The organism is Candidatus Hydrogenedens sp. (assembly GCA_035378955.1).
GTDB lineage: Bacteria > Hydrogenedentota > Hydrogenedentia > Hydrogenedentales > Hydrogenedentaceae > Hydrogenedens.
Map to the genome: position 1 here is coordinate 1 of DAOSUS010000020.1, position 55,050 is coordinate 55,050.

Annotated in this window: 45 protein-coding genes, 2 tRNA genes, 1 pseudogene and 1 riboswitch; of the genes and pseudogenes, 20 read left to right on the top strand and 28 right to left on the bottom strand. The window is 37.5% G+C overall.

Annotation, left to right across the window (positions count from 1 at the left end; all coding sequences use genetic code 11):
• On the top strand, nt 1-281 hold a 281-nt coding region (locus tag PLA12_05980; protein HOQ32045.1), incomplete at its 5' end, for a hypothetical protein.
• Nucleotides 282-561: 280 nt separating this feature from the next.
• Here the strand turns inward: PLA12_05980 and PLA12_05985 are convergent.
• From PLA12_05985 to PLA12_05995, 3 genes are all read right to left on the bottom strand, one after another.
• The gene (locus PLA12_05985; protein HOQ32046.1) at nt 562-1,485 is read right to left on the bottom strand and encodes a hypothetical protein; all 924 of its coding nucleotides are present in this window, start codon (nt 1,483-1,485) and stop codon (nt 562-564) included.
• A gap of 57 nt (nt 1,486-1,542) precedes the next feature.
• A complete protein-coding gene (locus tag PLA12_05990) occupies nt 1,543-2,643 on the bottom strand; it encodes a hypothetical protein (GenBank protein ID HOQ32047.1) in 1,101 nt (366 codons plus the stop codon).
• A gap of 188 nt (nt 2,644-2,831) precedes the next feature.
• Nucleotides 2,832-2,908 (bottom strand) — tRNA-Met (locus PLA12_05995).
• Nucleotides 2,909-3,306: 398 nt separating this feature from the next.
• Between PLA12_05995 and PLA12_06000 the strand changes: the two genes are divergently transcribed.
• Nucleotides 3,307-4,431, top strand: coding sequence for a hypothetical protein (locus tag PLA12_06000; protein HOQ32048.1), 1,125 nt, complete (start codon nt 3,307-3,309; stop codon nt 4,429-4,431).
• Between the two features lie 182 nt (nt 4,432-4,613).
• Here the strand turns inward: PLA12_06000 and PLA12_06005 are convergent, their stop codons facing one another.
• Together PLA12_06005 and PLA12_06010 are read right to left on the bottom strand one after the other, a co-directional pair.
• Nucleotides 4,614-5,057 carry a hypothetical protein gene (locus PLA12_06005; GenBank protein HOQ32049.1) on the bottom strand — a complete coding sequence of 148 codons (444 nt, stop codon included), beginning with the start codon at nt 5,055-5,057 and terminating at the stop codon, nt 4,614-4,616.
• A gap of 176 nt (nt 5,058-5,233) precedes the next feature.
• On the bottom strand, nt 5,234-5,485 hold the full coding sequence (locus PLA12_06010; GenBank protein HOQ32050.1) for a hypothetical protein: 252 nt from the start codon (nt 5,483-5,485) through the stop codon (nt 5,234-5,236).
• Nucleotides 5,486-5,606: 121 nt separating this feature from the next.
• Nucleotides 5,607-5,802: riboswitch (cobalamin riboswitch) on the top strand.
• Between the two features lie 129 nt (nt 5,803-5,931).
• On the opposite strand from PLA12_06010, the gene PLA12_06015 reads away from it, so the two are divergent.
• On the top strand, nt 5,932-8,040 hold the full coding sequence (locus PLA12_06015) for a hypothetical protein (protein ID HOQ32051.1): 2,109 nt from the start codon (nt 5,932-5,934) through the stop codon (nt 8,038-8,040).
• Nucleotides 8,030-8,905 (top strand): type II secretion system protein, encoded by an 876-nt coding sequence (locus PLA12_06020; GenBank protein HOQ32052.1) that lies wholly within the window; start codon nt 8,030-8,032, stop codon nt 8,903-8,905. Before PLA12_06015 ends, PLA12_06020 begins: the two co-directional genes overlap by 11 nt.
• A gap of 151 nt (nt 8,906-9,056) precedes the next feature.
• On the opposite strand, the gene PLA12_06025 is transcribed toward PLA12_06020, so the two are convergent.
• The 4 genes from PLA12_06025 to PLA12_06040 all read right to left on the bottom strand — a co-directional run bounded on the left by PLA12_06025 (nt 9,057) and on the right by PLA12_06040 (nt 13,792).
• A complete protein-coding gene (locus PLA12_06025; GenBank protein ID HOQ32053.1) occupies nt 9,057-10,418 on the bottom strand; it encodes an ammonia-forming cytochrome c nitrite reductase subunit c552 in 1,362 nt (453 codons plus the stop codon).
• Between the two features lie 74 nt (nt 10,419-10,492).
• Nucleotides 10,493-10,963, bottom strand: coding sequence for a cytochrome c nitrite reductase small subunit (gene nrfH, locus PLA12_06030; GenBank protein HOQ32054.1), 471 nt, complete (start codon nt 10,961-10,963; stop codon nt 10,493-10,495).
• Between the two features lie 6 nt (nt 10,964-10,969).
• Nucleotides 10,970-11,659 (bottom strand): 4Fe-4S binding protein, encoded by a 690-nt coding sequence (locus PLA12_06035; protein HOQ32055.1) that lies wholly within the window; start codon nt 11,657-11,659, stop codon nt 10,970-10,972.
• Nucleotides 11,660-12,337: 678 nt separating this feature from the next.
• Nucleotides 12,338-13,792: a heparinase II/III family protein gene (locus PLA12_06040; GenBank protein HOQ32056.1), complete on the bottom strand. Its 1,455-nt coding sequence runs from the start codon at nt 13,790-13,792 to the stop codon at nt 12,338-12,340.
• A gap of 135 nt (nt 13,793-13,927) precedes the next feature.
• Here PLA12_06040 and trkA point away from each other — a divergent pair, with 135 nt between their 5' ends.
• The 4 genes and pseudogenes from trkA (at nt 13,928) to PLA12_06060 (ending at nt 18,103) form a co-directional block, all read left to right on the top strand.
• Nucleotides 13,928-15,259 (top strand): Trk system potassium transporter TrkA, encoded by a 1,332-nt coding sequence (gene trkA / locus PLA12_06045; protein ID HOQ32057.1) that lies wholly within the window; start codon nt 13,928-13,930, stop codon nt 15,257-15,259.
• A gap of 55 nt (nt 15,260-15,314) precedes the next feature.
• Nucleotides 15,315-16,808 (top strand): TrkH family potassium uptake protein, encoded by a 1,494-nt coding sequence (locus tag PLA12_06050; GenBank protein HOQ32058.1) that lies wholly within the window; start codon nt 15,315-15,317, stop codon nt 16,806-16,808.
• A gap of 266 nt (nt 16,809-17,074) precedes the next feature.
• Nucleotides 17,075-17,155, top strand: a pseudogene (locus tag PLA12_06055) (prepilin-type N-terminal cleavage/methylation domain-containing protein).
• 474 nt (nt 17,156-17,629) lie between these two features.
• Entirely contained in the window at nt 17,630-18,103 is a 474-nt protein-coding gene (locus PLA12_06060) for a prepilin-type N-terminal cleavage/methylation domain-containing protein (GenBank protein HOQ32059.1), read from the top strand.
• On the opposite strand, the gene hisS is transcribed toward PLA12_06060, so the two are convergent.
• The 6 genes from hisS to PLA12_06090 all read right to left on the bottom strand — a co-directional run bounded on the left by hisS (nt 18,097) and on the right by PLA12_06090 (nt 26,298).
• Nucleotides 18,097-19,539 (bottom strand): histidine--tRNA ligase, encoded by a 1,443-nt coding sequence (gene hisS / locus PLA12_06065; protein HOQ32060.1) that lies wholly within the window; start codon nt 19,537-19,539, stop codon nt 18,097-18,099. The genes PLA12_06060 and hisS overlap by 7 nt on opposite strands.
• A gap of 162 nt (nt 19,540-19,701) precedes the next feature.
• Entirely contained in the window at nt 19,702-21,054 is a 1,353-nt protein-coding gene (locus tag PLA12_06070) for a cell division FtsA domain-containing protein (GenBank protein HOQ32061.1), read from the bottom strand.
• Nucleotides 21,055-21,058: 4 nt separating this feature from the next.
• Complete coding sequence (locus tag PLA12_06075; protein ID HOQ32062.1) at nt 21,059-22,822, bottom strand: hypothetical protein; 1,764 nt, start codon at nt 22,820-22,822, stop codon at nt 21,059-21,061.
• 119 nt (nt 22,823-22,941) lie between these two features.
• The gene (gene ytxJ / locus PLA12_06080; GenBank protein ID HOQ32063.1) at nt 22,942-23,283 is read right to left on the bottom strand and encodes a bacillithiol system redox-active protein YtxJ; all 342 of its coding nucleotides are present in this window, start codon (nt 23,281-23,283) and stop codon (nt 22,942-22,944) included.
• A gap of 19 nt (nt 23,284-23,302) precedes the next feature.
• The gene (locus PLA12_06085) at nt 23,303-24,883 is read right to left on the bottom strand and encodes an aldehyde dehydrogenase family protein (GenBank protein ID HOQ32064.1); all 1,581 of its coding nucleotides are present in this window, start codon (nt 24,881-24,883) and stop codon (nt 23,303-23,305) included.
• A gap of 74 nt (nt 24,884-24,957) precedes the next feature.
• On the bottom strand, nt 24,958-26,298 hold the full coding sequence (locus PLA12_06090; protein HOQ32065.1) for a DegT/DnrJ/EryC1/StrS family aminotransferase: 1,341 nt from the start codon (nt 26,296-26,298) through the stop codon (nt 24,958-24,960).
• A 117-nt stretch (nt 26,299-26,415) separates the two neighbouring features.
• Between PLA12_06090 and PLA12_06095 the strand changes: the two genes are divergently transcribed.
• Entirely contained in the window at nt 26,416-27,564 is a 1,149-nt protein-coding gene (locus tag PLA12_06095; protein HOQ32066.1) for a hypothetical protein, read from the top strand.
• An 87-nt stretch (nt 27,565-27,651) separates the two neighbouring features.
• Here the strand turns inward: PLA12_06095 and PLA12_06100 are convergent, their stop codons facing one another.
• A complete protein-coding gene (locus tag PLA12_06100; GenBank protein HOQ32067.1) occupies nt 27,652-28,542 on the bottom strand; it encodes a histidinol-phosphatase in 891 nt (296 codons plus the stop codon).
• A gap of 97 nt (nt 28,543-28,639) precedes the next feature.
• Here PLA12_06100 and PLA12_06105 point away from each other — a divergent pair, with 97 nt between their 5' ends.
• The 5 genes from PLA12_06105 to PLA12_06125 all read left to right on the top strand — a co-directional run bounded on the left by PLA12_06105 (nt 28,640) and on the right by PLA12_06125 (nt 34,958).
• Nucleotides 28,640-29,494: an SMP-30/gluconolactonase/LRE family protein gene (locus PLA12_06105; GenBank protein HOQ32068.1), complete on the top strand. Its 855-nt coding sequence runs from the start codon at nt 28,640-28,642 to the stop codon at nt 29,492-29,494.
• A 128-nt stretch (nt 29,495-29,622) separates the two neighbouring features.
• Nucleotides 29,623-30,639, top strand: coding sequence for a dienelactone hydrolase family protein (locus tag PLA12_06110; GenBank protein HOQ32069.1), 1,017 nt, complete (start codon nt 29,623-29,625; stop codon nt 30,637-30,639).
• Between the two features lie 56 nt (nt 30,640-30,695).
• On the top strand, nt 30,696-31,643 hold the full coding sequence (locus tag PLA12_06115; GenBank protein ID HOQ32070.1) for a MoxR family ATPase: 948 nt from the start codon (nt 30,696-30,698) through the stop codon (nt 31,641-31,643).
• Nucleotides 31,644-31,645: 2 nt separating this feature from the next.
• The gene (locus tag PLA12_06120) at nt 31,646-32,743 is read left to right on the top strand and encodes a DUF58 domain-containing protein (protein ID HOQ32071.1); all 1,098 of its coding nucleotides are present in this window, start codon (nt 31,646-31,648) and stop codon (nt 32,741-32,743) included.
• Nucleotides 32,721-34,958, top strand: a complete 2,238-nt coding sequence (locus PLA12_06125; protein ID HOQ32072.1) for a DUF3488 and transglutaminase-like domain-containing protein — start codon at nt 32,721-32,723, stop codon at nt 34,956-34,958. Before PLA12_06120 ends, PLA12_06125 begins: the two co-directional genes overlap by 23 nt.
• Before the next feature lie 24 nt (nt 34,959-34,982).
• Here PLA12_06125 and PLA12_06130 read toward each other — a convergent pair whose 3' ends face one another.
• The 3 genes from PLA12_06130 to PLA12_06140 all read right to left on the bottom strand — a co-directional run bounded on the left by PLA12_06130 (nt 34,983) and on the right by PLA12_06140 (nt 38,420).
• Nucleotides 34,983-36,257, bottom strand: a complete 1,275-nt coding sequence (locus tag PLA12_06130; GenBank protein HOQ32073.1) for an FG-GAP-like repeat-containing protein — start codon at nt 36,255-36,257, stop codon at nt 34,983-34,985.
• Nucleotides 36,254-37,258, bottom strand: coding sequence for a 4-hydroxythreonine-4-phosphate dehydrogenase PdxA (pdxA, locus tag PLA12_06135; GenBank protein HOQ32074.1), 1,005 nt, complete (start codon nt 37,256-37,258; stop codon nt 36,254-36,256). The genes PLA12_06130 and pdxA overlap by 4 nt, the downstream gene beginning before the upstream one ends.
• A 178-nt stretch (nt 37,259-37,436) precedes the next feature.
• Nucleotides 37,437-38,420 carry a DUF1559 domain-containing protein gene (locus tag PLA12_06140; GenBank protein ID HOQ32075.1) on the bottom strand — a complete coding sequence of 328 codons (984 nt, stop codon included), beginning with the start codon at nt 38,418-38,420 and terminating at the stop codon, nt 37,437-37,439.
• 147 nt (nt 38,421-38,567) lie between these two features.
• Here PLA12_06140 and PLA12_06145 point away from each other — a divergent pair, with 147 nt between their 5' ends.
• Genes PLA12_06145 through PLA12_06160 form a run of 4 tightly spaced genes read left to right on the top strand, consistent with a single transcriptional unit; the run spans nt 38,568 to nt 41,443 of the window.
• Entirely contained in the window at nt 38,568-38,978 is a 411-nt protein-coding gene (locus PLA12_06145; protein ID HOQ32076.1) for a hypothetical protein, read from the top strand.
• Between the two features lie 27 nt (nt 38,979-39,005).
• Complete coding sequence (locus PLA12_06150) at nt 39,006-39,596, top strand: 5-formyltetrahydrofolate cyclo-ligase (GenBank protein HOQ32077.1); 591 nt, start codon at nt 39,006-39,008, stop codon at nt 39,594-39,596.
• 21 nt (nt 39,597-39,617) lie between these two features.
• Entirely contained in the window at nt 39,618-40,442 is an 825-nt protein-coding gene (locus PLA12_06155) for an alpha/beta hydrolase (GenBank protein ID HOQ32078.1), read from the top strand.
• A gap of 17 nt (nt 40,443-40,459) precedes the next feature.
• Nucleotides 40,460-41,443: a methyltransferase gene (locus PLA12_06160; protein ID HOQ32079.1), complete on the top strand. Its 984-nt coding sequence runs from the start codon at nt 40,460-40,462 to the stop codon at nt 41,441-41,443.
• Between the two features lie 9 nt (nt 41,444-41,452).
• Here PLA12_06160 and PLA12_06165 read toward each other — a convergent pair whose 3' ends face one another.
• Nucleotides 41,453-41,596, bottom strand: a complete 144-nt coding sequence (locus tag PLA12_06165) for a hypothetical protein (protein HOQ32080.1) — start codon at nt 41,594-41,596, stop codon at nt 41,453-41,455.
• A 240-nt stretch (nt 41,597-41,836) separates the two neighbouring features.
• Complete coding sequence (locus PLA12_06170) at nt 41,837-43,255, bottom strand: MFS transporter (GenBank protein HOQ32081.1); 1,419 nt, start codon at nt 43,253-43,255, stop codon at nt 41,837-41,839.
• Nucleotides 43,256-43,492: 237 nt separating this feature from the next.
• Between PLA12_06170 and recF the strand changes: the two genes are divergently transcribed.
• Both recF and PLA12_06180 read left to right on the top strand, forming a co-directional pair.
• Entirely contained in the window at nt 43,493-44,581 is a 1,089-nt protein-coding gene (recF, locus tag PLA12_06175; GenBank protein ID HOQ32082.1) for a DNA replication/repair protein RecF, read from the top strand.
• Nucleotides 44,556-44,867, top strand: coding sequence for a DUF721 domain-containing protein (locus PLA12_06180; GenBank protein ID HOQ32083.1), 312 nt, complete (start codon nt 44,556-44,558; stop codon nt 44,865-44,867). Before recF ends, PLA12_06180 begins: the two co-directional genes overlap by 26 nt.
• Nucleotides 44,868-44,892: 25 nt before the next feature.
• Here the strand turns inward: PLA12_06180 and gyrA are convergent, their stop codons facing one another.
• From gyrA to hcp, 7 genes are all read right to left on the bottom strand, one after another.
• A complete protein-coding gene (gyrA, locus tag PLA12_06185; GenBank protein HOQ32084.1) occupies nt 44,893-47,427 on the bottom strand; it encodes a DNA gyrase subunit A in 2,535 nt (844 codons plus the stop codon).
• A gap of 38 nt (nt 47,428-47,465) precedes the next feature.
• Nucleotides 47,466-49,904: a DNA topoisomerase (ATP-hydrolyzing) subunit B gene (gene gyrB / locus PLA12_06190; GenBank protein HOQ32085.1), complete on the bottom strand. Its 2,439-nt coding sequence runs from the start codon at nt 49,902-49,904 to the stop codon at nt 47,466-47,468.
• Nucleotides 49,905-50,104: 200 nt separating this feature from the next.
• A tRNA-Val gene (locus PLA12_06195) sits at nt 50,105-50,181 on the bottom strand.
• Nucleotides 50,182-50,258: 77 nt separating this feature from the next.
• Nucleotides 50,259-51,626: a PhoPQ-activated protein PqaA family protein gene (locus PLA12_06200; protein HOQ32086.1), complete on the bottom strand. Its 1,368-nt coding sequence runs from the start codon at nt 51,624-51,626 to the stop codon at nt 50,259-50,261.
• Between the two features lie 54 nt (nt 51,627-51,680).
• Nucleotides 51,681-52,832, bottom strand: coding sequence for a ribosome small subunit-dependent GTPase A (gene rsgA, locus PLA12_06205; GenBank protein HOQ32087.1), 1,152 nt, complete (start codon nt 52,830-52,832; stop codon nt 51,681-51,683).
• A gap of 84 nt (nt 52,833-52,916) precedes the next feature.
• Nucleotides 52,917-53,420: an Rrf2 family transcriptional regulator gene (locus tag PLA12_06210; GenBank protein HOQ32088.1), complete on the bottom strand. Its 504-nt coding sequence runs from the start codon at nt 53,418-53,420 to the stop codon at nt 52,917-52,919.
• Nucleotides 53,421-53,490: 70 nt separating this feature from the next.
• Nucleotides 53,491-54,792, bottom strand: a complete 1,302-nt coding sequence (gene hcp / locus PLA12_06215) for a hydroxylamine reductase (protein ID HOQ32089.1) — start codon at nt 54,790-54,792, stop codon at nt 53,491-53,493.
• Nucleotides 54,793-55,050: the final 258 nt, after the last annotated feature.

A 55,050-nucleotide genomic window follows, 5' to 3' on the forward strand; every position in this document is an offset into this window, starting at 1 on the left:
TTGAAGGAACCCACGAAGGCGTTGTTGAAGGTACCCACGAAGGCGTTGTTGAAGGTACCCACGAAGGTGTTGCTGAAGGTACCCACGAAGGTGTTGCTGAAGGTATACACGAAGGTACTCACGAAGGAGAAGGTGAAGGAGGAGGAGGAACAGGCAAAGGATGTGGTTGTTTTGGTGGCAAATCATTAGGTGAAGATGAATGGTGGAAGTATTTAATGGACTTTGTGTTGTTTGGTTTTCTTATCTTATTGATGAGCGGAATGGATAAGAAACGGAAATAGTAGAGCTATCTTAACTGTTGGTATTTGAACGAAACAGGGCAGACAGGGAGATAAGAAACCCCGCATGCCCTGTTTTTTTTGCCCGTTGTTCGTTTTTAGTAGCATTTTTTGTGGTGAGAGAATTAACCACAAAGGACACGAAGTAAATTTTTATATGAAGGGCACGAAGGGGTGAGGGCGATTGCCAATCGCCCTACAATGGGGCATGGTATGCCGTTCATCTACGATTAGAAAAGAAAATATAGATTTGTTACCTATGTCCTATAGGTCATTAAGGAAATTAATACAGGGAAATATTGTCCCATTGATTTGTAGTGATGGTAGAATTATCGTTGTTGGGGTAGTCAATGGGTTCTCCATTGTAGGGGACTTTACCGAAGGATATATTTTCTGCGGGGGTGAGAATAGGACAAGCATGATTAAAGTAGGCAATTCTTTGCCATTGATTGTCTGATTTTAATATTTCGATGATTCCTGCATGTTCTGTCCAACGGGTTCGTAGTTGAACCCATTCGTTCATATCAAATTCTTTAAATAATTTTTGTTCACCACCGATATCCAGTTGGATTAATCCATCACTGCGAATGCCAACTCTCAATCTTGCCCCGTTTCCCCAGCGAATTTGAACCGCAGGACCCCATGACATTCCGGTGTCCGTTCCCAGTTTAAAGCGAACAATAAAACCATGTACGATTTTATTTAATGGGCAGGTAAAGTATGCGTATGTGTTAGGTAGTGCGGATATTGACATTATCCCATTTTGAATAGAAAATGTATTGTTGTTAAGTGAAGAAACAAACGATTTGCATTCAGGTATGCTGTCGAATTCTTCAATAAAAATAGGTTCTGCCCATGAGGGTTTCTGCAGCAAGATTTTTTCTTCTTCGGCTCTTTTTTTAGAGTTGTTAGGAATTTCTTTCTGTCTTTCATCTGCCAGTTGTTCAATTTCTTTACAGAGATTAGGGGTAAGTTTATTTCTGTAATGTGTTTTCAATAGGTTTATCATTTCTTTATCTTGTAACCAATTTACAATGGTATGAAGGCGACCATTCGCATTGAGAAGTTGCTGAATAGTATCCGCATCGGGTTTGTTCCGTCCATTGGTACATAAGACGCCGATGCTATTGCTGGTGTTATAGCATGAAACAAAATAGCGAAGATAGTCGAAATTTTTATAGAGCAAATCCTGTCCTTCACCTCGCATAATAAAATCTACATAAGCATCGGCTTGAGGGAAGAAACATTGACCGTTACCAAGAGCCTATGTGGAGTGCCATTCTAAAATACCTTGTTCTCCTAATATTTCTCTGCTTTTTCGGGCAAGCATATATAAAGGGGCTGGGTTATCTGTATATTGCCCATCGAAATATAATCCATCCGGTTTATACTCTTTCATTACCTGTGTAATTTCTGCCAGAAATAGGTCAATATTTTTTCCTGTCGCATCACCCTGGGGCCAGCCTGTGAAGTTATCGAATGAGTTCATGGCTTGAGATTCAAAAGGGGTTCCTTTCAGAAAATAAAAAGGACTGGTATAAACAATAAACTTCAATCCGTGTTGATGGCAGGTTTCGCGGACACGAGCAAATTCTGATTCACCTAATCTTGGAATAAAAGCAAGGTTCCAATCTTTCCATAGCATAACTTCCGATTGGAGCAGAACAATATTTCCTTCTTTTGCCCAGGATATTAAGTCATTGTCGGGAGGATAACCCAACTGATTGGACCAGTGCCAAACGACATTATCATTAATGGAACGCTCCCAATTGTAGTGTTTTGGTGGACAGATACCTATCCATAAAATAGCATTCGTAGGAAGGGTATATTTCGCGGTTATCTCACCATAAGGATTGAACGCATCATCGGATTCCTGCTCGGAATAAAATAATCCAAATCCACCATATTCATCAAATATTACATGATTTGCTTTGTATGAAGCATAAAACCCGACTTCAATCTGGCGTGATACTGTAATGGTTAGGGGCTTTAACGCCTGAAACATAAAAAGAGAATCACCGTTAATACGAAGATTAAAACTGTCAGAAGAAACGAAAACTCTACCGGGTGAATTAACGGTTATTTTTGGTGAAATACCATCGAACCCATTTTCAAATTTTATATTAAGCACAGGACGAGAATGTTCTATTCGTTGTTTGAAAATTCCATCACCGGTTGTATGGAGTGAAAATTCTGCACCTGTTGTTAGGACCGATAAAGTCCCATTAACTACCTCTGCTTGTTCTACAAGCATTCCACATTGAGGCTCTGGAAATAAATCGGGGTTCATCAAATCCTGAAAAGTCGGTGGAGATGATAATACGAAATTAAGGGGTAACAGTATATATGAAACAAATAAATACATAATAAGTTCCTTTTAATTTTTGGAAAAGATGTAATTCCCTTCCATTAATATTATCTTTTGTTTTTTGCCCTTTTCCAATTTCGTGTTTTTTGTTCTCTTCTTGCTATGAATGTTATTGAGGTTAAAATGGTTCGTAAAAAAGAAAAACGGCATGCAATTTTGTTTGCATACCGTTTTTGCTTCAAACTTGGTAGCGGGGGCTGGATTCGAACCAGCGACCTTTGGGTTATGAGCCCAACGAGCTGCCAGACTGCTCCACCCCGCGTCATTTCATATTTAATAGTGATTACATTATATGATAATACATTTAATAAAATCAAAAATTTGATTTTCTGAATTATATAACGAATAATTTGCAGGAATGAGTTACATAAAATACTTGCGAAATATTTCAAAAATACCAATACAACAATCTACTATATTTTTAATTTTTAAGACCTTATCATATTTAGATATTAACATGATAATTATGGAAGTTTTTTTAGCACCCGACCGAAAAATTTGGAAGTTTCGATATTACTGTAATGGGGGATAATACACAAATTAGGAAAATATTTATAACATTGTAGCGTTTGAATCTTTTTGATATACTGAATTTACGAGAATTAACAACAGATTGTTAAGGAAATATATTGACAATATATAGATTCTGGAGGTATAGATATGATTCGTATCATAACAGCAATTGTGATGATGGGTGCAATGCCTGATTCATATCTACTGCGTGCGGCAAATGCTTTGGAGCATGCACAGGAGGATATTCCTATGATGGTGCAGGCGGGAGAAATGGTTGCAAAAAGAATCGTAGCAGGAGGGGTACTCTATGCTGGTGGTAATCCATCGCTGGTAAGTGAGATAACAGGTCGAGCGGGCGGACTTATGCTTACGGCTACCTTACCAGAGAAGATTAATACAGATATAGATGCTGTGCTATTTTTTGCAGATGCAGGACACACGGTACCGAAAGAAGCATCAGCCCCAGGAGCATGCTGGGTGGTATTCGGTGTTACTCAGCCCATTTCGGGAGTAACGACGCTATTGATGCGGGATTATGGTCTTTCTCCTACAATGACGATGGCGATTTATGCATGGATGTTAACAGGGGAAATAATTTCTGCATGCACTCGATTGGGAAAAATGCCGGTGCTGTTTGAAAGTATTGGACTTTATGGCGGTATACCGCGAATACAGAAATATCAAAACAATCATATTTTTTGGCATGATACCCATGAAGTTCCACCCATTTCGCAGGGTGTCCTGGCTAAAGAGTATGCAACCCGCATTTCTGCAATGCTACGGCGTTGTGAGGCACAACATCGCACAGACTTTGACACGGTAGGTGCATGGGTTGCCGAAGCAAAGAAGGAAGGTCGGACCCTTATAATGTATAGTATGGGACATCTCTTCCCGGATGAAGTTGGTAAGACAGCCATAGGTGGTTTATTTAAGTCTGATGTATGGAATGCAGGTTTCAGTTATATTCCCGAACCGAAGGATGTCTATTCTGCGGGGGATGTGGTAATTCATATTGGTTATCAACATCCACCCCGAAATATGCTCGAACGAGCAAAATCTTCAGGTGCGAAGGCAGTATATATAGCCCCTTATATGGACCGTGATTTTCCTACGGACAAAGACACGATATGGATTGACCCCATGTGGCCATTTGGGGATGCATGTGTTCCAATACCAGGCTATGATGTGCCAGCATTAGCATCCAGTGGAGTGGTTAATGCTGCAATTGCATGGGAACTGTATCGTGTATCCTGTGAACATATCAAAAATTGATGCAATGGGATATAATATTTGTAGAAGAAAATCTGGGTGGATTTAAAATGTTTATTAATACTTTGTAATTAGCTGATAACCCCGTAAATAAAAACTTACTACGCTACGATGTGAAATCTTATATAGAATTATTGAATGGATATATATATTTTATGGTCTGAAGCATGGATATTTTTTTATGATTAGTTGCTGAAATATTTGCGAAATATTTCAGGATTATCGAGCAGGTCAATCTCTGATTCTTTAAATTTTGTAATTTCTTCGCGTGAGATAGGTCTATTTTTTTTCGTTTTTTTGTGACTGTATTCTTCGATTTTGTGTTCCGATTGGTATGAATCGGTTTTATTATCCAATTCTGAATCAGATTCTTCTTTTTTAAGATTAAAGAACTCGTCTACTTTTTCTTCTATAAAAGTATTGAATACATCTACTATATGTTTTTTCTTCTCTTCAAGAGTACCCTCTAATATTATTTTGCTATCTAATGGAAGAGTTGTTCCATTAAATAGAGCAACCATACCTTTGCATTGCGGACAGGGACCAATTAGGACTGTTCCTAAAGGTGGAAGAACAATTTTTCCTTTTGCTCCACAATGAGGACATTGAACATCTATGAATGATAACATATTATAAATCCTTTTATTATGATTTAATAAAAACAATCATTATCATTGAAATTATAACATATTTTTTCTGATTTTGCCAAGTTTTCGGGATAAGAAAAATTTTTTATTTTATAAATAAGAAAAATAATATAATTAATTTTTATTATCATTTAGAGAAAAATAGATAAATGATAGTTTTAAGTAGATTGGAGATAGGAACTTAATAAATGGTCTTCATGAAACAATCGACTGTAATCAACACAATCCAATAAATAAATGGTAGTATTTTGTAAGTTTTTTGTTTTTAGGTAAAGTTCTGCAGTTTTCAAAACTTCTTCAAAATTTCCCCAGAAACAGACATCTTTTCCTTCAATACTAAAAGTCCATAATCCAATAGCATTTTGAAGGGTTTCTTTAGGTAATTGATATTTACTGAAATCAAACGACATATTTACTCCTTCTCTTGCAACCTATAATATTAATATACCATAAAAGAGTGAATGGGTTCTAAATATTTGATTTTTTTAATATTTTTATGTTATTAATATAGAAGTATAGATTAAAAGAAAATTGAATCGCTCTGTAACCGGTCACCCAAAGTAGTATGAAGGGTGCTAAAAGGGAATCTGGTGAGAAGCCAGAACTGCCCCGCAGCGGTGAGCAGGAACGAACAGCTCCTCATGGCACTGGATATAAGTCTGGGAAGCCGAGCCAAGTAGGTTTGTGCCTGCAAGTCCGAAGACCTGCCGGTTACTACCCGATTTGAGCAAACAGACTGAGGTCTCGCGGGAAGGCTAATGTCTGGCAGTCCTTAATAACGAAGGATTGAAGAACCTCCCTTCCAGTGTTTAACCCTCCGTCTGTAGCCTAAACCGAATTTTGAAAGGCTATAGATGTGATGTTTGACAGTAAAAAAAGTTGTTTATTTTTTGTATTTATATGTGTTATTGTTGGATATTCTTATGCGGACGATGACCCATGGGCAGATGAGGTCGTAGCGTATTTTGGGGTAAATCAAAATGTTGGTTTTACTAATCCTCAAGATGTTTTAGGACCGCCATTGGGTTTTGGTGTAAGTTTGCCGTCCATGAGTGGAATTTATTCGATTGGGACACCGGGGACAGTTCAGGAAAGTTTTATTGTTGTTAAGTTTAATACTCCTGTAAAAGATGACCCGCGTAATCCGATGGGATTGGATTGCATTATTTATTCTAATGCCTTTTGGGTTGGAGGGGATATGCGGAGGAAATTTATTGAGCCGGGGCTCATTGAAATATCGAAAGATGTGAATAAAAATGGGGTAGCAGATGATATATGGTATGTAATTCCCGGTAGTAGGAATTTAAGCAGGAATATTTTCCCGCAAGGACTAACAAGCAATACACCGCCATTTGCAGGGAATGTGGTAACAATAACAAATCAAGAAATTGTATGGGGATATGCAGATACCAATCCGACGATGACACCTTATAAGGATAATTATTTGCGGCCGGATAATCCGTTAACTGTGGGTATTGATATGGGTACTGGGGGTGGAGATGCGTTTGATATTGCTTGGGCTGTGGATGAAAATGGTAACCCTGCGGGTCTTGATGAATTTGATTTTATACGGGTATCGACAGTGCCTAATATCCTTGACCCTATATATGGTTATTACACAACAGAGGTTATGGCGTTTGCCGATGTAGCACCGGAAATAGATACAGATAGTGATGGAATTCTTGATGAATATGAAATACGGGTTTCAGGAACAGACCCGAACCACCCCGAAAGCACAGTTTTGCCTTTGGAAATTCCAAATATTTGGGGAGGAAGTCCTGCGGGTGTGGAATTAGGAACTGCATGCAATCAAGAAGATTCAATTTGTATAACCTTATTATCATCAGGGATAAGAACAGGGCAAAGGGCTTATAATTGCAATGTGGATTTGCAGTCTGTATCGGATCCCTCCACAGTAGGAATAGATGGTTTGATAAAAGGTGGTCTGTTTGTTCAACTAAACTCTTCTATAGATGATTTTCAAAATGCACAAGTTGCCTGGGCAAAGATGACAGTCCACTATAATGCGAATCAAATTGTCGGGATGCAAGAGTCGGAGATAGATGTTTACCGCTGGGATGGAACGGAATGGGTGAATTCGGATGTAAATGTTATTAACCGTGACCTTGTGAATAATAAGATAATTTTTCAAACACGATATCCTGGGGTATTTGCATTTTTTTCAACAGCCGGTGAAGGGGATATTAATCCGGGACAGGGACATATCCGTCTGGTGGCAAATATTTCGCTGACAAGGGTATTGGGTTATGGGGAAACTATTGAAATTACAGGTGATGAGATAAGAGGTGCAGATGATAATCCGGTTTTAGATGGGACGCTGTTTACGGTTAATTCTTTTTTGTTGGATATTTTAAATACCGATGAGGATACAACAACAGAGGGTGTTCAAATAGCAGTCAGTGAGGGCAAGTTAAGGATAGATGTAAATGCAGGGACAATAGCAGGAAAGGGGAAAATCCAGGTTCAGAGTTTTGATAATACTATACGGGGTGAGATATCTATTGATGTTTTACCGGGACCACTGGCTTATATTGCGAATTTATGGAACATGGGCGAAGGGGGACAGTATTGTAGTTTTATTTCTGATGAGAGCAGGGATATGTATGGAAACCCTGTACAGACAGGTACGGTTACGGTGGATGTTACGGGAGGAACGATAGTTACACCGGATGCTTTGCCTGCTGTTATAGGTCATCAGATTGCTATTTCTGAAGGGAGAGTATTTTTTGTTATAAAACCTATATCTGAAGGCGGAACTGCTAATGTGGAGGTGTGTATTTATGATGATGAACATCATTCTAATGAGTTAATATGTCGGGATTTTGAGTTTGAGGTAAAAACGCTTCCTGTTGTAGGTAGTTTCTTTTTGATTTTATTATTGATTGTTATGGGGGTATCTTTACTTAAATATCAGAGAGTAAAGGGGAATTGGAATGTTTTTTGAGGGACGGAGAAATAGAGGGTTTACGCTAATAGAATTGCTGGTGGTTATTGCAATAATTAGTATTCTGGCGATGATACTTTTACCTGCCTTATCAAGGGCACGAGCACAGGGAAGAAGTGTTTCATGTGTAAATAATTTGAGGCAGTTATATCTTGCTAATACAATGTATGCATCGGAGAATAATGGATATTATGTGCCGGCAGCATCGGATATGTATGATTTTTTGTTGCCGGGCTCGGAACCGGACCATTTCGGGGGTAGATGTAGATGGCATGGGAAACGCGATACTCCAAATCCTGATACTCCGTTTAATTTTCGTAAAGGACCGTTGTTTGAGTATGTGCCCGAAGGAAGAATAAAAGAATGTCCAGAATTTTTTGAGTATCGGAGTTTGGGGGAAGTGCCTAATGCGTTTGAATCGGGTTCGGGAGGATATGGCTATAACATGGCTTATGTAGGTTCGATGTTGAGTGTTGAGAATGACCCTGTAAAGGCTTGTAAATCGGGGATGCATGAACGGATGATTGAAAATCCGCCGGAGACGATTATGTTTGCAGATAGTGGTATGCCTCAGAATGGATATATTGTTGAATATAGTTTTGTGGAACCGCCTTTGATGGTTTCGGTAAATTATCCACGAGGGCAGGAAGGGGTGTATATGTCACCATCGTTACATTTTCGGCATTGGGGGAGAGTAAATGTGCTCTGGTGTGATGGACATATTACTTCTGAACGGTTGGAATGGGCAACGGAAGAAAATGTTTATGGTGCCGTGAATCGTGCATGGAATGTTGGCTGGTTTGGTCCTAAAAATAACTACTACTTCGATTGGAAGAAGAGGGTTGCTTTAGAAGAAGATAAATGAGACAAATGGGACGGATAGGACAAATGAGACAAATAAGGCTTGCAAAATGAAAAAAAATGTGTAGGAAAAAGAAGTTAAGTAAGAATAAAATAGTGAAAACAGTTATGTATAGAACTATTCTAATACAAAAATCTAGGTATTGTTGTGCAGGTTAGTTTGTTGTAGTGTTTCCGTAAGCTTGGTGTAGAGTGATAGCGTCTTTAAGGGCAACCTGACCTTTGCGTAAGTGGTCCATGGCTTTGAATAGAATACGAGCAGCTTCCTGGTCGGCATGGAAACCGGTGGAATTCTCTGCTTCGACAAAGTCTATCAAGAAGGATGCTCTACGCTGACAAAGACGGGCTTCTTCTATTTTTTCATTGGAGATACCCGCGTCCATTATGCGTTTAATATCGTCAATAAGGGCTACAAGGGAGTCCATAGCCATATCTTTCATTTCTGCGGTTTTATCCTGAATTCGTTCAACGCGGGCTTTGAGTTCTTCTTCGGAGAAATGATGGCAGGTCTGACAAGCACGGTTGATGTTTAATAGAGGACTGCGGACATGGTGGTCACTTACTTTCAAGGCTCCAACACGGGTATAGGGCATGTGGCAGTCTGCACAGGCAACACCAGAACGGGCATGAATGCCCTGGCTCCACATTTCAAATTCAGGATGTTGTGCTTTAAGCATAGGTGCGTTTGTCTCTGCATGAGCCCAATCTTTGTAGTTAATTTCATCGTAGTAGGCAAGGATATTATCTGCTTCTAAACCTTTATGCCAAGGGTAGGTGAGGCGTTTTTCATCGCCTTTGAAGTAGTATTCGACATGGCATTGGGCACAGACATAAGTTCGCATTTCCTGACGGGTTGCCATCGTGTTCGGGTTATAGTCTTTTATCCCCTGAAACTCTTTATATGTTTTAATTCCTTCAAGGAAAGCGGGACGGGTTATTCGTAATTGCATGGTGTTAGGGTCATGGCAATCAATACAGGCAACGGGATGCTGTAATAGTTTTCTTGCTTCCATATAAGGCATGGGGTTCATTTTTTCAAAGCCTTTAATTATATCGCCATCACCTAATTTTTTATATGGAACATAAATAGAGGCATGACAATGGGCACAAACGCCGAATTGAGGTTTTTGTTGTCTGCCTGTGAAGGTTTGGTCATCAAGCATATAGGCATGTCCCCGTTCTTCACGAAAATCAATGGCAAAGGCATACCCCGCCCACATTCGTTTTAATCGAGGGTCAAGTTCTATCTTCGATTGACTGACTACAAAACGCGGGTCTTTTTCGGTAGGAGTATGGGGCAATGCCTCACTGCCACCGTATTTTGTGCGGACCATATCAACAGTTCGTTTGTATAGGTCATATTGGATTGGGAAATTTTTTCCCCAGATTTCTGGGTCTTCTGTATCATCATTGATTTCGACAACGCGAAAGAAAGGATTTTTTGCTTCTTGTTGCTTCTCAAAAATATTGATGAGCAACGCCGTTACTGCAAATGTGGCAGCAGCAACTACCAGCATAAGGATAATTCCGGTAATTAAGGATGTCCCCTCATTACTTTTGAATTTTTTTGCCATAATCCTTTTCCTTTCTATTAATAATTGAAATGACCTACATTGAAATGACAGTTTAAGCATTGTAATGGCTCACGATGAGCAATATTGGAATCAATATTTTGAACAATATCTTGATGGCAATATCGGCAGTTACCTTCTGTTACTTTTCGATTAAATTCCTTAATATGGATAGGTTCATGAAAATTACCCAGAGTGAATGCAGTGGAATGGTGATAGCCGTTTAATCCCTTGACATAATATTTTGAAAATAAGGTATGTCCTGTATGGCAATCATTGCAAACCGCAACAGAGTGATGACTCGATTTTTGCCAGGAATCGAGAAAATCTTTCATTACATGGCAATTGGCACAGGCATTGGGGTCATCTGTAAGATAGGAATATCCCCGAGCGTAATAAAAAGTGAACGAACCTATTCCGATAAAAATCCCAAAGCATATACAAACAGGTATTAGATAAGAAAAACCTGATTTGTTTATTTTTTGCCTCATTAATTTTTACCCGTTCATTAATTGTTTGCTTAATACTTCACCCTGAATTGAGATTATAATTTTTTCAACAGGGATATTTTTCCCTGAGTATTGCAATCCTGCAAGCACAATGTTGGGTAGTGCCTGACAGCATGGGACTTCCATAACAGGAATAGTAACACTTTTAATATCATTATTTAGAAAAATTTCAGCAAATTTCTGAACATACTGTTCTTTGGGGTCGAATTTGGGACAGCCAACAAGGACGATATGGTCTTGAAGAAAATCGTTATGAAAGTTTTGATATGCAATGGGGACGCAATCAGCGACTACCAGAAGTTTTGTGTTTTGAAAGTAATGAGCCATTGGAGGGACAAGTCGTATCTGGATAGGCCAGTGGGAAAGGGCACCTTTTTTAGTGGAGTCGGGTTTGAAATGTATACTCGGGCATGTGTGAACAGGTGCCTTAGGTTCTTTAATACTTTGCTGTAATTTGACCAATTCTTCATCGAAAGGTTCGGCTTCTCGTTCTACTATGGAGAGAGCACCTGTTGGACAATGAGGTAGACAGGCACCTAATCCGTCACAATAGACATCAGAGACGAGTTGTGCTTTGCCGTTAACGAGTTTTATGGCACCTTCAGCACAGGCATTAACACACAATCCACAACCGTTACATTTTTCGGAATCGATGGAAATAATTTTTCGCTTAATCACGGGCTACTCCTTACGATTTTATAGCTTTATCATAAACATTACAGTTAATGAAGTCAAGCGAAATGAAATAAAGATAAAAATAGAGATTTAATTGCGAGAATTAAAAATAAAGCAGACAAAGCGAAATCGTTGGATAAGATAGAAACAGGTAAGACTCATTAGACAAGTTAGACTATACTGAAAATACAGAAAATTAGGAGGTTTTTATTTTGTGAAAGTTATGTGGAATGTAATTTGGGTTTTATTTTGTGCGGGAAGTTTTAGTTTTATGCGGGAAAGTTCGCCGTTACGGTTGTTCTCTTCACATTGTTTTTTAAGGGATTCTACTTCAAAAGTGCCGTGAGAAGGGGTGATTGAAATTTTCCCTTCGTTGCTTTCGATAATGGCAGCGTTACCTTGTATAGATACGGGTAACCAGGTTATGAGTGCTTCTTCAATTTCTTCTCCTTGATTTGAAAATTCAAAATCATCGGTAATTTTTAATCCATTTTCGTCAAGTAAAAGGGTTCGTTGGGCTTTTTTTAAGGTAGGGATATCGTATGCCTCATGGAAGTTTATAATGGCTTTGTTAGGTTCGTTATATGTAAGTTTTCCTTTGTATTTTTCACCGGTGCTTTGGAGTTTTCCTCCAATAACGGGAAGGCTATGTCCGTAGGAGTTGGTAAAGATGTTTTCGTATCATTTTATACTGAAATATTCTCGTGAGTAAAGTCCCGCACCGGGGTCGGTAAGGAAAATTGTGTTATTGATAGCATAAACGAAGCTTCCAATATCATTATGATTGTGAGGTTCATTATTTGAACCTGCTTTACAGATAACAATATGTGTATTCTCATGGTTATCTTTTGAAACTAACCGAGCAATACCGGATTGAGGTAGACAGGTGCTTTCGATGGGTATTTCTGTGTTTTGTTGTTGTTCGTATGGGTATGACCAAAGAATATTGCGAATAATATCTCCAAAGAGCCAATGATTTGGAGAAGGATTGGCAAGTGCATGAAGGTAGTTTATATTAAGTCTTTCAGCCAATTTATGGTAAATAAAAGGATGAGATGTAGAGGAAAGTCGGTCGTATGCAGAAAACCTTTCTGCTAATCGGTGAACAATAAATGCATGGGGGTAAAATTGGGAAGGGGCATCAGAGAAACTGGCGAATTGTCCGTTTCCTAAGTAAACGACATAAGGATAGAATGCTATCTGATAAAGGCGAGGGTTTTGCATAATATTCACATTCCCTTCGGTTGCTTCATAAAGCAATTCTCCAAAACTTACATAATGGGTTAGCCCGTAATTCCAGTAGGAAATACCTTCCAAACAACCGCCATCTTCTGCGAAACCGTTTTTCAAAAAGCGGGCTAATTGATTTGTAACGAGGGCAATGGCTTTACGCAAGATTTGTTCGTTGTCTTCCAGTATGATAAAGCATTCACCGATAGACCCGGCACAGACACCTGTCCAGTTATTTCGTCCTTGAACCCATCCATATTTTTCTTCAGAATAAAAAAGATAAGGTTGCATAACTCTTTTTTTAACTTCGTAACGGATTCTTTTTTTTATTTCATCGGGAAGTTTGTCTTCTAAAAAAAGTAATGTATGGGCTAATTGTGTAGCGGTTTCGGCTGAAAAAAGGTCAACATAAGTATATTTTTCTCGCCGTTCATGGGCAGGAAGTACCCACGAAGATTCTTCACAGATGTTCCAGATTAGGTCGTTAAGAAGGGGAAGCAAGGAATCATCGTTTTCAAAATAAATAAGTAATGTAGCTGCGGAAAGCATAGACCTTTTTAGGAAATAAGGTTTTTCATATTTTTTTCGGTCTCCTGTCCTTTGAAATTCTCGATAAAGGGTATAATTTGTTATAGGAATTGTTGTTTGTTCTTTAAGGAGGTCCTTTGCCCATTGGATACCTGCTTTCCCGCTTTCTGTTTGTGCCAGTGCTATTTTATCTACGGATAGTCTTTCTTTGATGAGTTTATCATGAGAGGTATTTAATGGAACTTTAGTGAAATCTATATCTAACCCTAAAATAGTTTTGTATTCCTCTTCTGGAAATGCTGAAATGCATAGTGACAAAACAGTAACAAATAGAAATATTAAATTTTGCTTGTTTTTGAATGATAATATGTTTCTCATATCCCTTTCCTTTTTATTTCACGACTTGCGTTAGTGATATAATATCACTTCAAATACATAAAACGAGTAATGAGCGATAGAGGTAAGGCGTAATAGTATTTTAATGTATAACATTCATATATTGGAATAAAAAATATGAAGATTGTTATTGCAGGTGCAGGCAGAGCAGGTTCGCTATTGGCGGAAATGCTTTATAAAGATAATGAAATAACAATAGTGGATTATGATAAATCGGCTCTTGATAATTTAGCCGGATTGTCAGATGTCACTTCCCAATTAGGTAACGCACAAGACCCCTCATTATTACAGGGATTATTAAGTGCGGGATGTGACTTGTTTATTTCGACTTTGGGAGATGATAGGTCAAATATAATTGCGAGTAGTTGTGCGAAAAATTTTGGGGCGGGAAGTGTATCCGCTCTGGTTTCGGATATGGTTTATATTAACAGTTCTATTTTATATGAGAGTATATTAGGAATTGATTATTTTTTGTCGCCAGACCAGTTAACTGCAACGGATATTGCAAATTTTACTGAATCTCCGGGGTTGTTGGTTTCAGAGGAATATGGAAATGACCGTATTCAATTTTATGAGTTGAGGGTCTGGAATCAATTTAAGGGAAGTGGGAAGACTTTGAAGGAGATTATGGAGGTAATAAAGGAGAAATTAGTTATTGGATATATAAAATCAGGGAGGCAGGTGGATATTCCTACAGGAGAAACACGGATAAACAGTGGAGATATTTTAGGGATTTTTGGGAAGCATGATAGTATGGCTCGTGCAGTAAAGGTGTTTGCGGGCGATTGGGAAAAAAAGAAAAGAGTTGTTATTTTAGGAGGAACATCTATAAGTGTTCAGATTATTCGTGCTTTGAAAGATAAAGTTTCTGTGGTTAAATTATTTGAAAAGGATAAAAAGAGAGCCGAGGAGTTATCCCAGATACTTTCTAAGTATAAAGTGGATATTGTGAATGATGACCCATTAGATAACCGTTCTCAATTGATGGCGGTGAAGGATTTTGATGTGTTTATCGCACCGACCCATGATGATGAGCGAAATGTGGTAGCATGTTTGTTAGCAAAGGATATAGGTATTCCTTATGCAGTTAGTGTTATTTATAATAAGCAGTTTGGAGAGTTAGTAGACCGATTTGGGATAGATTTTTCTGTGATACCTTATTACAGTTTTCTTAATAAGGTATTGCGAATTGTATATCAGAATACGGTAAAACATTTATTAAATATTCGGGGCATTGAGATAGCGGAATATGAGATTAAAAAGTCTTTCAAGTTTCTTAATCGTGCTCTTAAAGATATAAGATATGATATAGGTTGTGTTGTTGCAGGGATTATTCGTGAGGAACAAGCAATAATCCCGACGGGAGATGATGTAATTAAAGAAGATGATCGAGTGGTCATTGTAACGAAGGCTGATAAATTTAATGATGTGAGCAAATTATTTAAATAATACATTTTTTAATATGGGAATTGGAGAATAAATTATATAAGAATGGTATTTTACAATGAAATACTTTCAATTGATTAATTATTTAGGAAGATTTTTAACAGGATATGCCTTTATTTTCCTGTTATTGTTAGTGCCTGCTATATTCTATCAGGAGATAGATATTGTTCCTTATATTTTTGAGTCTTTCATATATGTATTTTTAATCGGTGTATTAGGATTTGTAATTACATTCCAAAAAAGTAAAGTGAAGGAGGAGAGTTTTTTAATCAAAGAATCGTTAGCTTTAGTAGGATTGGGATGGATATTAATTACTTTTTTTGGGTCATTTCCCTTTTATTTATCGGGACATCTTTCACTTATAGATGCTATTTTTGAGTCTGTATCCGGGTTTACGACAACAGGTTCTACCGTGGTGAAAGATATAGAAGCCTTTCCTAAAACATTACTTTTTTGGCGAGCATTTACACATTTTTTAGGAGGTATGGGAATCGTTGTTATATTTATTGCGGTACTCCCTTATTTGGGAGCAGGAGGTCGGTTGCTTCTCCAATCCGAATCGTTCGTTCCTGATGTGAAATTTATTAGACCCCGGGTGAAAGAGACTTTGAAGCAATTGTTGTTGGTTTATATATCGTTAAATATTATTCAGTGTATTCTTTTAATGTTATTTGGGATGAGTTTGTTTGATGCGGTATGCCATGCTTTTGCGACATTAGCCAGTGGAGGATTTTCTACAAGACAGCTGAGTATTGGTGCCTATAATAGCTTGCCCATAGAAATAATCACTATTTTTTTTATGCTTTGTGCAGGAACTAACTTTGGGTTATTTTTCCTCCTCTATCAAAGGAATATTCGAGCTTTTTTTCAAAATATAGAATGGCGGGTGTATATATCTATCTGGTTCTTTTCAATTGTATTATTAACTATCTGCGTAATGGGGTATCACGGGACTTTCTCTTTAGATAAAAGTGAATTTACACATTATTCTTTTGGTAAGGCTCTTCGGAGCGTATCTTTTACAGTTACTTCCTTGATGACAGATACAGGTTTTACTACGGAAGATTATGATTTATGGCCGCATTTTGCAAGATGGGCTCTCGTGATATTAATGATTATAGGAGGTTCCGCAGGTTCAACATCAGGGGGATTAAAAATAATTCGTGTAATTATTTTATTTAAATTTTTGTTGAATCGAGTACAATCTATTTTCCAACCACGAGTAATAAAGGCTATTCATTTAGGAGACCAGGTAATAGATGATGATATTCAAAGGTCTGTGTTGGGTTATTTTGCGTTATATGTATCTGTATTTATTATAAGCAGTCTTGTTTTATGTTGGACTGGGTTGCCGATAGTGACTTCAATATCTTCTGTGGCTGCAGCGATAAATGGTTGTGGTCCAGGATTGGAATATGTTGGGGGACTTGAGGATTTCTCTACTATTTCTATTTTAGGTAAAGGGGTGTTATGTATATTAATGCTGATGGGACGCTTGGAAATATATACGATACTTGTTTTGTTTTTCCCTTCTTTTTGGCGTAGTAAGTAAAGTAACATTTTTTGTTCCTTATCGACAATTTTTGTCATCAATTTGGTAATGAATATTTATAAGAAAAATGATAACTCCCTGATGTTAATTGTTATGTGTTTGATATAAAATGACTTATATAATTTTTTTATAAATGTTATTTTGTCTATTATATTGGCATAGTATTTGTTATATTGAAAGCAACAACAATTTAATAAAGTGCCTTGGTAACCGGGTATCAAGGTAAAAGTTTAACTAAAACCATAAACTTAACAAGGAGATGTAGTATGAAAAACAAAGGTTTCACACTCATTGAATTGATGATTGTCGTAGCAATCATCGCCATTATCGCAGCGATTGCGATACCCAACCTGCTTCGTTCGAGATTGCAGTCAAACGAATCTGCTGCAATCAGCAATTTAAAAGCCATTGTTGGTGCCGAAGTTGCTTATAACTCGGCAAATGGGGTCTACACAGGTGATTTTGCTGACCTTACAGGTGCAACACCCCCATTCTTAGAAGGCAACTGGGCTGGTATTAAACAAGGTTACACATTTACTCTGGCTTCTCCGGGACCGAATAACTTTACCTGCAATGCAGACCCGAGTGAAGTGGGTGTAAGTGGTAATCGTTACTTCTACACAGACGCCAGTGGTGTTATCCGCTTCAATACAGGTGGACAGGCTGGCGCTGGTGACCCGCCCATCGGAGAACAATAATCGTAGTTTAGACATTAACCCGCTATTCAGTGGGTTGTGTTGGTGCTGAGTGCATGATGGCGGAACCCGGTGACCGCCATCATGCCTTTTTGTTTTACATTCTAATAGGAAAGGATGTGAACGATGAATAGATGGCGTCGGGGGAAGGTAAAACAAAAGGGGTTCACACTGATTGAGATGATGATAGTAGTAGCGATAATTGCAATAATAGTTGCAATAACTATTCCGACCTTGATACGCTCGCGGATCCATTCTAATGAGGCATCTACTATCTGGAATTTGAGGGCTATTTGCACGGCACAGGTGTCATATCATTCTGCAAATAATACTTATGGTGATTTCAACAGTCTTGTGAATTCGTCTGCTAATCCTACTACCCGTTATTTAGATGAATCTTGGAGCGAAGGATGTATCCGTCAGGGTTATGTTTATTCTATGCCACAGATAACGACTGTGCAGTTTGTGTGTTATGCATCACCTCAGACAATAGGCTACTCAGGGAATAGGTATTTTCGGATAGACCACACGGGAATCATCCGCTACAACGAATCTCAATTGCCATCAGGTAACGACCCTGTAATTGGCGACCCTCAATAATTTTTATTGAGGAATGAGTAAAGTATTTCCAATAATTTTTCTCGTGGGATGGTTATCTGACTTACGGTTCCTGCTTCTCGGTATTGGTTCCTATCTTTTATACCCTCGCGTGCTTTTTCACCGTAGTATAAGTCCTTCACGCAGACTTCTCCTTTTTTGAGTTCATCTTCGCCTAATATAACGGCAATGGGTATATTATAGTGGTCTGCATGGGATAATTGTTCCCCTAAAGTTTCTTTTGTTTTTTTACCAAGATAGACACTAACCTTTAAGCCTTGATTGCGTAATTCTTTTGCTATGGATAATGCTTCAGTGATAGGGACTTTCCCTACTCGGGTAATAATGACATCATATATTGGTTTTTGTGCATCTATTAGTTGTAATTCTTCCATAGCACTTATAAGTCTATCTATACCGATTGACATTCCTGTGCAAGGAATGGCTTTGTCTGTGAAACGGGAGACCAGCCCGTCATATCTTCCTCCACCCATAACAGAGCCAATATGGGGAGCCTTTTTGAGTGTCATTTCAAAAACAGGACCGGAATAATAGTCCAATCCACGGGTAAGTGATGGGGAAAAAGAGGCTTCGGTATCGGGAATGTCCAGGGCGGATAAATATTGGTCAAGTTCTTCCATAGTAGAGATTGCTTGTTGTGATTCGGATTGTTCCGATAGATGTTGTTTGATATTCCGAATAATTTCTTTTCGTGTTGCACCGCTTATGCTGATGAAATTGATGATTTTTTCAATAATATTATTGGATAATCCAACACCTTTAATGGGGTCTCCAGAATCGTCAATACGACCTTCTCCAAGTTCTTTACGAACATTTTCAATGCCTACTTTTTGCAGTTTGTCAATAACGCGTAGAATGTGCTTCTGTGTATCTATATCTTTAATACCGTTTTGTATTAATAGAGCATCAATTAGTTTTCTGTTATTAATTTGTGCCTGAAAATCTTTAAATCCGAGGATTCTCATGACTTCTACCATGATAGCAATAATTTCTGCATCAGCAGCGGTGTTGGGTGTTCCTGCAATATCAATGTCCATCTGGATAAATTCACGGTATCTTCCTATACCCGGTTTATCGGCACGCCAGACAGGACCAATAGTATATCTGCGGAAAGGAACTTTAATTTTTTCGGGATATTGGGCGATAACACGAGCAAAGGGGACGGTGTGGTCAAACCGAAGACAGGATTGTTCTCCTTCGGGTGTTTCTAAAAGGAAGATTTCTTTGTTAATATTTTCTCCACCCGGACCGAGCAAGGTTTCTTTTAATTCGATGGCGGGTGTTTCTATGAAAGCAAAACCATATTTTTCATAGACAGAGATAATTTTTTGTATTATCTCCTGTCGCATTTTGCTTTTTGGTGGGAGATGGTCTTGAAAACCTTTGAGTAAACGAGGTTCCACGGTTTTTTTTGTCATTTTTTGCTCCTGTGAAATTTACAGCATAAAAGATATATAGAGGTAAAAATAAAAATTGTTCATATTTTAAATCTTTGTTAACTTTCTTATCCAATGGTGAAACTTAAAAGAATATCTTAAAGTCTTATAATTAAATTCCTTTTTCTTCTGTTCCCCATGGGGCTAAATCAGTTTTGTAGATGTTGGTTTAGCCCCTTTTTGTTTTTTAAAAGGAGAAATTAGAGATACCAATAGCTGATTAAAGATTTTTTTGTTTTGAAATATCTGACCTTTCTGGATTGCGTTATAGTGAGAAAATCCGTGGCGAAGTATGCCTGCAACAGTGGCAAATTCGGGATTGTTAACAGATTGGGGTATGTTGGGAATGGCGTATTGAGGTTTTGCTATTCGAACGGGTGCATTGAATATTTTTTCGATGAGGATGTTCATATTTTGTAAATTTGCCCCTCCTCCTGCGAGAACAATACCCCGAAGTAAGGACTGGGTTAAATCTTTTTTTTCAATTTCTTTTTTTAAGGTTGTAATCATTTCCTGGGCACGGGCGAAAATAACACCTTCCAGTTCGATTTTAGGTATATTTTTGTTAAAACCGTCTAAAACGGTTTGAAGGGAAATGGGCTTTGTCCTTAATTCGTTTGAAATTAAAGATGGAGATAGAGGAGTGTTTCCGATGGGCAGATTTGATTTTATGTATTTGTTGATTAGTTCTTCAGAAATTCCATAATCGCAGATGAGTTTGTGGGCCTCCTCAAAGTTTATTTTGAACACGGCGGAAACATCTCTCGACATAAAGATAGTTCCGAAATCAAAAGTAGCGGTATATATTAGTTTATGTTCAGAAAACATGATGAGGTTAATGGTGCTTTTTCCTATGTCTATTAACAAAGTGCCTAACTCCATTTCTTCCGGAGTTAAAGCACCTAAAGCAGTTGCAATGGGGTTATAAACAAAATGGTCAATTACAGAAAAGGAGGGATGTAACTCACTTTCCACGCAAGATTTTAAGTTTTCCGTGATGACTTTTGGAATAATTGTGAAGTGGACACGGATTTTGAGTTGTTCTGCTCGCATTCCTAAGGGTTGTTGAACTGCAAAATTGTCAATATACCATTCATAGGAATTAAGAGAAGTAAGTAAATCTTTATCGGATTTGCTAATTTGTTGTTGAGCAATGTTAAATACCTTGTAAAGATGTTCGTCGGTAATTTCTTCGTTTTTGAGTTCTAATGTGGCTTCTTTTGTATAGGTTTCGGCACGGGGTGTATTAATCCCTATAGAAATTAGTTTGGGTGAAAGGGAGTTTGTTTTTTGTTGAGCCATAGTTAAGGCTTTGCGAAGTGCATGTCGTGCGGAATCCATATCCTGTATTAGTCCTTTGGATATAGCACTTGAAGAAGGGGCTGTTCCGTGTCCAATAATAGAGAAATTGCCGTCTTTTGTTTGTTCTCCTAAGAGAACGCGTATATTATTTGAGCCAAAATCTATGGCGATGATTTGTGTTGGTTTTTTAAACAAGGCTTTACACCTTCCCGTTAAAAAGGTCAATTGTATTTTGAGTGTTTGAGTTGTATAAAGGTTTATGGTTGGTTGAAGCATTTTCTATTGATTGGAGAAACCAAAGAGTTTCTTCTAATCGGCGAACTGTAGATTCTCTTTCTTTTATCTGTTTTTGAAGTTGTCCCAATTGTGTTTCTTTTTGAGATTTTGTTGCTTCGAGTGAGTCCATTCTTTGAAGCAGGGTCATTGCTTGGTTCTCAAAATCGCGGATTGATTCTTTAAGGGAACAAATGGACTGATTGAGTTCTTCGATATTTTTTTCGGTAGCGTCAAATTGTTCTTTGTATTGATTTAAGTTGGCCATTTCTGCTTCTTTTTGTTGTTGAAGTTCTAAAATCTTTTTTTCAATATCTGAAATTTTATCCTGAGTAGTCTTAATATGATTTTCTAAAATATTTTTCTCTTTTTCTGTTTTCTGGGTTATTGATTGTTGTTCTTTTAATTCTTCCTCGATTGTTTTAATTTCATTCTGACAAATATTAAGTTGTTCTTCGACCTGATGTATCTCAGAACTTAAACTTTCAATCTGGTATTCTGTACTTCTATAATCAGTTTTTACTTTCTCTACTTCTAATTTTGCCATTTCTTTTGCAAGTTCTATGGCTTTTGCTTTTGCCGTTTCTGGAGTTCCATTAGCAATAGCTTTTAATGTATCTAATAGAATTTCTTTTACTTCGTTTTGGGGAATTCGATTGAGTTGTTGTAGGAAAGTAGAAATATCAATATTAGAGGTTTGTTCCGTAGTATGTATAGGTTCAGGTTTAACAGATGATACTTTTTCTTCTGGAGTAATTGGAACAGGGGTTTCTATTGTAATTTTATTTGTTTCTTGCACCTGAATTGTTGGGGAAGGGTTTTCTGCTGCTTTTTCTGGAAGGGATGTTTCTTTTGTATATAAAGATGATGATTCTTGTAATGTGTGGTTATTATTATTTGTAACTTCTGTTGTAATCCCTGGGTAGTCAGTTTCTTTTGTAAGATTGTCGGGCTGGTGTATATCTATATTTTCAACTTCGGGTAGGGGCGTTGAAATTTCATCGGTTGAGGGAAGTATATCCTGAGGTGGAATATTGTCAACAGGTATGGAAGTGGATGTTGTTTCCGAAGTCGAATAATTATTTTCAACTTCAGAAACGGAGCTTGTGATAGGCTCTTCACTATCATCTACTAAGCGAATACCAGAATTAATAAAATCAGATACAACCTTCTGATAAGACTTTGTCCATTGTTCAAACATGGGCTTGTTAGGTTTGCCTCGCATAAAATCAGCGACAACACAGCATAAAAGGGAATATAATTCAAGAGATGGTTCAATAGATAGATGTGATTTTCCAACCCTATCTGAGGAGTAAATAATTCGTGCTATATCTACAAATAATTGTTCTAAATCTTTTCTTTTGTTTTGAGAAGCGACTTCAATGCAATTTCCTAATATAGGTAATGCGGAATCAACCCATTCACGAGAGTTCGGAAATAATTTTCCTTCTTCAATAGCTTTCCTAAGGTTTGTTAATAATGGAGAGATTTTTTTTCCTAATTCCATTATTTCTTCATTAGGGTTTGTTATTTCTATTGTTTCTCTGTCATTATCTGAATCTGTCTCTGATAGCAAAGCTTCTTTCTCTTCATTTTTTACAGAATCATCTGGAGAATTAGAGGAAGTTTTTTTATTGAAAATGGACTTTCCTTGTGTCCAGAAGAGTCTTGAACGATTTCCAATTCGCACGGTTCTTTCCTCCAAACAAAATTTTTAATAACTAATATACATTATATAGTATTTACATTGTATATATAATACTATATATAATAAGAAAATGAAAATAAATAATCAAAAAATATTTTTGATTATTTTAAGGTTTGGAGGATATTTTCTAAATTTTTTTCGGTTATGGTTAAATGGGAGATGTGTTTTACCACAGAGCCATTTTGCAGGATGATAATTTGTGGTGATTGATGTTCTACTTTAAGTGTGTCAGCGAGATGGTTTGAAAGAGGACGAGAATCAATGACATTAATTAGATAGGTATTGTTTTTGTATTCTGTATGTTTTTCCAGGAAGGCATCGGTTTCTTTTTTTGCATTCCAGGAAATGGGGCAACGATTACTATGTTTGAAGAAAATTAGGATACCCTTGGTTGTATTATTTAACAAATTATCCAATTCTTCCAACTTGGTAATTTCAATCATATTATTTGCCTTAAAAATTTTAAAGTCTATCTTTTCGTGCCAATAGTTCTAATTTCAATCCGATCCATGCAGTTTTTAGAAGGGGTAATATTCCGCGTTTGAATACACTTTCAAAGACCTGTGAGAACAGTTCAAATTTTTTACGGGAGTAGGGATGCCAGTATGCTTCCATACGGTTCCATTGGTGGTCTATCAAAATGCTTTTAATGTTGGAGAAAGCATATAGTCCCTGAGCCCCGCGATACCTTCCGAATCCGCTTTCTTTAATACCGCCGAAAGGTAATGCGGAATTGGCTTGAGTTGCAAGGACATTATTAATGGAGACATTTCCGGTTACAATTTGTCGAGCAACGCGTTCCGCTCGTTTTTTATCTGCAGACCATACACTTGCGGAAAGACCGTAAGGGGAATCGTTTGCCATTTGAATGGCTTCTTCTTCTGTTTTGAAGGGGGTAATTGTAACTACAGGACCGAAGGATTCATGGTATTGTATACGATAATCTCTACCAACATTTGTAATTATAGTAGGTGGGAATGCATGACTGTCTTTTCTTCTTTCTCCTCCGCAAAGGATTTTTGCGCCTTTTTGTTTTGCTTCTTCAAGTTGGGACTCGATTTCTTCAATCTGGAAGTTGGCTGTCATACATCCAACATCTAATTCTTTTTCATCAGAAGGGTTTGGGGTGTTTGCGAGTGTTCTCAATTTTTTAGCTTTTTCGACCATTAAATTGACAAAAGGTTCGAATATTTTTTCCTGAACAAAGATGCGTTCGACGGAAGTGCAGGTTTGTCCGCAGTTGGTAAAACTACCCCAAATAGCGCCCGTAACGGTTCTTTCTAAGTTTACATCTTCAAATACAATCATGGGGTCTTTTCCACCTAATTCTAATTCTACAGGGATAAGGTGTTCTGCGGCTTGTTTCATAATAATTTTGCCGACATCAACACTACCTGTAAAATGAATTTTATCGGGTTTCTTTTCAATAAGCAGGTTAGCGGTTTTACGACTGGCATAAGCGATTTGTAAAGCCCCTTTCATAAAACCTGATTCTTCGATAATTTTTTCGTAAAGTCCTTTCAGAGGGGTAATTCGTGAGGGTTTTATTATAACGGCATTTCCAGCGGTAAAAGCACATACGAAGGGAACAAAGGAGAGATGGAAGGGGTAATTCCATGGAGAAATGATAAGAATAATACCTAATGGGTCATAAACAATTTTCGATTTTTTACCCATCAATAAAAGAGGTGTTGGAACTTTTTGGTCTCGCAAGATTTTCTCTCCATATTTCTGATAGTAATCAATCTGGTCCACAGAAGGAAAAACTTCAAGAAGTAGAGCGTCTGTTATGCACTTGCCAGTTTCGCGGGTTATAAACTCAGCGATTTTTTCCCGATGTTGGATAATGTATTGTTTAATTTTGTCCAGTTCATTAAGTCGTTCTCGTACCGACATGGAACTAATGATTGCAAATGCTTTTTTAGCTGTGTCATACATTTTTTCTACATCAGCTTCAGTAATTTCCTGGAAAGAATAAAGGAGTTCTCCTGTTTTTGGGTTTTTAACTTCGACTGTTGGATGTGTTGATAAAGTTGCTTCCATAAATATGCTCCTTTGTAGGTGCCGTAGTTTTATTTATTTAGACTGTGTTTAGGTGGAAATGTTTCTTGTATATCTTAACTGATTTTATCTATATTTGCCCAGACTTTCTGGAAAGCGTGAATGTATTGTTCCACAAGTTCGGGTTGTTCGGTTGTAAAGTAGGGCAATGATATGGCTGTCCGATTGGCTTCTTCACATCCTTTGGGAGTGCCTTCTTTAGGAAGCACGGGCATATAGTCCCACCATTTATTTTCACTAAAAAGAGGATAAGTATGAAGTAATGTCCACTGATACTCCATGACATCTACACCTTCCGCTTTTAATGCTTTGACGATTGCGGAACGGGAAGCTCCTGCTTTTTTCTCATCTATAAACATTAAGTTTCTTGAATAGTAAACTCTTTCAGCGTCTGGACGGACATATTGAGCTGAAAGACCGGGAAGTTGGGTAATGGCGTCATTGAGTTTTTTCATTTGAGCAACGCCTTTTGCGTTTCTCTCTGTTAATGTTTTTAACTGGACATTGGCAAGGATTGCCGCAATGGGGTGTATTCTTAATTTACTACCCAAGGCGGTACCTTGATATTTCCTATAGGGGCTATCTTCTGGGAATGTTTTGGGTAGGTCATAGTTTCCAAAGGTTACAGAGCGTTCATAGTCGCGAATATCTTTATACATGGCTATTCCACCTTCAATAGCAGGTAGGGGTTTTGTCGTTTGAAGGCTAAATCCTGCCATTCGACCCCATTTACCAATGTATATATCCTTTAATTTGGCACCATGTGCATGACTTGCGTCTTCAACAACTTCCAGTCCGTGTTCTTTGGCAAAGTCCATAATTAAATCCATATCACAAGGGACACCATACCAATGAACAGGCAGGATAGCACGAGTTTTTGGAGAAAGTCGTTTTTTACAGTCTTCCACATCTATGTTCATGGTTTTGGGATTAACATCAACAAAAACGGGAACATATTTTAAGAAACGCATAGGAACTACGGGGAACCAGGTGCTATAGTCGGGGACGAGTACTTCACTGCCGGGAGGTAAGTCGAGGGCGAATAATGTAGAAGTTAATGCACTTGTGCCATTACAGTGGGCTTTAACAAATGGACAATCGAAGTGTTTTTTCCATGCTTCTTCGAATTCAGCGATAGGTGCATAACTTGGATTTTTGATTAATTCGGAAACTAATTGAATTTCCTCATCACCGTAGATAGGCCATTGTGTTGCATTGGACGGAGGAGATTTTACAGCGGGAGAACCTCCATTGATTGCTAAAGTTTCTTTTTTAAGTGTTTCAGAGTTTGGTTGAGCAGTTGCCTTTACCTGGCTTCCTAAATAAATAGTAGAGCCAACAGTGGCTGTGGTTTTTAAAAATTCTCTGCGTCCTTTTTGTTTTGGTGCATTATTCATTATACTTTCTCCTATATTATTAAAAGTTTATTGTGAATGTTGTACTGTATTATTATCATAAATATAATCAATAAAGTCAATTGAAATTATAAAATAAATAGATAAAAGGATATATTAATGGCAAGCAAAAAATATATTCAACTATTTTTTATTGGGATTTTATTGGTCGTAGCCATTCTTTTTTTTATTATTATTTGGTCAAAAAATCGTGTGAATGTTGCGGAAATAGATAAGTCATTTCAATATAGTCTTGATGTTATGTATTCCGATGGGTTGCATAATTCTAATTCTGATATGATTTGTTGGCGAGGGGTATTTTATTTAATCCATGCAAATTCTCCATTTCATTTAGGAAGTAGTCGTTGCAAGTTATTGTTATGGAAATCGAATGATGGGTATAAATGGGAGAAGATAAAAGAATTTAATTCACCGGGGGAAGATATACGCGACCCCAAATTTGCAGTGATTAATGAACAGTTATTTCTTTATGTGCTTGTTAACAGGGATTTTTTTGCGGAGCCATATCGAACCTTGTATGCGAAGTCAAAAGATGGAAGAAATTGGACGCCTTTTGAACCGTTGAAAGGAGATGCGGAAGGTTGGCTTTTATGGAGACCGAAAACGAGAAATTCTGTAGAATGGTATGTTACAGGGTATTGGAATGAGCATGGAAAATCGGCGTTGTTTTGTTCGAGAGATGGAATTTATTGGGAGTTGGTATCTGTAATTTATGAAGGGGATAGAAATGATGAGACTGATTTTGAATTTTTACCGGATGGGACAATTATTTGCACGGCACGATTGGAGTTTTCCGATTCATGGTTAGGACATCCTGAAGGAAGTACTTTGATAGCCACAGCAAAACCTCCCTATAAAGAGTGGAATAAGACCCGTAGTAATGTAACGCGATTGGATGGTCCTTGTTTGTTTGCTTTTGATGGAAAGGTTTTTGCAATTGGGAGAAGGGATTATTGTAATACAGGACCTTTCTGGTATATGGGAAGTATTTTGAATAGGAAGCGGACTTCTTTATGGTATGTAAGCCCTGATGGGCTTACATGGTTAACAGATTTCCCCAGTGCCGGTGATACAGTATATGGTGGAGTTGCTATGCGTGGGAATGAGATTTATATGTGTTATTACAGTAGTCCTATCACGAAGGATTATCCATGGATAATAGGTATGTTGGGGCAGACAGATATTTTTATGCTGAAATGTGATAAGGATGATTTTAAAAAGTTTGTCAGGTCTAAAATAGAAAAATAGTAAGCAAATTAATTATAACTCAATCATATTAAGGGGAGAATCTTAATTTTTATAAATAAAATTTATTTGAGGAATGTGTTGAGAAAATTAAATAAGTGAGATTTTTTCGCGTATTATTTTCTGCTGGGATTTATTAAGTCGAATGATGTGTGTAATGCCTTGATTTAATAATAATTCTCTTGCTTTTTCTAATTGGTATCCAACCTGTTGGACATTATGAGAATCATCTGCAAAAGTGAATGGGATTTCCAATTCGACTGATTTTTGGATAATGAAAATATCGGGGAATATGCGTTGTATAGGTTTCCTTAATCCGCTGGTATTGAGTTCGAGAATGCAGTTGTTCTTTTTTATTTCTTCCAGAGTTTCTTCAATGACCTTGAGCAATTTTGAAGAGTATTCGGGAACTTCTTCAGGTTTTAGGAAACAGGTGATTAAATCAAAATGTCCTACAATATCCGGTTTTATAGAGATAATCATCTCTTTTAAAGTCTGGTAATAAGCAATCATTAATTTTTCTAATCCGTGATATGCCTCAACAGCCTTATAAAATGTTTCTGAAGAAAAATCGGTCATGTAATTATTAACCCAATGGACTGAGCCGACTATATATTCAATATTTCCTTCTCTTATCAATTGCTGGTTGAAGGAGATATAGTCGTTAGGGGGGACTACTTCAATTTCCAAACCTTTTAATAGTGTAATTTGTGAAGCATATTTTTTTTGAAGATTATCAAGGGTATCGCAATAAGCATAGAAACTATGGATAAGGTCTTGGGGCGTTTTTTTTAATTCAATCTCTTCAGGGTAAAGGTATGCTTCATGTTTGCGTGGAGCATGTTCTGAAAAACCATAAACTGGCATATTAAGTTCGATAGCACGCAAAATGATGTCTTCAATATTGCTTTCTGCATGGTCGCAAAACTCTTTGCTGTGTCCTCCATGCATGGAAAAGAACCATGGAATTGTTTCTTGCATGAAAATTTTCTCCATACAATTTAGATAAACTTTCAAAACGAATTTTATTATGATATGCTAATTAAAAGGAAAATAAAAAATAGATATTGAGCAGGAGATGAAAAATGAGTTTTTTTGTTTTGCTCTGTTATTTGACTTTTTTGCGACATTAATAGCCCATGAGCAACCAATTATGGAGGTTTGTGGTTTTAAGTTTACAGAAGGACCGTTGTGGGTGGATGAATTAGGTTGGATATTTAGCGATATACCTGCAAATACAGTTTATAAGATAGCAAATCATGAGGTTTATTTGAGTCCCAGTGGAAACTCAAATGGTTTGGCGTTGGATAAGAAAGGAAATATCCTTTTAGCGGAACATGGAAACCGAAGAATTTCGAGGATGTATCGAAATGGGAATATCGAAGTTGTTGCGGAAAGGTATCAGGGGAAGCGTTTTAATAGCCCTAATGATTTGGTAGTTCGTTCGGATGGAAGTATTTTTTTCACTGACCCTCCTTATGGTTTGCCAGGGGGGATGAATGGACCGAATGCGGAACTTAATTTTTGCGGGATTTATGAAATTACTCCGAAGGGAGATGTTTTACTTATTAACAAAAAATTGAACAAGCCTAACGGTATTGCTTTATCAAGAGATGAGGAGATTTTATTTGTCGCAGATACAGAACAAAACGCTATTTTTAAGTTTTTATATAAGGACAAAGAATATCCAATGGAGGAAATAAAATTTTGTGATGTGGCGTCCCCAGATGGAATAAAAATAGATAAGCAGGACAATCTTTGGGTTACATCGTCGGAAGGGGTGGTTGTGTTTAACAAGCAAGGGGAGAGGATAGATATAATTAAAGTTCCGAAACATCCGGCTAATTGTGCTTTTGGTGGGAAGAATGGAGATGAGTTTCTTGTTACAGCCCGTGATTGTGTATATTTATACCGTTTGAAGAAAGAAAAATAGTGTAAAAATAAAAAAGTGAAAAATTGAAACCTTATTTATATGTAATGTTATGATAATAATCCTTTCTATTAAATAATAATGAGGAATTATAAAAGAATAGGATATTTTAAATTAGAAGGTAAGAATTTATGATAGATTTGAAGAAAATAAAATCAGCAGAGGTATGGCGGGAACAGAGGGAAGAGTTAAAGAAGCAGTTTTTGCGTTATTTGGGTGAAGATATATTGGTGTTGAGCGACCCTCTTTATGAAGAGATAGAAGATGACAATTCTGGTATCTTTGTGCCGCACACGAAGGTTATTGACGAGATTGGGGAAGATGAGATTCGGAGATATAAGATTGAGTATTCTGTTCATGAGGAGGAACGGATTACTGCATGGGTTTTCGCCCCCGAACGGAATAAGAAGGAATCTATACCTGCTATTCTTTGTTGTCATGATTATGTTCCTCAGGGGAAAGATGAGTTTGCGGGTATTGATGGAGACCCTCAATATGCAATTGCCCGAGAACTTGCATACTCTGGTTACATTACTATGGTTCCAGATTGCTTGTATTTTGGAGAACGAACAGAACCGAAACGAGCAAAAGGGGGTGCGAAATTCCAGGATATGAAATGCTCTAAAGTAGTGTATCAAGGAAAACTAATTATGGATTATCTTGCGGGGCTTCGCGTTTTTGGAACATGGTTTACAACCGACATTACAAGTATTGGTGTATTGGGGAAAGGTTTTGGTGCTTTGCAAGCAATACTTTTAACAGCCATAGAGCCATCTATTCAGGCATGTGTTGCCATAGGTCCGTTGTCCTCATGGAAGGATAAAAGGAATAAGAATAACTGGCTTTTCCAGAGTGAAAATGATTTAATTCCAGAACTTCGTAAGGAGATAGAAGCAGGAAAAGAAACTTTTGATATTGAACATATTCTTGCACTCTGTGCTACGAGCGCGGTGATGATTATAAATCCTTTAGGAGAGACGGATAATACTACTAAAGGGAAAACAAGTATTCCTTATATCAAATCTGCAGAACGAATATATGATTTGTTGGGAATGCCAGAGGCGTTGCAGGTTGTTCAAAGGAAGACGAAGAATTTCGGAAGCACATTATTGCCTGTTATTGAAGATTGGTTTGCTGAGTGGCTTTAACAAATATAATTTTCATGTATAGGAATTAAACCTTATAGAGGGATTGTTTTGCTAACATGGTTGAAATTTACAAAAATAAGATAGATAAGTTAATTCAAAATGTGGAGCGTGTTTTTTTAGGTAAAACACACGCTATCAAACTTTGTGTAACGGGAATACTTTCGCGTGGTCATATTTTGATAGAAGATGTTCCGGGAATGGGAAAAACAACACTGGCACAGGTATTAGCCCGTTCCATGAATTGTGTTTTTCATCGGATTCAATTTACCAGCGATATGTTGCCATCGGATATATTGGGAGTGTCTATATTAAATCCAAGGACGACAGATTTTGAGTTTCGTAGGGGACCGATTTTTGCTAATATAGTGCTTGCAGATGAGATTAATCGGACTCCACCGAAGACCCAAAGTGCCTTATTGGAAGCCATGAGTGAAAATCAGGTTTCTGTGGATGGAAGCACCTATCCTTTACCGCAACCTTTTATTGTTATTGCGACGCAAAATCCTATTGAGTATGAAGGTACATATAGTTTGCCAGAATCACAACTGGATAGGTTTTTGATTCGACTGGAAATAGGTTATCCTCCTGCAGAGGAAGAACTTGTTATTATGAAAAAAAGAGAGGTGGTAAAGGAGATAAGTGAATTACCCCCTGTTTTAACATCGGAGGAAGTTACCGAATTACAGGAACAGACCAAAAAAATATTTGTAGATGATTCAATAATGGATTATATCTTACAGATTGTTGAACAGACGCGGAATCATGAACAGGTAGAATTGGGAATAAGTCCCCGAGGGACACAGAGTTTGTATGTAGCAACACAAGCATGGGCACTTATTAATGGAAGAGATTTTGCAACTCCGCAGGATGTTCGGGAAGTAGCCGAACCTGTGTTATCTCATCGGTTGATTTCAAAGTCGAGGTCTTTTAATTTAATACATATAGCCGAAGAACGGAAAAAAATTATTCAGGATATTCTCCAAAGGGTTCCCATTCCCCGTTAATTATGATTTCAGGATTACCTACACGAAAGAAGACGATACGAACTTTTTGGTGGGGGGAAGTTTTTTTTACGATTCTTTTACTACTTTCTGCATGGAATAGTGGTAATAATATCTTATATCTGGCTTTTGCTATATGTTTCTCTATTGCAATTTGTGCGGAAGTATTTTCGAAGTGGAATTTCATACCACCCCGTCTTGAAATATTAGTGCCGGAGCAGGTAACAAGAGGAAGTGAGGCTAATATATGGATACGGTTAAAGAATATGAAAAAGCGAACTCCTTTATTTGGGATTTCTGTAGAAGGTGTAATCGAGGATACACGGGGTGTGAAGACAAGGGTGTTCTGGAAAAAAATACCTGTATTGCCTGTAAATCAGTATATTGAATTTTCATTGGAGCAGAAATTCCCGAAACGAGGTCGTGTGCAAATAACAGAGGTAGTGATACGGTCCGAATTTCCGTTGGGAATTGTTGAAAGAGAGGCGTGGTATCAAGTGAATGCAGAGGTATTGGTAGTGCCAAGAACACAATTTTTAAAGGTGCAATCATTAGGAAATTTTGCGGGAGGAAGTCGTGTCCCAACACGAACACTTATTTCTGAATCGGGGGATTTTTATTCTGTTCGGGAGTATCAACCGGGGGATGATTTGCGATATATTGCATGGAAAATAAGTGCTCGTTTGGGTGTATGGCTGGTTCGAGAGTGGGCGTTAAGTTTACCCAATCAATATTTGATTTATCTGGATTTAAGAAGACCCGTAGGAGAAAATAATGAAGAGATTTTTGAGGAAATGATGGATTTTGTTGCCTCTCTGGCGTTTTCTCTTCTCATGAAACAATTTCGAGTGGGTATATGGACAGAAGAGGATAAGATACCTTTAGGACATGGAATAGGACATTTGAACTTGATTTTGAAAAAACTTGCATTACTTCAGCCTAAGGATAATAAGGAAATGAATGAAAAATTATGGAATCGTTTTGTTCAGGAAGGTAGAAGTTCAAGGTTATTGCTTTTGTCGGTAAATCCGGAATTATGGGGACAAGTTTTATCAACCGGTATGAGGGTGGTAAATCCTGATGTTATTTCTGCAGGAAGATAGACATAATTTGATGTTAAAGTTATCGGTATTGATTGCTGTAATGTCGGCATACCTGGCATTAACAGCCGTTCGGTACTATGGGATGATTATGTTATTTGTTCCAATAGTGCCATTGGTATTGAGTTTTTTTGTGGAGAAAATTGTTGAGAAATATCCCAGATATCCGTTTTGGATTCAAATTCCTTTGTGGATAGTGAGTATTCTTCTACCTTTATTAATAGCGTTATTGGGAATATTGGATACTGTGCTTCTATTAACGGGTATGATACAGTTAACATTAGTAGCACGACCTAAAGGGATGAAAGAATATCTATATATAATACTGATGAGTTTCTTTTTATTGTTGGGAGCTGGGGTTCAGGCACCTGAGTTTGTTGTAGGTATTTCGTTTATTTTATTTGTATGTTGTGTTTTTATTCTTTTACCGATAGTTACAGTGGTTTATGGTAAAGATAAACAGGGAAGGAGTATTTCTGTTCCATGGGTTCAGTTGAAGCAAATATTTCCTGCTTATCGGTTTTATCTGGTGATTTTTGTTTTATTAAACATTGTTGTAGGTTGGTTTTTTATTATTTCTGGTTTTTTGTTTATGCCTCGAATGGAGGCAGGTATTTTTGGTCGTGATTTGGGAGCCATTTCACGAACAGGGATTGCTACCAGTGTCTCTTTAAGGGGGGGACAAACAATTGCTATATCCTATACGCCCGTGATGAGTGTGTTTATACCTTCGACGGGGATAGGTCCGCCGATACCTCAGAATCAATTATATTGGCGTATTACAAGTTTACCGACTTATTTAGGGATACAGTGGCGTAGATGGCCTTTGGAGGATTCGTATGAACCTACAAGTAGTTCTATTTCCTTTTTGGGATTATTGAGAGCCATTCAGGTCCAGAAGAATGATGTTAAGAGTAGTATTCTCTTAGAGAAGAGAAGGGATATGCCTTTTAGAGAGGTAATACAAGATATATATCTTGACAATATTCCAGAGGATGGAATTCCTGTATTGGACCGTGTGAGGGAATTTCGTGTAAGGGAATCAGGAACTCAGGTGTCATTAAATTGGGATTCGACGAAGGATTATACAGTATCATTTTCTTCTAATAATGCACGCAGGTTGGTTTATCGAGTTGTTTCGGACCTTATTCAATGGGATGGAACGAGATTGAGAACGGCACCCGATAATTATAAAGAAACAATGTCTCAGCGGGATTATGATTTGTTAACTCAACATGATTTATCGCCAGAGGTGCAAGCCCGAATTCAGAGGATTGTAGAAGGAAAAGAAACCGTTTATGATAAGGTTCTTGCGATAGAAAAGTGGTTATCAGGTCCAGAATTCCAATATACTCTGGATATTCCTCCGTTGCCGGGAGACCATCCTATGAATGCCTTTTTTACGCAAATTCGGCGCGGACATTGTGAGTTATTTGCCAGTGCGATGGCTCTTGCTGTGCGAAGTTTGGGGATACCGTCTCGTGTAGTTTCAGGTTATGTAGGAGGGGAATGGGACGCACAAAATCGTTCTTATATTGTGCGAGAAGGGATGGCTCATTTATGGGTGGAGGTGTTATTCCTTAATTACGGGTGGGTCCCGTTTGACCCTTCGCCGTTACCCGATTCCAGTTACTTTATGAGAAACCAGATTATAATGCAGTTAACGCGTTGGATGTTAAGAACGCGAATGTTCTGGTATCAGCAAATCGTAGGATTTGACCGCGGGTTTCAATTGCCCAGTTTTGGACTTGAAAGATTTGGTTTTATAAAGAGTTTGGATGATTATATCAATCCGGGTAGAAAAATAACGGTTCCTTCTGTAGGGACTGTAATTATTCTTTTAATAATTTTAGCTATTCTTTATCTTTTGGGGTTAATATGGCAGGTATTGTGGAATGTCGTTCATCTTTATCGTGTTAAAACAAGGGAGGTTTATCTAACAAAGGACCAGTATGAAGCAAAACAATTATTTAAAAAACTGGAAATTCTGTTCGAGAAGAATAACTGGAATGTTCGGAATTTAACTGTTGAGGAAATAGTGAGAGAATTGCCCGATAGAATTCCTTCCTTGTATGATGAAGTTCAAGATTTTTTAGAGGATTACAATTTAATACGATTTGGAAAAAAGCCATGGGATGAAAAGAAAAAAATGTATTGGTGGAAAAAGATAAGGGAGTGGCGGAATAAGAGGTATTGGAAGGAAGATGTTGGCAGGTAATATGGGTAAAAATTTTAAGTAAAGTTATTTTTTCTTATTGTTCAGGAAGAATAAAACTTCGTTGGCATCTTGTGTGCCGATAATTATATCTACAAAATTGTCTTGATTTAAGTCAGCAGAGTTTATGGATACGGGTTTCCCTGATTTTATGGGATATTTTTCTATTGTAAAAAGAGTGGGTTGGGTAGTGTTTGTTTTAGGATTTGAACCTTTGTTTATCATAACAATGAGTTGTTGCCCTTTCCTATCTGCAATTGCAATATCGGGGAGGTGGTCATTATTAAAGTCGAATACAGTTATGTCCATGATTTCGGTATTTACTTCCGGGTTTGTAGTATTGAAGTTGTAGGTTTCCGATAAACGGAAAGAAAAGGGAATGGTGTCTCCATATAAAATTTCGAGGGGTTGATTGATTTTTTTATGACTGATTACAATATCTGTTTTCCCATCGGCATTGAAATCTGAAAGAAATATCCGATTGGGTTGTATACCTCTTGTGAGAATTCGAGAGTGTTCAACAAATTTATATTCCTCATTCCCTTTCAGAAATAAAATTTCTCCCGAATTAAACATTGTTACTGCAATATCGGTTAATTTGTCGTTGTCAAAGTCAGTTATTGCGATTGAACGGGGTCCTCCCGGTGTAGGAATGATTTGGTGTAGAACAAGGGATTCCTTTGAATCTCCTAAAAGAATTGCAACAATATCACTACTCCATCCTGTAGTGATTACATCCTTTAATCCATCTTTATTCAGGTCAGTAATTACCAGAGAAGTCAATCCTGGAATTGTGAAAAAAGGTTGTTCATCTCCATCAAGAAGTCGTGAGTATTTTAAATTATCATCTGGAATTTTTATAGAAGTAATGGTGAAAACATTTTCTTCCTTCAAATTATGAAAGATTTGGATGTCCTGATTTTTTTTTGCGAGGAAATTTGCAACGACAATATCTGGCCATTTTAGAGAGTCCATATTGGCAATAGCAATGGCATAGGGAGCAAAATCGGTCTTTAAGGAAGGGTGTAATTTTAGATAATTTAAAATCCCTTGAGATAGAAGTATAGATAATTCGTCATTTGCAGGTTTTTCTTCCCGGGGATTTCGCATTTCGCCACGGTCTGCGGTAACAATGTCAGGGATTCCATCTCCATTGAGGTCAGCAATTGCAATGGAACAAGGGTTTGGACCTACTTGTAAGAATTGAGGATGAAGCGAGAAAGTCTGAGAATATACGAAATTAGTTGTTAGGAGTAGTAAGAGAAAAAGTATATATTTTGATTTGTTGAAGTAAAATGTCATTTAAGCCCATCTTTCTTTTTTGTAAATTGGATAGCAAGTTTTATGGCATGATACAAACTTTGTTCGCAGGCAATACCCTTACCTGCGATATCAAAAGCGGTTCCATGGTCAACAGATGTCCTTATAATAGGTAGCCCTAATGTAATATTAACCCCTTCGTCCATAGCGATAAGTTTCATAGGGATGTGTCCCTGGTCGTGATACATAGCGATAACCATATTAAATTCTCCGAGATACATTCTTCGGAAAATGGTATCTGGCGGGTAGGGACCAGAACAAGGAATCCCTTTCTTTTTACATGCATTGATGGCTGGTAAAATAATATCTAATTCTTCATTCCCAAAAAGTCCCTGTTCACCCGCATGAGGGTTAAGTCCAGCAACACCAATATGAAGATTGCGAGGGCAAATTATTTTTAGTGCGTTGTATCCGATTTCAATCGTTTTTATTAAATCTTTTTTGTTTAAACTTTGAATGGCATTTAATAAGGACTTATGAGCCGTGTGATGAACAACCCGCATATTTCCGGCAAAAAGAGACATCCGATAATGTTTTGTTTTTGTCCAGTCTGCTAACATCGTAGTATGTCCATCATAAGGAATACCTGCTCTTGCTAAACCTTCTTTTGTTATGGGACAGGTTACCATAGCATCACATCTTTTTTCCGTGCACCATTTCACTGCTTGGCGAATCCATGCCGTTGCGGAAGTGCTATTTTGGGGGTCAAGGATTCCCGGTTTCATGTCTAAACTTGTATATTCAAGTTCAATGATACCAATTTTACTTTTTAGTTTCGGGGCTTCTTCAGGGATATTAATTTTGACAGGTTCTAAATAGTTGTTTAATTTTCTACAATAATATAGATATGCTTGAATGTTTCCGAGTATTATGGGGGTGCATATTTTTGTGATTTCTTTATTTGTTAAGACTTTCCCAATAATTTCGGGACCGATACCATTAATATCTCCCATTGTTATGGCAATAATCGGTTTGGAACTCATATTAAAAATCCTAAATAAAGGGCGAAAATTAGTTTAAAGGTTCCATTTTTTGTTTATTATTATACTTGAAACGGGGAAGAAAGTTTCTTGTATGAAAGTAAAAGAAAATAGGCAGAACCACTATATTATAGCATTCTGCCTATTTATGTAAAATACATTATTTAAGAGATGTAGTATTTTATGTTAATGCGGATACGAGAACACCGATGACAAGAGCAACCGCTTGTGTTACAGGAGCAGTGCCACCTGTTGGTTGATAACGAATAAATTCGACATGTCCATCAAGGTAAAGAACATTTGACCCACCCGGAATATGGTTGAAATTAGAAGCGTCAGTTGCTACTTTGTCAAACATGATGGGTAGGCTGCTTTGTGCTTTTGAACTTGATGCAGGATTGTTAATATCTGTTATGAGGAATCTTTCGATACCTTCACGCAAACGATAAACTGTATTGGTTCCTGCATTACCATACCCATCGAGTGTTGAACTTGTTATGTCTGCATCAACAACACGCATAATGCCAGCATTATCCTTTGTTTGAACAGCAGTGATAAGTTCGGGTTTTGCCAATGACATTAATCCATAAACCAACTGTGCAGGTGCGTTTCCAGAACCAGATACAGGACCTGCTCCAAGTGCATTTAATACATTTACCATAGGTGTAATGTCTACCATAGGCCATTCATCGCCAACGCGGTCCATGACCAATCCCAAGTAGATATAACTTGAATCCATAGCAGAGGCGCAAGATACGGTGTCGTTTGCATATACATTTACGCACCAATCGTCACGGTCGGGATATTTTGCACGGGTAATTGTTTGGCGATAGTCGGAGTCCGATGGGCAAAAGGCAATCATAGGGTCGTTGAGATATTCTGGATAGATTAAGAATGTGCTGGGACATAAGTCTGCACGAACCTCAATATTGCCATTGATTTGCGGATAGGCACCGAACTGAACAGGAGGAAATCGTTCTCCTTTCGCTTCGTTGGAATACATTTTGAGAACCAGTCCCCATTGTTTTAAGTTGTTCTGACAACTGGAACGACGAGCCGCTTCGCGTGCACGGGCAAGTGCAGGTAATAGGATGGCTGCAAGTATGCCAATGATGGCAATTACAACCAACAATTCAATTAAAGTAAATCCTTTCTTTTTTAACATACGCATATCCTTTCTTGTTTTATTTTTTGCCACGCGCGTAGCATGTTTATTACCATATATAGAGACAGATTGAAAAACATCTGGGTTTCATTAGAATTTATTATTTTCAAAAGTAGTTTACAATTCTTATTTAAGGAGAAAAATATAATGAAAAAGTTAATGAAAAAAACAATGCCGATTATTATTGCTTTATTTCTTATTATTGGATTTTCGGGATGTATATGTAAGCCTATTCAGGAAGGAGAATTGACCTTATTGTCTACACAATTTGGTTATAAAGTAGAAGGACCTTTGGGCTTTGAAGGGACAATTACAAAAGAAAGTGTGGACATGGAAGAGTGGAACTTTTCAGGGAAATTTGTATTTCCTAATCAATTATGTTTTTATCTTGGGAAAACAGTGTCTATAGCAGAGAGTTATCCTGAACAAATTGAAATACGGCTTTATACAATTTCTTCTTTAATAGGGCAGATACTACTACCGCGTGATAAGGAAGTTCCTGTTCAATGTAAGATAAAGGCTTCGAATGATGCCCGTTTCCGAGTTATATTTTATTAATTTGTTAGAAAATTTAGATAGAAAGACATGAATATAGTAAAAGATGAGTTACGGAAGAAGGTATTGTTTTGTAGAAGATTGCTTTCGCCGAATGAAATAAAAGAAAGAAGTGAAAGAATAACAGAGCTCTTTTTTTCATTAACTTTTTGGGATGTGTATGAGAACTTTTTTGTATACATGTCCGATGGACAGGGAGAAGTGGAAACAAAATCTCTTATTTATTCATTGCTTAAAAGAGGGAAAAAAATATGGATACCGCGTGTAAAACAATATAATTTGATATGGTATCTAATTGATGAGAAAAAATTACAGGAATTAAAGATTAGTCCCTGGGGAATATTAGAACCTTTGCCTGATTGGGAACCCTCTACGGATAGAATAAAAGAAAAGACTGTTTGCATTGTTCCGGGAATCGTTTTTGACCGTCGTGGTTATCGAATTGGACATGGGAAGGGCTTTTATGACCGTTTTTTAGGTAGCAATAGGCGGTGTATTTCTGTAGGTTTCTGTTATAGTTTTCAGATGGTAATGTTATGTCCGCATAGGAACTGGGATGTTCCGGTGGATTGGGTTATTACTGAAAATAATGTGTTCCATCCCCATAATTCTTTTTCATAAATGTAAGGCAAATGAGTTTTTATGAAGGATAGAGAATATCAATATGTAGAACTTAATAAGGGGAAAACATGTTTTGAGAAAGTGGGGGATAGTTCTAAACCTATTGTCGTATTTGTGCATGGATTATCTTCGCCGATGTGTATTTGGAATAAAAATATTTATGAATTGTCTAATGATTGTTGTGCTATTCGATATGACCTTTATGGCAGAGGAAATTCTGCCCGTCCTATAGTTTCTTATGATGCGGATTTGTTTGTTAATCAATTATATGAATTGATACAAACATTAGCACTTTCTTTACCCGTAAGTCTTGTAGGGTTAAGTATGGGAGGTGCTATTGTAAGTGATTTTGCAGTTCGATATCCTGAAATGGTGGATAAAATGGTATTAATTGCTCCTGCAGGTTTATTAAAGCGAACATGGGGAATGAAATTAATGGGTATGCCTTTTGTTGGAACAATTCTTTATGAAGTTTTTGGTAAGAAGGCTTTAATAAAAGGTGTCTTGGAAACAATAGGGGATTCTATGGAAGATAAAATTTATATGCAGAAGGTTTATGAAGAACAGATGAGGATACCCGGGTATAGAGAAGCCATATTGTCCACATTAAAACAGGGTCCTATATGTGATATGGAGGATGTATATATTCAATTGGGAAAACAGAAACGGGAAGGATGCCTGATATGGGGAGAGAAGGATAATGTTGTGCCTTTTTGCTTGAGTAAACAAATAATAGAATGGGTTCCATGGCTTACTTTACATGCCGTAAAAGATGGAACCCATGCAGTAAACTATCAGAAAGCAAATATAGTAAATGCTATATTATGTTCATTTTTTAATAGGTAAATGAGAAAGGAGAGAATATGGATTTCTCTAAAATATTAGAAATTGCTTTTAACTTTCGTGAAGCAAGGGTATTACTCACAGGTGTTGAATTAGATATTTTTACTTTGTTATCGGAGCGAGAAATGGATTTGCAGGAGATATGTGAAGAATTGCATTCGGAAAAAAGGGCGACTCAGTATTTGCTGGATGCAATGTGTGCCATGAAATTGTTGGAAAAGAAGGACGGGAAATATAAAACATCTACAGAAGTAGTTCCTTTTTTAAGCAAATATGGGTCTGAATGTATGTTATTTATGTTAGAACATTATGCAAATTTATGGCATCGCTGGTCCCATCTTACTGATATAGTGAAGGGAAAAACGATTACAATAAAACCTGTTGACCAGATGAGTCCCGACCAGTTGAAAGCGTTTATTTTGGGTATGCATGTACTTGCATTGAGAGCATCTAAACCGTTGTTAAAAAAATTGGGAACTGTTCCTTATAAAAAAATGTTAGATGTGGGAGGTGCATCGGGAACCTATTCTGAAGCCTTTATTGAGATAAATCCCCAATTGCAGGCAACAATATTTGATTTGCCCCCCGTTATAGAGATAGCCAAAGAACGATTAAAAAATTCACCCTATAAAGACAAGATAGATTTTTATGTTGGGGATTTTTATAAGGATGAGTTACCGAGTGGTTATGATTTTTTATGGTTGTCAGCGATAATACATCAGAACAGTCGGGAACAAAATGTGGATTTATATAAGAAATGTTTTGCTGCACTGGAAACAGGGGGTGTTTTGTGGATACGGGATTATGTGATGTCAGAAGACAGAATAAGTCCGAAAACAGGGGCGTTGTTTGCAATTAATATGTTAGTAGGAACGCAAGGAGGAGGGACATATACCTTCGAGGAGATTAAAGAGGATTTAAATTGTGCAGGATTTAAGAATGTGCATTTTAAGATTCATGGGGAACAGATGGATACAGTCATAGAAGCAGTTAAAGAAGAGTAAGTATAGATATTAGTTGCTTTTTTCTGCAAATGCAGCAGATAACATAACCGAGATTACGGTGAAATATAAATAGAAGAAAAGAGCCTCTGTGGAAGATGCTGTTTTAGGATAGTTTTGTTTTTTAGTTATTATGTCTGTGTGTTTCTTTTTCATCGTTGTATCCTTTCTACAGTTATTTGTTTCATCTGTTTAAAAGACGATACAAACGAAAAAGCAATTCATTTCTTTAAAAATTATTTTTAAGGATAGAGAAAGAATTGTAGAACTATACATACTTTAAGTGTAAATGAATTTTCACATAAGGAAAGATGATTTATAGTTGTGGAGCACAACGAATGGGTAATGTTTATAATTTTACTGAAAATAAGATAACAAAAGGTTATAATGAAAAAATTACTCTTGTGAAGACGAATAAGGAGATAAGGATGAAATATGGGTAGGGATTAGGAAATGTATGGCTATTACAGAGCAAATTCCTATGATGCCGGAGATAATCATTACCATGTCCAGACCTGTAACCTGTATAGTCGGAGCGAAAAAGAGTTGTAAGGGTGCCCGTAGAAAATGTAAATAAGTATTTGACGAAATCTGAAATAGGGTTCCGTATTCTGCAACATAACCGGCTAAAATGGGTGCTATTCCTGCAACCAAGCCATTCAGGGAACTGTTTAATGCTAATGGTGCTGTGGCTTTACCGCGAGGGGTTGTGGAAAAAATAAGGTTTGTGAGACATAGGTTAATTCCTGCTACGCAAATACCTGAAATGATATGTAGGAATAATATTAAGTACCATTGGACAATATCATTTTTTAGTTCTGCGGATATGAACCACGAAATAACAGCGGCAAAGAAAACAGGTATGCATAAATATAGCAAAGAGCGATTCCCGTATCGAATAGAGAATTTTTTCCAGAAAGAAAAGGATATAACATTAGCAAATTGGTTCAAAACGGTTAAACAAATAATGATTAATAACGAATAACCAATTCGTTTCATCAGAAAGACTGGTAAAAAGGGACAGGAAAAATTAAAGATAGAGTTCCAGATGATACAGAATAGCATTGTTTTACGGAAGTTAACATTTTCTAAGGATTCCTGAAAGGGCTTCCAGAAGGAATTGTGCTGGAGTGAAGAGTGTGTTTGTTCATTAATATGTTTCAATAAATCGCGAATATTGTGTATGGCTATTGATGAGCCTAATCCTAAAATTCCAGCAAGGATAAATACCCCAGAATAACCAAAAAGCATATATTGTGAATAATTATTTTTTATATATTCTAAACCCAATGCTCCAACAAAACTTGCAATGGCTCCTAATAAGGTGGCAAATATGAATCTTTGAGTTAATACCTGATAGAAAGTATCTGGATTGAAAAAATCGCGAAACCATGTGCTGAAAGCACAACCACCTATATTGGCAAATGATACATAGATAATATACAAAACAAAAAATATAGGGAGAACATGACTTTTGATAAAGAAAAGTGGAATAAGTCCACAGAGTAGTATTGCTATACGACTTAAAGTTAGAGCAAATAGGGCAATAAATTTTCTTTTAGGATATTTTTCAACTAAAAATGTTGCTGGTATTTGCAAGATTTGAGCCAGAGGAATTAGTGCATTTAAAAGACCAACCACAACATAGCTTGCACCAAGATATAAAGCGAAAGCACTAAGAAAGGCGCCTGTGCTAAGGCTTGTCATTCCTTGCGCTAATGTTGCGTCAATAACAAAAAAATTTTTATTTTTATCAATATAATTGTTATCGATATTTTCTAAGTCTTCTTTATGTGTAGAAACAAGTATGCTCATTTATCAATATATGGTAGTAGTTTTGTTATTATACAATATGTTGTTATAAAAAAAATAGAAATAATCAGAATATAAAAAATAGTGCATCCATAGATGCACTTACAATATTATCTCTATTTTTTGTTTGTTAGTTTACCTTGGTAATATTATACCATAAACAATAGATAAAATTACATTTATTTTGTAATAATCCGCAAAAAAATGAAAAAGTTTCACTAATTCACGAAAATTAAAGATATGTATTTAAAAAATTTTTATGCACGGTATTTTCGATGTATTACAGATTTGAATGTAGAATTCCATACAGGGATGAATATCATTATCGGAGCCAATGCTCAGGGGAAAACTTCTTTATTGGAGGCGATTCATTTTTTATCATTGGCGCGTAGTTTAAGGACGAATAATGAAAAGGAATTGGTTCAATACGAAAGGGATGGTTTTTTACTTAAAGGGAAAGTAGTTTCTGATGAAGATATGATGGAGCCAATATCCATTGATATGAAATGGGTAAAAGGGAGCAAGAGAATTTATGTAAATGGCATTAGTCTTGAAAAGGTGAGCGAATTAATCGGGAAAATGCGGATAGTGTTCTTAACGAGTGATTTTTCAGACCTTGTAAGTGAAGGGGCAAGTTATCGAAGGAGATTTATGGATGTCCAACTTTCACAGATGGATAGTGCATATCTTTATGCGTTGCAAGGGTATCAGCGAGCACTTCGTCAGAGGAATGAATTACTGCGTAAACCCGATGTAAAACAGGATGAATTATGGATTTGGGAAGTGCAAATGGCGGAGTTTGCCAAGACACTTATAAGTAAACGGAGTGCTTTTATAAAAAATCTCAAACCTTTTGCATCCGATATTCATAATCAAATTATATCAGATGAAAAATTAGAAATTGGTTATTTGCCGGATGTTTTAGAGGATGTTTTTTTGAAGAAATTAGAGGAAAATCGTAAAACAGATATTCAGAGAGGGCAAACAATTCATGGACCTCATCGAGATGATATAGAAGTGAAGATTAATGGCTATCCTGTTCGTCAATATGCGTCTCAGGGGCAGAAAAAGACCTGCGCTTATGCAATTCGTATTTCAGAGATTTATTTAAGTAAAGAGAAGAAGGAGGATTTTCCTATTGTGCTTGCAGATGAATTGTTTTCCGACCTTGACCCACAACGGGGAAAGAAATTTTTAGAAACAATTCCAGAAGGAATACAGGTTATAATAACAGCAGTGGATGAAATATTCTGTAGAAATTTAGAACGAAAGTTTGATATGTATCGAATAAGGAGTGGCAATCTTGAGAAGTCACAAGAACAAGCCTGAAAAAATATCCGAGATAATTTCGAATGTAAAAAAATCCGAAGTTCTTAAATTGAGTTTGGAGTTGGTTCCTGTGTGGAAGCAATGGAAACAGATTGTTGGTGAAGAATTTGCATCACTCACAGAACCCGCAGGTTTTCGGAGGGGGAGACTTCATATTAAAGTGAAGAATACTACCGTTATGCACCGATTAACTTTTGATAAGGAACAGATATTAGGAAGGATAAAAGCCGTTCTTCAAAAGGACCTTATTGATGATTTGTTCTTCGAACTTGATGAAAAGGAGTAATGAAAATTTTTTGTTACTTTATTTTTTATTCGGAATTTTCTTCATTATCAGGGGCATTTTCAAAAAGGTCGCCGGTTTCTTCTTCATTTTCTTCTTCGGCATAAGAACCTTCCGGTAATTCTTCTTCTGCATCACTCTTTTTAATTGCTTTATCTGCGGATGCAATTTTAGCACCTTCGCGTAGGTTCATTAATTGCACACCTTTGGTATTTCGACCAATGACACGAATACTTTTAATGGGGATGCGAAGCATTTTGCCATCGGTGGCAACGACTACGATGTCTTCGTCATCACTTACGGTAAGCATGGTAACAACATTGCCATTGCGCTCTTGTGTCTGTATATTAATAATTCCTTTTCCTCCGCGATGTTGGATGCGGTATTCTTTTACTTCTGTCCGTTTCCCGTAGCCATTTTCTGTAACAGTGAGAACGGTTAGATTGTCTTTGGCAACGGAAACGCCTACGACATAATCACCTTTATTAAGGCGAATGCCAACTACACCCTGAGCCGTTCTACCCATAGGACGGACATCTTTTTCAGGAAATCTTATTGCAAGGCCGCTATGAGTTGCTAAAAGGACATTGTCTATTCCTGAGGTAACAAGGACATCTATAAGTTCATCACCTTCTTCTAAGGTAATTGCCTGGATACCTGTCGAACGCGGTTTACTATAAGCAGATAACGGGGTTTTCTTAACGAGACCTTTCTTGGTTACCATGAACAGGTATTTGCTTTCATCTTTTAAGTTTTTAATTGAAAGGAAGGCTGTTACTTTCTCTTTATCTCCGAGGGCAAGCAGGTTTTTGATATTTCTACCTCTTGCGGTTCTGCCTGCTTCAGGAATCTCATGGACTTTCCGCCAGTAGACACGCCCTTCGTTTGTGAAGAACATGAGATATTCATGAGCGGTTGCAGTAAAGACATGTTTAACGAAGTCATCTTCAGGGGTTTCCATTCCCATGACGCCTTGACCTCTTCGCCGTTGTTTTCGTGATGTTGTCTGGGGCATGCGTTTAATATATCCTTGATTGGATACGGTTATAATCATGGCTTCATCGGCGATAAGGTCTTCAATATCAAAGTCTTCAATAGTTTCTAAAATCTCTGTTTTTCTCTCGTCTCCATATTTTTCGCGGATTTTTTCTACTTCTTTTCGAACTTCAGCAAGAATATTTTCACGGCTTGAGAGGATATGTTTTAATCGTTTAATTTCTTTAAGCAGGTTGTCATATTCTTCTTGTAGTTCTTTTCGTTCTAATCCGGTTAATCTCCGTAGTGGCATAGCAAGGATGGCTTTTGCCTGTTCAACAGAAATATCTAACTTTTTGCATAATTTTGTTTGTGCTTCTTCTGCATTTGCAGATTTCCGAATTAGATTAATTACTTCGTCAATTTGGTCAATGGCTTTTAATAGACCTTCAAGGATATGGGCACGGCGTTCTGCCTGTTCTAAATCGAAACGGGTTCTGCGTTCTACAATTTCAGCACGGTATTGGACATAGTGCTGAATCATGTCTTTCAGGTTTAATACGCGTGGAATATTATTTACTAATGCGAGGAAATGGATTCTTGATGTGCTTTGTAATTGAGTATGTTGGTAAAGTTGGTTTAAAACGACCTGAGGATTGACATCGCTTTTGAGTTCAATGATTAAACGCATTCCTTCGCGGTCGGATTCATCGCGAAGGTCAGTGATACCTGAAACTTTGTTGTTCTCTACGGCTTTTGCAATAGATTCAATCACAGTTTGTTTTGTAACCTGATACGGGATTTCTTCAACGAGTAAACTTTTCTTTTTCGTTTTTTCCTGGGAGACGACTTTAATTCGTGCCCGAAGTTTTACCTGTCCCGTTCCTGTTTTATATGCACGAAGAATTCCTTCTTTACCACAGATGATAGCCCCCGTGGGGAAATCGGGTCCCGGCACAATCTTTATAAATTCTTCGACGGGAGCGGAAGGATTGTCTATATAGTAAATAATTGCGTTACAGATTTCTGTTAAATTGTGAGGAGGACAGTCTGTAGCCATACCGACGGCAATACCGTAAGAGCCGTTTACAAGGAGGTTGGGGAAACCGGACGGTAATACGGTGGGTTCATCGAGACGGCCATCGAAATTAGGACGCATTTCGACGGTATTCTTTTCTATATCTGTTAGCATTTCTAAAGCAATGGGCGTTAACCTTGCTTCTGTATATCGGTATGCTGCGGGACTATCTCCATCGATAGAACCGAAGTTACCCTGACCATCAACCATAGGATAACGCATGTTCCAATCTTGGGCTAATCGGACAAGGGCATCGTAAACCGCCTGGTCTCCATGGGGATGATATTTTCCTAAACATTCTCCGACGATAGTGGCACATTTACGGTATGGACGATTGGGAGTTAATCCCAATTGATGCATAACGAAGAGTATGCGTCTTTGAACCGGTTTTAATCCATCGCGAATATCGGGTAAAGCCCGACTTACAATTACACTCATGGAATAATCGAGGAAAGCGGTTTGCATTTCCTGTTCAATGGGGACTGGCTTTATATTTTGATTCACCGCCATGTATTTTCTCCTAAGGTGTTTTATGTGTCTATTGGAAATTAAATATCAAGATTTTGCACTTCAAGAGCATGTTTTTCTATGAAATGACGACGAGGCTCAACTTCATCGCCCATTAAAATTGTGAATGTCTCTTCTACAGAACTTTCATCAGCAATTTCTACTTTCAGCAATGTTCGTTTTTCGGGGTCCATGGTCGTTTCGTAAAGTTGTTCGGCATTCATTTCACCGAGACCTTTGTATCGCTGAATTACAAGGTCTTTTTTCCCTAACTCCATGAGGTAGTTTCTAAGTTCCATAGGTGAATTGGTTTCAAAAAGCAAATTGTTTTCTTTATTATCTTTGCTGAAAACTCGGAAAGGTGGAGCGCCCAGTGCGTTAGCAGCTTCATACCAATGGAGGTATGATGAAAAATCGGGACTTTTCATGAAGGCTATATCCACCTGATTGGGAAGGCGTGCAGGTTTGGGAGTTGTAACGGATTCTGTATCGCCATTATCACTTTTGGTGGGAATGGCCATGTTAATGATTTCCTTCGCATCGCCAAAGATTTTTTTCCATTCTTTTTGTGTGATTGCTTCGGGATAGACAAGTTTTTCGCGAGGCAATTCTCTTATCCGTTGGAGTTCTTCAAGGGTAACGCCGTATATTTTATTTAGTCGGTTGATTACTTTTTCAAGGTTTCGAATAGCTTCAATCGTTTTAATAAGTGTTCGAACTTGAATAAGTTTTTCATCGTTGTTCGCATCTCCATTGCTTGATACAACCCGAACATTTTCCATGACTGTTTCAAGTATAAAAGCCTCAAATTCATATTCGGAATGGGTGTATCTTGATTTTTTCCCTTTGGAAATTCTGTAAAGGGGAGGGAGTGCTATGTATAGATGTCCTTTTCGGATAAGTTCGGAGGCGTATCTAAAGAAAAATGTTAATAGGAGGGTTCGAATGTGAGAACCATCTACATCAGCATCGGTCATGATTATGACGCGATGGTAGCGAAGGTTATCAAGTGTAATTTCTTCTTTACTTATGTCAATACCTAATGCCCGAAGGAGTGAAGCGATTTCCTTATTTTCAAGTACTTTATGAAGGCGGCTTTTTTCGACATTGAGGACTTTTCCGCGTAAGGGAAGGATAGCCTGATAACGGCGGTCTCTACCTTGTTTAGCGGAGCCACCTGCACTATCACCCTCTACGATGAATAATTCGCAAAGTTCTGGATTTCGTTCTGAACAATCGGCTAATTTAGATGCCTGTCCTAATGTATCCAGAGCGGATTTTCTGCGGACACGTTCTTTGGCTTTACGGGATTCTTCACGGGCTTCTGCTGCTTCTAAAATTTTATCCGCAATCTGATTGGCAATGCGGGGATTTTGCTCAAAAAATTCCTGTAATGCACTATATACAATTGAGTTTACAAGCCCCTGAACCTCGCTATTTCCCAGTTTATCTTTGGTTTGTCCTTCAAATTGTGGGTTGGGATGTCGAATAGAAACTACAGCGGTCAACCCTTCGCGAGTATCATCACCTGTAACAGAAAAGTTTTTCTTTTTATTCAGATTGTTTTTATCTATCCAATCTGTAATACTACGGGTTAGAGCACTACGAAAGCCGGTGATATGAGTGCCTCCACCGGGCGTGTGAATGTTATTTGCAAAACTGATGACCTGCTCATAATAAGTTTTTACATACTGTAACGCCACCTCTACCTGAATGTCTTCTTTGCTTTTGGAAATGAAAATGGGCTTGGAATGAATAGGTTCTTTACCTTTATTTAAGTGTTTGACAAATTCTTCCAATCCCCCTTTATATTGAAGGGTTATCGAAGGTTCATCATTTCGCTCATCTGTGAATATAATTTTCAAACCTGCGTTTAAGAAGGCTAACTCTCTGAGACGATTAATTAAAATTTCCGACTGAAATACCACCTCTTCAAAAATATCCGGGTCAGGGAGGAAAGTAACTCGTGTTCCGGTCCCTTTTGCTTTGCCACGAACTTCCAAAGGAGTAGATGTTTTTCCGCGTTCGAAAGCCATATAGTAAATTTTTTCATCTCTTTTTACTTCCACTTCTAACCACTTGGAAAGGGCATTTACACAGGAAACGCCAACACCATGTAATCCCCCGGAAACTTTATAGACACTATGATTGAACTTGCCTCCTGCATGAAGCACAGTCATAACAACTTCAAGAGCTGACTTCCCTTTATGTGTTCCGTCTTTCATCGGGTCAACAGGTATTCCGCGTCCATTGTCAATAACTGTAACGCTATTATCAATGTGGATTGTTACCTGAATAGTATCACCGCAGCCTGCCATGACTTCATCAACACTATTATCAACTACTTCATAAACAAGATGATGTAAACCACGAATACCTGTGTCGCCGATATACATTGCGGGTCTTTTTCGGACGGCTTCAAGTCCTTCAAGGACACCAATGGCATCTGCAGTATAAGCATGAGATGTATTTTCAGTCATGTGCTCCACCTTTCTATAGGTAATAGGAAAGAGTCCATAAAAGGGAAGAAATTAAGTAAGTTTATTATATCAAATTATGATAACGAAGGGCAATAATAAACAGAGGAAAATGAATAAAATATTTGAAGAACACCATGATTTCATTGATGGAAAAATCACTTGCAAATAAGTATCAATCAATAATTTAGGAGAAATAAAAATGGTGGGCGATACTGGACTTGAACCAGTGACCCCTTGCATGTCAAGCAAGTACTCTAACCACCTGAGCTAATCGCCCACTCAGTATAAATGTGGATATAAATTATATCAATCTATAAATGTATTGTCAAATTATTGAAGATTTTAATGTAATAGTTATTTTGTTGTTGTGTCGTTGGGTATGGCTTTGACATTTTCTTTATCTACTTTGAATGGGTATGTGTTTTCGGGTAGAACTTTCATTTGTGTGCAAATGCTATATGGATTGCCAAAGGAGCCGGGGAATCGGACTTCGACATAATAAGCACTCCAGCCGGTTTTGGGTTGAACTAATTTTGCTTTGGCTTTTCCCTTTCCTTTTAAGGGTGTGCTTTCCCATTTGGAGTTTCTAAAGTCGCGGTTGTTGGAGTCGGCTTTCCAGAGGTAGGCGGTACCTTCCGGGTTGTCCCATTTTACATTAATGACATTTCTTTTGGATATTTCCCATGAGACAGAAGGGAACGATTTTTTCTCTTTTGTGGACAGGAAAAATTCGGCTAATGTAGCAATACCTGTAGGAGAGGCGTCATGGCCTGTATTGGGTTGATAACATAAGTATTTTGGAGCGGGGAAGTCCGGGAAGTATAGATTGGCGGAATCTACAGTCCAATAGGGGTCATTGGTGCCAAGGAGAATTAATTTAGGTAAGGTAAGTGAATTTCTGTAGGTATAAGGGTCAACAATGCTTAATAATTGTTCCCCTTTGGGTGAGTGCATTCTCTGAGGAATTTTAAGGCGGGTGTAATCTTCTATTTCACTGCTGAAGGTGCCATAGCATTCTAATTGGTGAAGCATTTGTTGTTTCATGTTAAGCACATCAATAACAGCAGGGGCAATGGCAACAACCCTTGGGTCTCCTGTTGCTGCGGTTAACCATGTTGTCCAGCCTCTTTTTGAGCCACCTGTAAGGACGAAGCGTTTGATTTCGTGGTTATCTGTATCCTTTTGGACCAACTGGATAGTGTCCATGGCACGGACAGCACTTTTTACCATTGGTAGTAATAATGGCCATTCATCTCCTTCGCCATTGAGATATTTATCGTAGGTGTAAGCGATGATTTCGTCTTCGTTTCTTCCATCAAATAAGGGCTGATTTGGAACCTGAGATAGAACTGCAATAACGGAATTTGTTTTTTTCGCAACTGTGACAGCAATTTTAAATTCTATGGAATTAATATTGGGCTCTTTTTGTTGGTTGTAACCTCCGCTAATAACAAGCATGGCTATGTCGGAATTCTTTATTTCGGGTGGACAGAGTAGAACGAGCCAATGAGTCCATACAATATTTTGCCATGTTTGTGATGTTAACCGAATAATTTTCGCTTTGCAACCCTCCATATCTTTTGTATCTACAATTTCATAAGAGTATGTAGGGTCGGGTTTGGTTACATAACTTTTTAAGTCGGCATGGGTAAACGATGAGATGAATAAAAGATTTAAAAACAAGGGGAAGATAAACACGATGGCTAATTTGTTCTTTTTCATAAGAGGTCTCCTATTGATTGGTTTAATAAAATATGTTTATTTTAAGACACTTTATTATTTAAAATGGTTTCTCTTACGAAAATGGGAAAGGTCACGAGGTAGGATATTTTCTTTTCTCATTCTTCCCGGGGTAATGCCGTCTTGTTCAATACTTTTCCGAATGCGCAGGTAGGATTCATAGCGGATGAGGGGGATTTCACCGTTTTTAATCGCTTCTCGAACGGCACAGTTAGGCTCATGTATATGAGAGCAGTCATTAAATCGGCATTTTTCAGCGAATCGGGATATTTCAGGGAAGTAATAATCAAGGGAGCGGGGGTCCATGTCCCAGAAGCCTAAAGAACGGATACCTGGGGTATCAATTAATTTGCCCCCGTTGGGTAAACAGTAGAGTCGTGTATTGGTAGTAGCATGCTTCCCTTTTTCTGTTTTTTGACTAATTTCCAGGGTTACTGCATCTACATCGGGGCAAATACTCTTTAGAAGGGAAGTTTTTCCAACACCACTATGACCTGCTAATACGCCCGTTTTGTTTTCTAATAGATTTACAATGTCTTCAATCCCTTGTTTTTTTACACAACTGGTGAAGAGCATTTTCAATCCGAGATTTTGGTAAATTTTTACTTCTTCTGGCAGAGTATCTATAAGGTCAATCTTGTTGATAACAATTACAGGTTCTACATTCCCATTTTCGGCAACAATAAGGAATCGGTCTATGAGTCCGGGTTTGAATGTGGGTTGTTTTACAGAGGCAACAACAAAAAGGATATCAACATTAGCCGAAATGACTTGTTCGGGTGGTCCCTCGCGGTCTATAGAAAGCCTGCTTAATTTTGATTTTCGAGGTGCAATCCCACGAATAATAGGCTCCCCTTTTTCTTCATAATCGACAAAAACTCGGTCACCGGGAGCAATAAGACTGGATTCTTTTTCCCGAAGTCGTTCATCGATTTTACACTGGATTTCTTTCGGTTCTGTTGCTGTATCAAGCAGGACAAAAGCCCATTTTTTACTATGAGATACTACGGTTGCATTGGGTTCGAATGTTTCAGGAAGATGGGATTCATGTTGAGAATTGTCTGGTAGATGAACTTCTGCCCGTCGGTGACGAATGGAATCTTTTGAGAATGCTTCGTCGTAACGATTTTCCCAGTTTTTTATACGAGTTTCTGACCGTTTGCTTTTTTCTAATTTTTTCTTTTTCATAGTCCTATAAATTTAATAGAGTTGCTTGTAAAAAAATCAAAGAGATTATAAGAGATTATATATGTATTATGGGGATTTTAAAAATTAAATGCCACTTTTATTTTTATTGGAGGACTTCTGTTTTCTGGTAGGGGAAAGGGAAGCACATACAGATTTCATTTTACAGTTAACGAAGGGAAGAAGTTTTTCGTCCGGTAATGGTTTTTTGATAATTTTATCTAATGTCCATTTTCTAAGCGTAGAAGTGAGAGCAGTTCGAACTTCATACATGGCTTTATGGAAGGCGCAAACATGTTCAATATCGTCTGTGTCTTTGCAGTAATCTCCTAAAATTTTCCCTTCACATGCTTCTACAATATCAAGGAGTGTAATTTGTTGCGGTGGTAGATTTAATGTAAAACCACCGGAAGGCCCTCTATGAGCATTGAGTAGTCGTGCTTTAGTAAGTAGTGTCATAATTTTTGAGAGGTAAGAAGTGGAAATATGGATATGTCTTGTGAGTTCGAGATGGGAAACAGGTTCTTTTTTATTGTGAAGGGCTATAAATGTTAGTGCTTGTATGGCTGTAATCGTTGTGTTGCTGAACATAGGAAGAATCCGGTTATGGATATATTTCGGGGAACAGGTATTTAACAACCTGTTCCCCTTTATTTTTAGGTTATGATACAACTTGTAGAATTTGTTTTACATCTTCAGAGGCATTTTTGCCGATAGGTTTCAGGTCATATTTATCCTGTAAAACTTTTAACACATTGGGGGTAATAAATGCAGGTAAAGCAGGACCCAATCGGATACCTTTAACCCCTAACGATAATAAAGTCAATAAAACAGCAACAGCTTTTTGCTCAAACCAACTTACTACAAGAGTGAGAGGTAAGTCGTTTACGCCACAATTAAACACTTTCGCTAAAGCGAGGGCTGTTTGGATAGCACCGTAAGAGTCATTGCATTGACCCATGTCTAATAAACGAGGAATACCTTCAACATCCCCGTAATCATAATTGCGAATACGATATTTACCGCAACCTAATGTGAGGATGAGAGATTCTTTTGGGGTGTTTTGTGCAAAATCGGCAAAGTAATTGCGACCGGGTTCAGCACCGTCACAACCCCCAATAAGGAATATATGTTTGATTTTCCCGGCTTTAATCAAATCAATTAATTTGTCTGCAACAGAGAGGATGTAAGTCCAATGAAATCCAATTGTGCTTTCTTTTATTTCGGTGGGTTGTAAAGGACCTATTTCAAGTGCTTTTTTAATAACAGGAGAAAAATCACCATCGTTAAGACGAGGAGCGCCGGGGACGCCTGTGCAATGAAGTGTGAATAAACGGTCGAGGTAGGTGTTATGACTGGCAGGGATAAGAACGCAGTTTGTGGTAACGACTATAGGACCGCCAAATCTTTCAAATTCTTTTCGCTGAAGTTGCCACGCACCACCATAATGACCAGCAAAATGCGGATATTCCCGTAATTTCGGATACATGTGGGCAGGTAACATTTCGCCGTGAGTGTAAACCTTAATTCCTGTGCCTTTTGTTTGCTCTAACAATTGTTTTAAGTCCAATAAATCGTGTCCCGTGATTAGAATACCGGGTCCTTCCTGAATACCTTCTTTGACTTTTACCGGAGAGGGATTCCCGAAAGTTTCTACATGGGCATTATTAAGCAGTTCCATTGTTTTTAGGTTTATCTTTCCGCATTCGAGAACCAGTTCCAAAAGATGTTCCATGTCAAAGTTGACATTGGTCATGGTCGCAAATAAGGCGCGTTCAATAAACTCTTCAATTTCCGGGTCTGTCTTTCCTAAACGGCGGGCATGGTGTTTGTATGCCGCCATTCCTTTCAACCCATAGAGTAAAGTTTTCTGCAGAGATTCCATATCGGCATCTTTTCCGCAGACACCTTTCTGGGTACAACCGGTACCGTTAAAGGTTTGTTCACATTGGTCGCAAAACATGTTTGTCATAATCTTTTCTCCTACATTTGAGGTTAATGTTTTGGAAACAAAAAATATATTATAGATATATTATATCTAAAATATATATAAATGTCAAATCCAATTAATTAAAAAATCGTTGTTAAATACAAAGGATAAAAATTAACACAAAAAAATAGAGACGAATAATTATTTTCCCTCATATATCCCAGGAAGCCGAAACATATTTTTATCTACCTATTATATAAATGAAAAAAATGGAGGTTCCGTATTGTTTGA

Bases quoted from the DNA above. Each gene is read 5' to 3' on its own strand.
- PLA12_05985 (HOQ32046.1), bottom strand. From the start codon at position 1,485: ATGCGAGGTGAAGGACAGGATTTGCTCTATAAAAATTTCGACTATCTT.
- PLA12_05990 (HOQ32047.1), bottom strand. From the start codon at position 2,643: ATGTATTTATTTGTTTCATATATACTGTTACCCCTTAATTTCGTATTA.
- PLA12_06000 (HOQ32048.1), top strand. From the start codon at position 3,307: ATGATTCGTATCATAACAGCAATTGTGATGATGGGTGCAATGCCTGAT.
- PLA12_06005 (HOQ32049.1), bottom strand. From the start codon at position 5,057: ATGTTATCATTCATAGATGTTCAATGTCCTCATTGTGGAGCAAAAGGA.
- PLA12_06010 (HOQ32050.1), bottom strand. From the start codon at position 5,485: ATGTCGTTTGATTTCAGTAAATATCAATTACCTAAAGAAACCCTTCAA.
- PLA12_06020 (HOQ32052.1), top strand. From the start codon at position 8,030: ATGTTTTTTGAGGGACGGAGAAATAGAGGGTTTACGCTAATAGAATTG.
- PLA12_06025 (HOQ32053.1), bottom strand. From the start codon at position 10,418: ATGCTGGTAGTTGCTGCTGCCACATTTGCAGTAACGGCGTTGCTCATC.
- nrfH (HOQ32054.1), bottom strand. From the start codon at position 10,963: ATGAGGCAAAAAATAAACAAATCAGGTTTTTCTTATCTAATACCTGTT.
- PLA12_06040 (HOQ32056.1), bottom strand. From the start codon at position 13,792: ATGAGAAACATATTATCATTCAAAAACAAGCAAAATTTAATATTTCTA.
- trkA (HOQ32057.1), top strand. From the start codon at position 13,928: ATGAAGATTGTTATTGCAGGTGCAGGCAGAGCAGGTTCGCTATTGGCG.
- PLA12_06050 (HOQ32058.1), top strand. From the start codon at position 15,315: ATGAAATACTTTCAATTGATTAATTATTTAGGAAGATTTTTAACAGGA.
- PLA12_06060 (HOQ32059.1), top strand. From the start codon at position 17,630: ATGAATAGATGGCGTCGGGGGAAGGTAAAACAAAAGGGGTTCACACTG.
- hisS (HOQ32060.1), bottom strand. From the start codon at position 19,539: ATGACAAAAAAAACCGTGGAACCTCGTTTACTCAAAGGTTTTCAAGAC.
- ytxJ (HOQ32063.1), bottom strand. From the start codon at position 23,283: ATGATTGAAATTACCAAGTTGGAAGAATTGGATAATTTGTTAAATAAT.
- PLA12_06085 (HOQ32064.1), bottom strand. From the start codon at position 24,883: ATGGAAGCAACTTTATCAACACATCCAACAGTCGAAGTTAAAAACCCA.
- PLA12_06090 (HOQ32065.1), bottom strand. From the start codon at position 26,298: ATGAATAATGCACCAAAACAAAAAGGACGCAGAGAATTTTTAAAAACC.
- PLA12_06095 (HOQ32066.1), top strand. From the start codon at position 26,416: ATGGCAAGCAAAAAATATATTCAACTATTTTTTATTGGGATTTTATTG.
- PLA12_06100 (HOQ32067.1), bottom strand. From the start codon at position 28,542: ATGCAAGAAACAATTCCATGGTTCTTTTCCATGCATGGAGGACACAGC.
- PLA12_06105 (HOQ32068.1), top strand. From the start codon at position 28,640: ATGAAAAATGAGTTTTTTTGTTTTGCTCTGTTATTTGACTTTTTTGCG.
- PLA12_06110 (HOQ32069.1), top strand. From the start codon at position 29,623: ATGATAGATTTGAAGAAAATAAAATCAGCAGAGGTATGGCGGGAACAG.
- PLA12_06115 (HOQ32070.1), top strand. From the start codon at position 30,696: ATGGTTGAAATTTACAAAAATAAGATAGATAAGTTAATTCAAAATGTG.
- PLA12_06120 (HOQ32071.1), top strand. From the start codon at position 31,646: ATGATTTCAGGATTACCTACACGAAAGAAGACGATACGAACTTTTTGG.
- PLA12_06125 (HOQ32072.1), top strand. From the start codon at position 32,721: ATGTTATTTCTGCAGGAAGATAGACATAATTTGATGTTAAAGTTATCG.
- PLA12_06130 (HOQ32073.1), bottom strand. From the start codon at position 36,257: ATGACATTTTACTTCAACAAATCAAAATATATACTTTTTCTCTTACTA.
- pdxA (HOQ32074.1), bottom strand. From the start codon at position 37,258: ATGAGTTCCAAACCGATTATTGCCATAACAATGGGAGATATTAATGGT.
- PLA12_06140 (HOQ32075.1), bottom strand. From the start codon at position 38,420: ATGTTAAAAAAGAAAGGATTTACTTTAATTGAATTGTTGGTTGTAATT.
- PLA12_06145 (HOQ32076.1), top strand. From the start codon at position 38,568: ATGAAAAAGTTAATGAAAAAAACAATGCCGATTATTATTGCTTTATTT.
- PLA12_06150 (HOQ32077.1), top strand. From the start codon at position 39,006: ATGAATATAGTAAAAGATGAGTTACGGAAGAAGGTATTGTTTTGTAGA.
- PLA12_06155 (HOQ32078.1), top strand. From the start codon at position 39,618: ATGAAGGATAGAGAATATCAATATGTAGAACTTAATAAGGGGAAAACA.
- PLA12_06160 (HOQ32079.1), top strand. From the start codon at position 40,460: ATGGATTTCTCTAAAATATTAGAAATTGCTTTTAACTTTCGTGAAGCA.
- PLA12_06165 (HOQ32080.1), bottom strand. From the start codon at position 41,596: ATGAAAAAGAAACACACAGACATAATAACTAAAAAACAAAACTATCCT.
- PLA12_06170 (HOQ32081.1), bottom strand. From the start codon at position 43,255: ATGAGCATACTTGTTTCTACACATAAAGAAGACTTAGAAAATATCGAT.
- recF (HOQ32082.1), top strand. From the start codon at position 43,493: ATGTATTTAAAAAATTTTTATGCACGGTATTTTCGATGTATTACAGAT.
- gyrA (HOQ32084.1), bottom strand. From the start codon at position 47,427: ATGGCGGTGAATCAAAATATAAAGCCAGTCCCCATTGAACAGGAAATG.
- gyrB (HOQ32085.1), bottom strand. From the start codon at position 49,904: ATGACTGAAAATACATCTCATGCTTATACTGCAGATGCCATTGGTGTC.
- PLA12_06200 (HOQ32086.1), bottom strand. From the start codon at position 51,626: ATGAAAAAGAACAAATTAGCCATCGTGTTTATCTTCCCCTTGTTTTTA.
- rsgA (HOQ32087.1), bottom strand. From the start codon at position 52,832: ATGAAAAAGAAAAAATTAGAAAAAAGCAAACGGTCAGAAACTCGTATA.
- PLA12_06210 (HOQ32088.1), bottom strand. From the start codon at position 53,420: ATGTTCAGCAACACAACGATTACAGCCATACAAGCACTAACATTTATA.
- hcp (HOQ32089.1), bottom strand. From the start codon at position 54,792: ATGTTTTGCGACCAATGTGAACAAACCTTTAACGGTACCGGTTGTACC.